The organism is Catenulispora sp. EB89 (genome assembly GCF_041261445.1).
Lineage (GTDB): Bacteria > Actinomycetota > Actinomycetes > Streptomycetales > Catenulisporaceae > Catenulispora.
In genome coordinates this window covers 1-57,671 of record NZ_JBGCCU010000029.1, presented here as the reverse complement: position 1 = coordinate 57,671, position 57,671 = coordinate 1, and the positions used below count along the sequence as shown (strand labels likewise).

The window sequence follows — 57,671 nt, the reverse complement described above, 5'->3', positions numbered from 1 at the left end:
GGACGTTGCCTTCGGTGTCCGGGTTCGGGCTCGGCACGATCGACCAGCTGGAGCCGTTCCAGTGCTCGATCAGCGTGGTGTTCGCGGCGATGGACAGGTCGGAGTTCTGGAAGCCGACCGCCCAGGCGTTCGTCGGCGACACGGCCGCGACGGCGGCGAGCTGGCTGCCGGAGGTCCCGTCCGGGGTCGGCGAGACCGTCCACTTGGTGCCGTTCCAGTGCTCGGCCAGCGTGTGGTCGGTGGTGGTGGGGTCGGTGGCGAATCCGACCGCCCACACGTCGTGCGTCGACGTGCTGGCGGCCCCGGTCAACAGGTCATTGGAGATCGGCGCGGTGGCAGTGTTCGGAGTGGGGACGACCTGGAAGATCGAGCCGGCCGCGTCCGCCTCGGCGGCACCGGCCACCAGCAGGCCCGCGACGGTCAGCGCCAGGAAGGGGATCACTCTGTTGCGCATGCTGTCCTCTTGATGAGTCGATGGAACAAGTTCCTCTCATCCAGAGATACGGCGGGGGGTTACACGCAAAGCGCCAGAAAACCGCCCTCAACCGCAGCACCACACGCCCTGAGCCACCACCCCGCGCGCCTCACCCGCGCCCTCACCCCACAGGCTTCGCCTCGGCGGCCGCCCCCACCCCGGTCGCCGTCGCCGGATCGCAGGCCGCTGCGACGGCCAGCGACTCCATCGTCCGGGCCAGCGTCTCCATGTCCTCACTCGTCACGTGCCACGTGTCCGCCGACACCAGCACCGTGACCGCGTCGTCGTCATCGGGCACGTTGTCGATCGTGACCATCAGCCGCTCGTTGAAGAACGGCAGCGTGCTCCACACCACCGGCGCCGGCGTCGCCGCGGCCGCCGTCACCGCCTCGACGCTCGGCTCCGGGCCCGGGGCGGTGCCGCTGCGCTGCGAGGGCCGGTCGTTGTAGTAGCACAGCGCCAGCTCCTCCCCGCGCTCGCGTTCGACCGCGGCCAGCAGCGTCTTCCACTGCTCCAGGTCGAAGTACGCGTACTTGTACGTGCGCGTCACCGCACGCTGCGCGCGCTCGATCACGTCGTCCACCGTCGTGTCCGCGACGTCCACCACGAACAGGCCGCTCTGGCTGACGTTGCCGACGATGTCGGCCATGCCGGGCCGGAAGCGGTTGCTCACCAGCATCTGCGCGGCGGTCGGCTGCTCGCCGGTCAGGCGGGCCAGCGCCGTCGCGAACAGGCCGAGGACGACGGCGGAGACGTCGCAGTCCAGGCGGTGCGCGATGCGGGTCGCCCCGAGCAGCAGGGGAACCGACCGCAGCGTCGCCCTGCGGTAGCGGGATCCCGTCTCGGGCACCGCCGCGGTCGGTCGTCTTCTCGGCAGCGCGGCCAGCTGACGCTCCCAGTAGCGCAGCGACGCGTCGCTCTGCCGGCGGCCGGCGGGGGTGGCCTGCTGGACGGTCAGGTCCAGCGGGTGGGTCGGCACCGGGCCGCGGGCCTGGCCGGTCACCGGGTCGCGGTGCAGGAAGTCCTCGTACATCGCGAAGGCGCCGGCGCCGTCGGTCGCGAAGTGGTTCAGGACGGTCAGCAGGTGCGTCAGGACGCCGGCCCGGCGTATCAGGACCATGCGGATCGGGTACTCGTGCTCGTCGTCGAAGTTGCGTTCTTCGTGTTCTGCGACGAGCGCCGCCAGAGCCGCGTCGAGGTCGGCGGCGGGGTCGATGTCGAGGATCCGCAGCGGGGCCGTGCCGGAGGCGTGGACCACCTGGATCGGGGGACGGCCCGCCTCGAAGCGCAGCAGGGTCCGCATGGCCTGGAAGCGGTTCAGGTAGAAGCGGAGCTCGTCGGCGAAGTCCTCGACGGTCGCCGTCGGCGGCAGCTCGCGCAGCGCGCACATGTTCATCGACGAGCCGAGGTTCCGGATCGCGCCGAAGATGTGCTGCTGGCCCCAGTTCAGGCCGCCGCTGCCGGCGTCGTCGCCGGAGAACGGCACATCAATGGTCTGAGTCGATGCGACGAGGGACGCCAGGGAGTCCGAGAAAGAGTCCGAGGACGGCCCCGAGGACAAGTCCGAAGACGACTCCGAGGACGGCCCCGAGGACAGGCCCGAAGACACCGGGACCGTGGTCATCCCACGCCGCCCATGCTCTTGATCGCCAGCCGCAGCCATCTGCGGGTCTCCTCGGGGCCGAGCGCGGCGGCGCGCTGCTGTTCGAAGGTGAGCGTGTACCGGTCTATCTCGTCACCGCCGTCGACCAGGCACCAGCCGACGACGCCCCCGACGAACCCCACGTGCTCGGCCGGCTTGGTCGCCGGCGCGCCCTGTTTGGGGACGTGCTTGACCTGCCGTGACGGCCGGGCCTGCTTCTCCCCCGAGCCGAGCGTCATCAGCGTGAATCCGGTGTGCGCACCCGGATACACCCGGCCGTCCGGGATCACCCGGACCTCGGTGCGCGGATGCCGGGAGACCTCCAGCAAATACGCGGCCTGCCGCACCGCGACCGACCGGTCGCCCCAGCTGCGCAGCACCGCGTGCGCGTCCAGCACCACCTGCACCCGCGGCCCGGCCTCGACCGCGAGCCGGGTCTGGCGCCGGGTCAGCACCGAGGCCAGCGCCTGGCGCTCGCCGGGGTTCTTGTCGGGCCAGAGCCCTGCTATCAACATTCTGGTATAGGCCGCGGTCTGCAGGATGTCCGGCACGAACACCGGCGCGAACACGTCGAGGGCGACGCACGTGTCCTCGTACTCCAGGTAGCGCTGGAACGGCGCCGGCAACGAGCCGGCCTCGCCCTCCTGCCACCATGTGCGCCGCAGCGCCTGCGAAGCCTGCTCGACCAGCTCGTCGGTGGTCGAGGCGTCCAGGTCGTAGACCCGGCACAGGGCCCGCACGTCGTGCGGGTTGACGGCGTACTGTCCGTTCTCGATGCGGGAGATCTTCGCCGCCGACATGGCGTCGGCCGGAGTGAGCCGGTGGGCCACCCGTTCCAGGGTGAGTCCGGCGTTCACGCGGTGGGCCCGCAGGGCGGCCCCGATCCTACGGTGCCGCAGAGTCGCGCGTTCGGTCATGGATGTCGATCCGCCCCCTGACGTCGTCACGGCTCCATCAGGCCTCGACCTTACTGGTCCGTGCGGCCGCTGTAAACTGGAGTGAATGGAATGACGGAACTTGATTCACATCAGCTGTCGCGACGTGGTGGCCAGCCGATTCCCGCCGCGGTGGCGCAGCCGCCGCAGAAAGCCCAGCACGCCCGACGTGCCTCCAGCCCAGCCTGCACTGCTCCGCGTAAGTTCGACATCAGGGAAAACCGGCTGTGACCAGGTTCCCCCGCTGCGGGCCAGGATCAGCCGGGCGATCAGCGCTGCCTCGTCCCACCGGCGCTCGTCCCCGGTGGCCTCGGCCAGGTCGATGAGGAAGTCCCCGACGCCGGCCAGACCGCAGCACTGGACCACCTGTGGCATCCGCGGCGCGATCCGGACGCAGGCGTCAGCACACTGATCAGCGAGTTCAAGGTATCTCAGCTCACCGACACACTCCGCCGCCCGAATCAGCACGCTGCCGATCCCGGCCAGCCCCCGGCACCACGAGCCGTAACGCCGTGAGCCGTCGGGGGCCAGTGCCCGGGCCAGGAGCCCGGGTATCAGGGCCGCGAGACGGTCGCAGGCCGCGCGGGCCGCGGCCAGCGCTTCAACGTGCGCCGCGTCTCCAGCGCCTCGGACCCCTGCACCGACCTCGGTCTCAACCCCGACGCCGAACCCGGCCCCAGCCCCGACAGCCCGGCTGTACTCGGCGAGGAAGTAGGCGACCCCCGCGTCCCCGTGCGCGATCCCCGCCGCGAGCGCCGCGTTGCCGGGCTTGGCCGCGTCGGTCGGGGTGAGCGTCGCGATCCCGCTGGTGATGAGCCGGTGGCATTCGGCGGCACCGGCTAGGTGGAAGTCCCGAACCCCGCTGTACGCCGCCGAAACGAAGGCGTCCGCGAGCCGGAGATGACCGAGTCCGATGCCCGCCGCACCTTCGATGAGATCGGCCTCCGGCGGCCCTCCGTCGAGCCGTCCGCGCGGGAGCAGGCCGTCGTGGTCGTAGGGCAGACCGGCCTGCTGGAGGAACAACGCCACGCCCATCCGTCCGGAGTACAGGCTGGCGGACAGGTCCCGGGCCTGCCGCGCCGTCCAGCGCGCCAACAGCTCGACGACGTCCGCGACGCCCGGCCGGTCCCGGTGCTGGAGCAGTTCCCAGCCGAGCCCGGAGCTCCCGGCGTACAGATCGGTCGGCCCCGAGCCTTCCCGGACCGTGTCCCGCGCGGCTTGCGCGCAGTACGCGACCGCGTCCTCGATGATCTCGTCGAGCAGGTCGCCGTCCGGGATCGGCGGCAGGTGGCCGGCGTCGGAGACGTTCATCAGAGTCCGGATACGCCTGGACACCGCGGGCGCGACGTCGGCCGCCTCCAGACCGGCGAGCGTCCGGTCGCGGTTGACCGCGGCGTCGTCGTCGATGAGGACCGGCTCCAGACCGGTGGCGGCGAAGCCCAGGGTGACGCCGAGCGCGTAGAGGTCGTCGGCCGGGTCGGGAACGTCGGCGTCGTCCTGCGCATGACCCGGCGGCCGGTAGCCGAGTGTGCCGCCGCCGGGTCCGAGGCCGTCCAGCGCGCTGATCCCGAAGTCGACGAGGTGCGGACGCCCCGCGGCGTCCAGGACCACGTTGTTCGGCTTGAGGTCCCGTACGACCACACCGCGCCGGTGCACCTCGTCCAGCAGCGCGGCCAACCGGTCGGCCAGCGCGAGCGGATCGCGATCCGGGTCGCCGGACCGGTAGGGCCCGTGCTCCAGGACCTCGCGCCGCAGATCCCGGCCACCGCAGTCGGCCAGCACCAGGAACTCGTCGCCGGCGTGCTCGAAGTAGTCGACGAACCGCGGGATCCCGTCGATCCCGTCCAGCTGCTCCAGGACCAGGCGCTCGTGGCGCAGCCGGTGCCGCGCGTCCAGCTCGAAGTCGTCCTCCGCGACGAAGGCGCGCGCCTGCTTCAGCACGACCCGCGTGTTCCGGGCGCGGTCGATCGCACGGTAGACGTTGCCGTGCGCCGCGCGCACGATCCCGGCGGTGATCTCGTACCGGCCGCCGGCCAGCGAGGCGGAGGTGCGGTCCGGCCGCGCGTCCGACGCGTCGGACCGGAACGGGTCGACCGCCCACGGCGGACACCGGTAGTGCCCGGTGGCCAGGCCGTCGAAGCCCTGTCCGTCAGGGCCGATCATCACCGATTCCAGGCGTCCGCCGGACCCGGTGCGGTAGGTGGCCTCGAAGGGCCCGTAGCGGTAGTAGACCGGAGCGGAGGGCGATACCCGCATGTCACTCAGAACGCGCGGACCGTCGATCCCGTTCAACGCCTCGACCAAGGCGGAAGCGATCTCGACGACGGTGCCGGGGGCCGGGTAGACCGTGACGGCCTTGCCGACCGCGCCAGGGCTGCGGAACCCGGAGTTGAGGGCTCGGAGGATCTCCGGGGTCCGCGCGTACTTCACGTGGCACACGTACTCGTCCAGCAGCGGCAGGACGCGGGCTACGACCTCCTCCAGTGTCGCCGGGCGGGCCGAGACGTGCAGCTTCCAGCCGTGCGCCACCCCGGGCATCCGCGGATCGACACGGTGCACCCAGTTCTCGTCGGTCCGCCTCCGGCGGCCCGCGGTGGCTTCGCTCATCTGCGGTACCGGGGTGCTACAGCTCGCAGTCGAAGCGGGTGGTGGCCGTCGGATACGGGTTCGGCAGGCACGCCTGGTGCTCGCGCGAGTCGGTGTCCTCGAAGGCGAGGAGCTTGTCGAGGATCACCAGGTCGGCGTCCGCGGAGGCGAGGAGCTTGTTGGACACCACGCGGTCCGCGGCAGCGGACGCGAGCAGCTTGTTCGACAGCACGCGGTCCGCGGCGGCCGACGCGAGCAGCTTGTTGGAGACCACGCGGTCCGCAGCCGCGGAGGCCAGGAGCTTGTTGGAAACCACACGGTCCGCAGCGGCGGACGCGAGCAGCTTGTTGGACACCACGCGGCTGCCGTCCGCGCTCGCGAGGAGCTTGTTCGACACCACCCGGCTGCCATCGGCGCTCGCGAGGAGCTTGTTGGAGACGACGCGGTTGGCGTCCGTGCTCGCCAGGAGCTTGTTGGAGACCACGCGGTTGGCGTCCGCGCTCGCGAGGAGCTTGTTCGACACCACCCGGTTGGCGTCCGCGCTCGCGAGGAGCTTGTTGGAGACGACACGGTTGGCGTCCGCGCTCGCCAGGAGCTTGTTGGACAGCACCCGGTCCGCGCTGACGGCCAGCACGTCGCGAACGTTCCGCTTGAGCGAGTCGCGCAGGTTGCGCTTCAGCGGCTCGCGCACGTTGAGCTCGCGCACGTTCGCGCTGCGCAGCGGCTCACGGACGTTGCGCTCGCGCACGTTGAGCTCGCGCACGTTCGCGCTGCGCAGCGGCTCGCGCACGTTACGCTCACGGACGTTGAGCTCCCGGACGTTGGCGCTCCGCAGCGGTTCGCGCACGTTGCGCTCACGCACGTTGCGCTCGCGGACACTGAGCTCGCGCACGTTGCGCTTGAGCGGCTCACGCAGGTTCTGCTCCGCGAGCAGCGGGCTTGCAGTGGGCATGAACGACCTCCAGGTTGGGAGGGATCAAGGAATGAGTCAGCGGTCTGACTCTTTTGGGAACCTAGAACAATTCATTCTGGCTGACAAGACCTCAAGTGCCGTCCACGACGGCTGTCGCCCGATCGATTAGCATGGACCCCGATTCGGGCTCGTGGGGGCAGGCATAGAGGGGGTCGACGGGGTGGCACATGACGGGCCTGGCGGACGAAGGACGCTCGCGGAGAAGATCGACATCCTCTTCCAGACGGTGCGGCGGCCCAACCGGGAGATGTTCAGCAACGACGAGGTGGCCACGGCCTGCCGGGAGGCGACCGGCGAAAGCTTCTCGGCGACCTATTTGTGGCAACTGCGCACGGGGCGCAGGGACAACCCCACCATGCGACATCTGGAAGCTCTGGCGCAGTTCTTCGAAGTCCCGGTAGCCTATTTTTTCGACGATGATCAGAGTACTGCCATCGCACGCGAACTGGAGCTGCTCGGCGTGCTGCGCGACGCCGGGGTGCGCAACGTCGCGCTGCGGGCGTTGACGTTGTCCCCGGAGGGCATCGACACGCTCAACGACATGATCGACGTCCTGGTACGGCACGAGGAGAAGGCCCGCACGGCGCAGGGCAAGGGCGGGGCCGAAGAAGACTGACGTCGAACCATCCGGCGAGGCGAGCCGGCGCGGAAGAGGTGGCCTGTGGGGACGCGCGACGGCCGGGCCGAACTGTGGCGCAGGTGCCAGAACGTGGTGGACCGGCTGGATCTGCCGGACCCCTTCGACGCCGAGGGCTTCATCGCCGCGCTGGCCCGCAAGCGCGGCCGGCCGATCGAGCTGATCGGGGTGCCGGCCCGTCCGGACCGGCCGTGCGGCCTGCTGGTCACCACCGCGCGCACCGACCTGATCATCTACTCCAGCGACACCAGCACGGTGCACCGCCAGCACATCCTGCTGCACGAGGCCGCGCACCTGGTCTGCGAGCACGACGCGGCGGGCCCCGGGCCCGGCGGCGGCGGCGTCGGCACCCTGCTGCCGCACCTGTCCGCCTCGCTGATCCGCAGCGTCCTGGGCCGCACCGTCTACACCGAACCCCAGGAACGCGAGGCCGAACTGATCGCCACGATGATCCACCACCGGGTGGCCCGCGGCCGGACCTCCCCGCCCCGGCCCGTGCCGCCCCGCCCGCGGGCCGACACGGTGATCGAGACGATCTTCGGCCGCGGCGAGGTCTGACCCGCCGATGTCCGACCTCGCCGCCTACCTGGGCGCGGCGGTGCTGGTGGCGCTGGCCGCCTGGGCGTTCGCGGTCGAAGTGCGCGGCGGCCGGCACCCGATCCGCTGGGCCGGCCTGGCCTTCGCGCTGCTGGAGGGCTGCTCGCTAGCGCTGCTGGCCCCCGGCACCGTCGGCCTGGGCCACACCGGCGTCGACGGCCTGTCGCTGATCGCCCTGGGCGACACCGTCCGCACCGCCGCGCTGAGCTTCCTGATGCTGCTGGCCTGCCTGCTCAACCCGCGCCCGGCGCGCCGCCGCTCGCCGTCGGGCCAGGCCGCGGTCGCGGTGTCGGTGCAGGTCGTGATGGTCCTGCTGTTCGTCGCCGCGCGGCCGACGCTGAGCGCCGACGGGAACCTGGTCGCCGACTCGCACGGCCGCTGGCCGCTGGCCGCGCGGGTGGCGCTGTTCGCCGCCTACGCGGTGTGGGCGCTGGTCGAGCTGTTCATCGCGATGCTGCCGCAGGCGCGGCTGGCCCCGACCGGCCCGCTGCGCTGGAGCGTGCGGCTGATCCTGGCCGCGGTGTGCGTCGGCGTGGTGTGGTCGCTGTGGTCGTACGACGACATCATCCAGGTCCTGCGCCACGGCTGGCTGGACGGCAGCGAGGACACGGCCTCCAACATCCTGGGCGCGATCTGCGCGACGCTGGTGGTCGCCGGGACGCTGGTCGGGAAGTGGAGCGTGGCGTTCCACGCGACCGTGCGCTGGGTGCGGCTGTGCCGGTGCTACCTCGTGATGGGGCCGCTGTGGTCGGCGCTGCACCAGGCGATGCCGCAGATCGGGTTCCCCGGGGGCGGCCGGCCGCTGTTGGCCGGACGGCCGGCGGGGATCGAGTTCGCGCTCTACCGGCGGGTGATCGAGATCCTCGACGGCCGGCTGGTGCTGCGCGCGTACCAGCATCCGGCGGTGACGGCGTGGCTGGCGCACGCTCCCCCGGACGCAGCGCTCGTCGAGGCCGCGACGATAGCCACCGCTTTGGAGAACATGCGGCAGGGACGCCGGTTCACCGGCTCGCGGGAGTCCGGCGCCACGGTCGCCACGGCCGCCGGGGACGCCGGGGACGTCGGGGACGTCGGGCTCGCCCCGACCGACCTGGACGCCGAAGTGCTGTGGCTGTCACGGGTGGCCTGGGCGTTCCGGCGCTCGCCGCTGATCCCGGAACTGCTGGAGCGGTTGCGCGCCGAGGAAGGGTGAAGTGGGGACGTCCCCACTTCACCCTCGCCGCCGTCAGCCCTGCGAGCTCTGCAGCAGCTGCGCGATGTCGATGGTCTGGTCGGCCGGCGGCGCGGTGACAGTGACCGGCGTGCTGCCCCAGTCGCTGTAGGTGAGGTCGCCGGCGACGGTGCCGACACTCGTGCTCTCACTGAACTTGATCTCGACCGGCAGGCCGCTGCCGTCGACCCACACGTCGTAGCTCGTGCTGGTGACGCCGGCCTGCTTGATCGTGGCGGTGAGCGAGTCCAGGTCCTGCTGGGTCAACCCGCTGCCGGCCGAGTCCTTGACCAGATCGGCCGGGGAGAGGTTGCCCGCGAAGTGCAGCGTCTGGACGCCGCCGCGCTGCTCCTGGCCCACCTGCTTCAGGTCCGGCGAGGCCAGCAGGCCCTTGAGCTGCGTGCCCGGGTCGTCGTTCTTGCCCATGTCCTTCACGAACGAGAAGCTCGACAGCCCCGGGATGCCGCTGAGGTTGTTGAAGTCGATCTTCATCCACTGCTTGCCCTGCAGCGCGGCCGCCAACTGCGGGCTGTTGCCCATGTTCATGTAGGCGACCATGCCGGTCATCCGCATCTCCATCTGCCCCATCTGGGACAGCGCGGCGCCGGCCTGCGGGTCGGTGGAGGACACGGTGACGGTCAGGTCCATGGCCGGCGAGGAGCCGAAGGACATGGAGCCGGAGGCGTCCTCTTTCGCCGTCGGCAGCGTGAGGGTCATGTGGACCTTCGCGCTCTGCTTCGCGGCCACCGCCTTGGTGGACGCCGCGACCGCCTGCGGCGCGGTCATCTTCGCCAGCAGCGTGATCGACTGGTTGGAGACGACGCCGGAGCCGCCGGAGCCGCCGCCCTGGGCCGACCCCGTGGTGCCGGACGTCGAACAGGCCGTGCCGGCCGCGGCGACCGCGGCAGCGACGACCGCGATCGGAATGATTCGGTTCTGACGCATTTGATCCCACCCCCATGCGTGAATGACGAGAACTAAATCGTAGCTCCGCGAAGGAACTGTCGTGGCTGCTATTGCGCCAGCATGATCCCGACGAACAGGGACGCCAGCGCGGTGATCCCGGTGAGCGCGCCGAAGGCCGCGATCGCACCCTTGGTCTTGGCCTGCGCGTGCATGTAGGCGGTGAGGCCGGAGGCGGCCACCACGACGTACTTCACGATCAGCGTGGTGTGGTACGAACCGTGGTCCTTGTCGTGCTCGGCGATGACGTTCCACACGCCGGTGAGGATCAGGACCGCGAAGGCCGGCCAGGCGATCCGGTTGAAGCCGTTGGCCGCCGCCTTGGGCACCTCGGACCCGGCCTTGCGCAGCACCGGCACCAGCGCGGCCAGCGTGATCTGCCCGCCGACCCAGATGGTCGCGGCCACCACGTGGAGGAACAGGCGGATCGTGTCCCAGTGCACGGCGAGCATGGCGGGCCTTTCTTCGGCGGGGCGGGGCGGACCGTATTCTGCCGCACGGCGCCGGGGCTGCTGGAAGGTGGTTAGGCCGAACGGCGCCAGGAGTGCGGGAATGATCACGGAGAGTCCTTATCGGACGCCTACTGGGGGTCCCATACGGTGCTTCGCGGACGACGGCTCAAGCCAACGGGGGCAAGGCCCGTCCACTCCGTGAAGGAGAACGATCACCATGTCTTTGCGTACAAACCGCCGCCTGCGCGTGCGGACGGCGCTGGGCGTCACGCTGGCCGCGGGGCTGGCTGTGGCGACCGCGACCGCCGCGATGGCCGGCGGCTCGCATAGGACGGGCCATACGGCCGCCGACACTGCGGCGGGCCGGACGGCAGCCGGTGTGACGGTCGGCACCGGCACGTCCCACAGCCTGTCGCCGAGCTACTTCGGCTTCGCCTTCGACTACGGAGGCGGCAGCATCTACCCCTCGGGCACGACCGGCTACCCGGCGGCGGCCTACCCCGAGCTGGCGGCGCTCTCGCCGGCGACGGTGCGCTGGCCGGCGGGGACGTCGGCGAACTACTGGGTCTGGACCAAGGGCCAGCCGGTGGGCGACCCCTACATGACGCCGAACCCGACGCCGGACTTCCACACGTACCTGTCGGACCTGGAGAAGGCGTACAACCAGACCCACGTGCCGCCGGTCTTCGTGCTCAACGTGATGACCGACTCGCTGGCCGACCAGGAGAAGATGCTGGCGCAGGCCCAGACCGACGGGATCCCGGTCGACTACGTCGAGCTGGGCAACGAGCTGGACCTGTGCTTCAACAGCGACTACGCCAAGTACTTCCCGACCGGCACGGACTACGGCTCGACGGTCGTGGGCCCCTGGTCGCTGGCGCTGCACAACCTCTACCCGGACCTGCAGATCGCGGCGGTCGCGGGCTACGAGGACCCGACGAACGCCTGCGTCCGGGACCGCACCTGGAACCTGGACACCCAGAACGCGGTCGCGGCCACGGTCGCGAACGGCACCGGCCGCGAGCCGGACGCGTACATCATGCACGTCCACCCGACGTACCCGAACGCGCTGACCTCGTCCAACGTCGGTGACTTCCTCGCCGGCCCGGACAGCTGGCCGGCGAAAGTCCAGAAGACCGCGACGCAGAGCGACTTCCCGCTGCCGAAGCCGGTCTGGCTGACGGAGGTGAGCTTCAGCCTGTCGGACACCTTCACCGACCCGCCGCAGGACACGTACGGCGTGGCGCTCTACAACAGCAGCCTGCTGATGCAGCTGGCCGCCGGCGCCCCCGCCACCGACCTGGCGGAGTTCTGGGCCGCGTTCGGCAGCGAGAACTCGTACGCCTACACCGCCGACCCGAAGAACGACGTCCCGCTCGCCCTGACCCCGGACGGCCTGGCGACGCAGTGGCTGGCCCAGGCCGGGACCAAGGCCACCTCGGTGACGCCGCTGACGTTCACCGGCGGCCCGACGATCGGCAACGGCAGCCCGGGGCTGGTCGGCGTCAGCTTCAGCGGCGGCGGGACCGCGCACACGGTGCTGCTGAACCTGAGCAGCACTCCGGTGACGGTGCCGGTGTCCGCCGGCGGCCCGGTGCCGACGGGGACGTACCAGCAGGTCGCGGGGGATCCGACGGCGATCGTGCGGACGGCGGCTTCGCTGAGCCCGACGACGGTGACCGCGAGCAGAACGCTGACGCTGCCTGCGTACTCGATCAGCAAGATCTGATGCGCGTGGCGGGTTCCTAGCGGTGGCGGTCCCGGTGCGCTTCGGCGAGCCGGGACCGTTCTCCTATATAAGCGTTCTCCTATATATATGGGTCCGCACACGCGGCTCTCAGCCGTTCCGGTCCGAGGTGATGATCTGGGCGGCCTTCTTCCGCAGGCCGGCCAGGTCCGCCTTCAGCGTGGACAGCTGGCTGCCGTACTTGGCGATGTACTGATCGTCGTAGGCTGATTCCAGGGCCACCACCGTCCCCATGTAGCCCGTGGAGATCTTGCAGCCGATATCCGCCTTCGTCGTCGCCACCTCGGCGGGCGTGTGCGTGAACTGCTTCACCACGGCCGTGCTCGCGCCGGGCGGCGGGGCCCACTTCGGGTCGAGGAACGCGGCCTCCGGTGAGGCGTACTGGAAGCCCTGCTTCGCCATGCAGCTCGACCATTGGCTGTTGGCCGCGGTGAGGCGGGGATCGGTGGTGGGGACCTGCGGCCCTCCAGCGGGAAGCGCTTGGACGAACAGGGCGGGTCGCGGACTGCCGATCTCCTGGGCCGCGGATTTCTGGCATCCGCCGGCGGGGATCGGCCTTCCCTGGTAGGCGGTCGCGAGCTCACCGGTGGTGGAGTCTCTGCCGTACTCGACTTCCTGGACCGCGCTCATGTTCGGCCGGCTCTGCGGCGTGCTCGGGTCGTCGACGGAGACCCGGTCGTAGCCCTTCGAAGGGTCGGCGGCCGTGTCGAAGTAGCCGTAGAGAGCGGTGGACGTGTTCCGCTTCGCCGCCGCTTCGTCGAGCCCGATGTCGACGGTGGGTAGTCCGGACAGGCCGAACGTCTTCATGCACGCGTCCGCCAGGACGTCCTGCGCCTTCTCGTACTGTTTGACGTCGTCGGCCTGCGCCAGGTACGCGTCGATCGGGCGGCTCAGCTGCGTCGACGACGTCACGGCCGGGACCGTGCCGAGCGCGGGAAGCGACTGCCCGCCGGACGCCGACGAGCACGCGGAGCCGAGGACGATGAGGGCTACGGTGACGGCCGCCGCGGGCCACTTAGCGTTCGAAGCCATTGCCGATAACTCCTCATTCGGCCGGGGGGGTGAAGGTGCGGAGGATGAAGAAAGGCCGCGCGGCGGCCCATACCGCGCGGCTGAACCAGCGTGCTTCAATGTGAGCGGTGGTGGGCACCGCTAGACCCGGTGCCCACCACGTTTCACCAGCACTCGGAAGACGGCTGGATGCACATCTCGGTGATGGTGGTGGCCTGGAAGTTGTCAGAGCCACCGACGCTGAAGGTGTGCTGAAGGCCGTCGGTGCCCCTGACATAGCCGCTCATCACACCGCCGTCGGCCTGGTAGATGTTGTTCAGGTGCGGGTTCATGGCGCCCGGGTCCGCGAAGCCGAAACAGACTCCGTTGGTGGCGACCAGGTTCGACGTGTTGTTGTTGCAGCCGGCCACCTGGATGGCGTTGGCCGGGGCGGCCAGCGCGACACCGCCGGCGATGATCCCCGTGATCATGGCGGCTGCGGCGAACCTCTTGCGTGCACTCACTTGTGACTCCTCTGGTAGGCATTTGTCAGCACTCTGATGCGTGCCGACGACCACAAGACGTCATCGTGATCGCGACAGCCGAGAGCGTCAAGATCGCTACCGGGAGTGACGGTGGGGAATGGCGAACTATGCCCGATTTGACAGCGACACCTTGAGCGATTGATCGCCCGTTTTCTGCTGGAATGCCGAGAATCGGTGCCCGCCATGGCGTGACTCAGGTCACACCACTATTTCAAAACTCTTCTAAAGAGGTTACTTAGGGCACTGACAAGCGTCCCGACGCGGCGATCCAGCCCAACACCGTGTCCAAAACCTCATCTGGCGACACGTCGTACACCGCACCCTCGGCAGCGAGGACGGCCAGCGCGTGGACCGCCGACCACAGCGCGAACACCATGCCGGGGCTGTGCGCCGACAGCGCGTCGAGGAACGGGTCGAGGCAGCCGGTGATGAGGGTCCTGACAGTCTGCGCGCTGCCGTGGCACGCCATGGCGAACAGGCCCGGTTGGGACTTCGCGAAGCCGATGTAGGCCTCTGCGACCGCCCGGAGGGATGCGGCCGCCACCGCACCCTCCGCTCCCCCGCAGCCCGCCGGAACACTGCCGATGGCAGCGTCCACTCCCTCCGCGAGGAGCGTCAGGGCCCTGTCCCTCGTGGCCGTCAGGAGTTCCTCCGCCTCCGCGAAGTGGCGGTAGGCGGCCGGCGGGGTCACGCCCACGCTGCGCGCGACGCCGCGAACCGTCACGGCTGCGGGGCCGCCGTGGCGTGCGAGGTCCAGGGCGGCGTCGGTGAGGGCGGCTCGGAGGTTGCCGTAGTGGTACGAGGAGCGGTAGGCGGGCATCGCGGTCAGCGCTTCGGGGCGGGGAACTGGCGGGCCACGAAGGTGTCGAAGGCGGGGTCCGGCAGGAGGCGGCGCATGGCCAGGGCGGCGCGGGCCAGCGGGCCGACCGGATAGCGGGCTTTGGGCCGGCGAGCGGTCGCCGCACGCTCGATGGCGGCGGCGACCTTCTCCGGCGGTACCGCGAAGCGCCCAGCCGAGGTGCGTCCTTCGTGCACTGCGATGGCCCAGGTCGCCAGGTCGTCGTAGAACTCCTGGTAGGGCGACTCGGGACGGCCCGCGAACTGCATCAGCGCGGTGGCGAAGAACTGTGTGCGCACGGTCGCCGGCTCGATCAGCGACACCCCGACGCCGAACTGCGCCACCTCCATCCGCAGCGAGTCGCTGTACGCCTCCAGCGCGTGCTTGGTCGCGTGGTACAGCGCGCCGCCGGGCGGCGAGAAGCGCCCCAGGATCGAGGAGACGTTCACGATCCGCCCCGATCCCTGCTCCCGCATGCCCGGCAGCACCATCTGCGTCAGCCGCAGCGCACCGAACAGGTTCGTCTCGAACGACTCCCGCACACTGTCCAGCGCCACCTCCTCCACCGCCCCGTGCACCCCGCTGCCGGCGTTGTTCACCAGCACGCCGACCGCACCGTGGTCCTCGACGATCCGCTTGACCACGGCGTCGGCCGACGCCTCGTCCGTCACATCCAGCCGCAGGGTGCTGATGCCGAGCTCGGCGAGCGGGGCCAGGGCCTCGGGGTCGCGCCCGGTCGCGTAGACCGGGAGCCCGGCCCGGTGCAGACGCAGCGCCGCGGCCCGGCCGATGCCGCTGGAGCAGCCGGTGATCAGAGTCGCACGCGAAGGCGTCATCAGAGGTTCCCTTCCTCAGTGCCCTGGCGTCAGTGGACTGACGCCGCAAGCGACCAGCGCCGCCGCCTTCCACTATGTCGCCGCGCGCGGACGGTGATTTATTCTGACTTGCGCTTGCCGACTTACTCGGCGCTCCTGCTTGATGTGTGGGTGCGGTGGGTGCGGTGGGTGTGGCGGGTGCGGTTGCGCTGGCGGCCGGCGGTTGTCCGTGTCCACGACCACGCGCGGTCGTGTCCAGCATCACCCGCCGGCCGCCAACGCGACGCCAGGCACGCCACCGAACTGCGTCCCCCTGCGAGGTCACCAAACCTTAGGCGAAGCCGTAAAAAGCTCTTAAAACCCACAAAAAAACCGCACCTGTCACACCCACACACAGGCCAACAGCGCCCCCTACTCCGCCGCCGCGACCGGGTCCAACTCCAGCCCGACCCCACCCAGGTCCCGGGTGATGTCCTCCAGCCCCCGCCGCCGGGTCTCGGGACCGGTGACCAGGAAGCACACCGCGGCGATCACCAACGGGATCGCCCCGATCAACGCCGTGGTGCGGATCCCGGGCACGTTCGGCTCGCTGACCACCACCGCCAGGATCAGCACGCCACCGGCCTTCGTCATGCCGGCGGCCAGGCCGGTCCCGCGTGCCCGGATCCGCGTCGGGTACAGCTCGGAGGCGTACGCCGCGACCATCGCGACCACCGAGCTCACCGCCGACAGGGGCACGATCAGCAGCAACGACAGCACCATCCGGTGGTGCGCCAGGGAATCCCCGCCGATCACGAACCCGGCCATCGCCGCCGCCGTGGCCGCCGACGACACCGCGATCGACCTGCGTCCGCCGAACCGGTCGTACAGCCACGCCATCAGTACCGTCAGCGGCAGCCCGATCAGTGCGGCGTTGCGCACCACGTAGGCCGAGTTGACCGCCGAGTAGCCGATCCGCTGCAGGTTCGTCGGGACCCACAGCTGGAAGCCGTACGTCACCAGGCCGACGCCGAGCCCCAGCACCGTGATCGCGCCGGTCGGTCCCAGGAACGGCCGACGCAGCAGCGTGGCGTAGCCGGCGCGCGCGGGGACCGTGCCGGCCTCGGGGGTGTCAGGACCCTGTACCTCCCGTGCACCGTACCGAGCCATGATCGCCTCGGCTTCGGCCCGCCGGCCCCGCGCGATCAGATACCGCGGCGACTCCGGGATCCAGTGGTTCAACACCAGCAGCAGCACCCCGGTCGGGATCCCGATCAGCCACAGGATGCGCCAGCTGTAGTGCGGCACCAGCTTGGCCGCCAGCCAGCTGGTGATGACGTAGGCCAGCGCGATCTCCCCGCCGATCAGGACCATCAGCCCGCCGCGATGGCGGGCCGGGATCGTCTCGGCCATCAGGGCGAAGGTGATCGGCAGCATCCCGCCGGCCGCGATCCCCATCATCAGGCACATCAGCAGGTTCCACTGGAACCCCGGCATCGCGCCGCAGATGGACGTCGTCACGAACAACAGCCCCGCGTACATGATCGAGGCCCGCCGGCCGGCCCAGTCCGCGAACGACCCCCACACCAGCGAGCCCAGCACGGTGCCGCTGATCCCGACCAGCGGCAGCCAGGCGGCGGCCGGATGCCCGTGCGGGTTCCCGGGAGCCTTCAGGCCGTACTCCTTGGCGAAGCCGGGGACCACAAACCCCAGCGACGTGGGCTTCATGACGTCGATGGTCACCGCCACCGCCATCACCGCCAGCAGCGCCACGTGCTGGCGCCGGATCGGAGCGTCGTCCAGCGCCTGCACCCGCACCCGCGTCACCGACCGCCGCAGTCCGGCGCGATCGCCCGGCAGGACGCCGTAGAGGGCGGCGACCAGTCCGATCCCGATCAGCACCATACCGATGATCATGGCGGGATCCGGCGCCATCCCCTTGAGGTGGTAGCCCATGTCCCGGGCGCTGTAGTACATCGGCAGGTGGAGCAGCACTCCCGCGGTACAGCACAGGGCGCCCGACCAGAAGGCGATCGGATGCTCGAAACCGCGTGCCCACGACGCGCGTTCACTCGGGACGGTCTCGGTCGGCGGGGTTCGGCGCACGCGGCGGCTCCTTCAATAGCAGTCGGAAAGTCGCCACATATAGTCGATCCCTGCTAAACGTACGGCTTCTCCCAACGTGCGCTTTCTGGTGGAAAAATCAAATCTGTCAGGCGCAGTGCGGGGACGTGAGCAGTTCCACCGCCGCGCGAGCCGGCCGATCGGTGCGCGAAGCACGCGGCGCGACGGACTGCCCCGCCGCGACCGGGCGACCCGGTACCACGTACTGCGCGACCTCCGGCAGCGCCGCCCCGTCCAACTCCGGCAGCGCGACCAGCACCGGCAGGTCGAGAAGCCCCAGCGGATGCAGTTCCAGGTCGAGGTCGACGCTCTTGTCCCGCCGCATGTGCAGCGGTTCGACCGAGCCGACGAACAGGGGCCTGCGAATCCACGGCCGCGGATCGACGTCGCGCAGCCCGACCGCGGCGGCCCGGATGAACCAGGCGCCGTCGGGCACGTCGTCGAGCCGGAACGGCCCGGGCGCGTCCAGGACGTCGCAGGCCACTGGCATGCCCTGCGCGATGGGGCTGTCGAAGGCGCCGATGTAGATCCGCAGCGGCGCGGCAGTGGCCGGCAGGCCCACCAGCCCGCGCACCACACCGCGGGCGCCGGGGACGACGGCGGGCAGCGGAACCGGCATGCCGGACCGGGACAGCTGCCGGTAGCGCGCCGGCGAGACGCCCACGCTCTTGGTGAAACGGCTGGTGAAGGTGCCCAGGCTGTTGTACCCCACCTCGTAGGCGATGTCGGTGACGTTCCTGGAGGACTGCAGGAGGATGTTCTTGGCCTTCGCCAGCCGCACTGCCGCCAGGAATCGGCAGGGCGATGTCCCGGTCAAGGACCGGAAGACTCTGGAGAAGTGGAATCGGCTCAGACTCGCCGCCGCGGCCATCTCCGACAGCGTCAGCGGTTCGTTGTACCGGTCCCACATGACTTCGATGGCGCGTTCCACCGCCGGTTGCATGGTTCGTCTCCCCTGAAAGGATGAGCTGGCCAGGCGTCGCGCGCCTTTCCTCGCCGGCCATCGAACCCGGTGGCAATGCCCGCGGCGGGACCGGATGGAGAACCCGAATCCCGCCACCTTGCATATTTCCCAGCCCCAGCCCCGGGGTCAGGCGGTGTCGCACCACCGCCCTCCAAAAGGCCGTCCGGCGGCACGCGTCCGCTCCTGGCCGACAGCGGGCGCGATCCACCGAAGGCTGAGAAAAACAGGCCCGATGGTGTGGATCACCGTAACGACATGATCCGTCCTTGATCTTCTCTTGCCGCCTAAACGGCAGATCAACCTGCCACCAGAAAAGCGGCAGACACGCAAAATGCCATTGCACACCCGTTACTCCCGTTGCGCGGAAGCTTATACGAACTCTGAGCAACCCCGCAATAGGGGCATCCTGGCGCATGAGAGTCAGGCCAGGCGATGAATTCCGGATGCGACAGCTGCGTCTAAAGGTGTCCTTTGGGATGAGTACGCCACCGGAGCCGAAGACCGGGCAACGACTGGCGATTACGCTCCGCTCTTTTGCCAGAAAGATCTCATCGGCTCCCGTCGCCCTCGGCGATTGGCGCCACCCGGTGCCGGAAACCCGATGGCTGCCAGGCGCCGGACTGGCTTGTCAGCAGTCCACCCTCACCCGGATGAGCGGACCCTGACATCTTCCGGATTGCGCGCACTAATGGCGGGCGCACCTTCCCCGGTGCTTTCCCGCCGGCGGCACAGCAGCACCGAGAACGAGTGGATCACTGATGGATCAGCAGGCGAATCAGCGCGCTGTGATCCATCCGGCGTGGAAGCCGTGCGGCACGCGCACCGGCAGCCGGATCTCGGCGACCGGCGGGCCGGTGAAGTCCGCGGTGTCCAGTACCACCAGGTCGCTGCGGTCGTCGGCGGCGTCGTAGACGAAGCTGAGCAGCCAGCCGTCGGCCTCGGGGGCGTCCGGGGCGCGCGGGATGAAGGCCGGTTCGCCGGTCAGGCGGCCGGGGCCGAACCGGTGGACGTCGGTCCCGCCGGTCAGCAGGTCGTGCCGGACCAGCGCCGGTCCGGCCAGGACGCCGCCGGAGCCGGGCCGCATCGACACCGCGAAGGCGTAGCGGTGCGCCAAGCCCTTGAAGCGCTCGTCCATACCCGGGAACTCCACGATGGTGTCATCGAGCTGCCGGTCCTCGACCACGGTGCCGCGCTCGGGGTCCAGAACCCAGCGCCACAGGGTCGGCCGGGACTCGGCCGGGCTGAGGCGGTCGGCGTCGAAGACGCGGTCGTGCCGGACGACGTCGACGACCACCCGGCCGTAGGACTCGTAGGCGTTCACCGGGTGGAAGACGTAGCAGGGTTCGACGTCGATCCAGCGGACGTCGGCGCCGGAACCGTCGCGGGGCAGCACGCCCAGGCGCGCGGCGACGCGGTCGTCCCAGGCGTAGGGGACGCGGCTGCCGGCGGCCGCGGCGGCGGCGTTGTAGACCACCGGCAGGTCGTAGAGCACGGCCTGGCGGTCGGTCAGGGAGAACGCGTGCATCATCGGCGTGTGGCCGAGCTCGATCGGCTCGCAGCGCCGGACGCGGCCCGCGACGTCGATGGTTAGGTACTGCACGTACCCGCGTCCCGGCTGGTAGGCCACGGCGTAGAGCTCGCCGGTGACCATGTCGCGCTCCGGGTGCGCGCACAGGCCGTCCGGCAGCGTCTCGTCGAGGTCCGAGCGCGCGATCGTGGTCAGCTCCGGGCACAGCTCGACCGGCAGCACGCCGCCGTCGCCGAGCGCGAGGGTGCGGCCCGCGTGTCGCAGGATGTTGTCGTTCGCGTTGTCGGACAGGCCGCGCCGGGGGCCGGGCGTCGGCAGCGTGCCGAGGGCGCGGCAGACCCGGTCGGTGCGGATCCACCGGTTGCGGTACCACTCGGCGCGGCCGGCCCGGATGCGGACGCCGTGGACCATCGCGTCGCCGGCGAAGGCGTGGCCGCGCACCGGATCCGGGGCGTGCACAACGTTCGGGGCGCTCAGCGGATTCGGGCCGATACGCAGCAGGGTGCCGTCGAGCTCGGCCGGCAGCCGGCCTGCGACTTCGAGGTCGAAGACGCTGAGCTCGTCGGCGACCGGCCGGTAGCCGCCGAGCGGACCGGCCGGGACGAGGGTTGGGGTTCCGGTCATCGTCGGGCCTCGATCGATATCAGCGTTACATAACGATGTTATGTCTGCATCTTCCCCCGATCGCGGGCGTCGGTCAAGATGAGTGCGGACCCTTATTCGCCTCGATCCGATCGGCGGACCCGTACTTCGATGAACGCTGCCCTTTTCGCCCCGGCCGCCCCCGGACGTATCCGATGAGCCCGCGCCAGGCCGACCCCGAACTCGGCGCGAACCTGCTGGAAGCCGCGGCGCGCCTGTTGGCCGAAGAGGGGCCCTCGGCCCTGAGCACCCGCCGCCTGGCCGCCGCGGTCGGCACCTCGACCATGGCCGTGTACACCCGCTTCAGCGGCATGGACGACCTGGTGCGCGCGCTGGTGCACGAGGGCTTCCGGCACCTGGCCGGCCGCATGGGCGCGGTCGGCGCGTCCGAGGATCCGGTGGCCGATGTCGCCGAGCTCGGCATGGCCTACCGCGAGAACGCCCTGGAGCACAGCCATCTGTACGCGGTGATGTTCGGCGGCTCGACGCTCGTCGGGTTCTCGCTGACCGACGAGGACCGCAGCCACGGCCGCTACACCCTGGCCATCCTCGTCGACGCGGTCGAGCGGTCCATCCGGGCCGGCCGGTTCAACGAGGGGGACGCCCAGCTCGCCGCGCACCGGATGTGGATCGCGCTGCACGGGCTGGTGACCCTGGAGCTCGGGGGGTATCTGACCGAGCCGTATGACGCGGACACCTGTTTCGAGGCGCAGGTTCGGGGACTGATGCGGGAGGCCGGGGACGATCCGGACGCGGCGAAGGAGTCGATGCGGGTGGCGTGGGAGCGGCGCGCTTCGGTCCAGGGTCACTGACGGAAACACCACCGCAACAACCTCATCACCGACCCGCACGCCAGGAGAAGCCCGCACCGTCCCCATAGCAGCATCCTGAAAAAGACCGATTCCGCACCGCGGCCACCGATCCCCGGCGCCGCGCCGGCATCCGGGAGACAAGGACACTATGGCGGCCCTGCTGGGAACCTTGCGGCGTCTCGCGCTCACTCCGTCGTTCGCGAAGGTGGGGTTCCGGAAACGGGGCTTCCCCGCCGCGGCCACCGCGGCCACCGAACAGCTGGAAGCCATTCCGCAGTCGGTGGTCTGCGGGTTCGAGTGGGGCATCGAGACCCGGACGCTCGGCGAGTTGGAGCAGCGGCTGCGGCTCGTCGACGTCGAGGTGCGCGGCTTCGCGTATGAGGGCGCCGCGATGGCCTACACGATCCGCGACGCGATGGCCGGCGGCCGGGGCCGGCGGGCACAGAGCCTGCTCATGGGTTCGGGACAGCCGCACATCTTCCTGACGTACATAGGCATCGGCTTCGCCATGTCGCATCTGCCTCGGCCGTTGTGGCGCACCGTCATGCCGGACCTGACCGGCTCGGCGTTCTACCCGACGATGAGCTGGTTCGCGGTCGACGGCTACGGATTCGACCTGGCCTACTTCAAGACCCGCAAGTGGGTGGAAAGGCAGCACGTCCCCAAGCCCTACCCGTGGGACGGGTCCCCCGACTACTTCCTGCGCGCCGTCGATTTCGGGATCGGCCGGGCGCTGTGGTTCATCCACGGCGGCGACCCGCTCGAGACCGTGGCGGCCGTACGGCGTTTCGCTCCGCGGCGCCACGCCGACCTGTTCAGCGGGGTCGGTCTGGCCGCGGTGTTCGCAGGGGGCTGCGAAGCGGACGACCTCGGTGTGCTGCTGGCCGGGGCCGGCGAGCACCGCGCCGAAGTGGCGCTGGGGGCGGTGCTGGCCGTCAAGGGCCGGCACTTCTCCGGTCACGTCCCGGAGCACACCGAGGCCGCCGCGAAAGTCCTCACCGACCTGTCGGTCGAGCAGGTGGTCGACCTCGCCGACCGCACCGAGGTCCCCTACAGCGCCGGCACCTCCGCCACGCCGGCCTACGAACAGTGGCGTCAACGCATCCGCGACCACTTCACCGCCGCCGCGGTCATCCGCACCGCCGACGGCATCCGCCGCCTGGAAAGGAACTGACCGTGGCCGGCACTCTGCGGACGCTTCGGCGCCGCGTCCTGACCCCGAACACCAAAGCCGTGCTGATGTCCGAGCGCGGGTTCCACATCAAGAACGCCGACTCGGCCGCCTTGCTGGAGCGCGTCGGCGAGGTCTTCCTCACCGGCTACGCGCACGCCGCCGAGGCCAAGACCGTCGCCGACGCCGAGGCCGGCCTGGAGCAGATCCCGGTCCGCTTCCGCGGCTTCGCCTACGAGGGCGCGGGCATGGGCTACGCCATCCGCGACGGCATGCCGATCGGCGGCTCCAAGCACTTCGCCGACTTCCTCACCGGCCGCGCCAAGCACCACGAGTACATGGCGTGGGTCGGGATGGGCTGGGCGATGGCGCGCCTGCCCCGCTTCCGGTGGCGCGGCTTCACGTGCGCGGATCCGCTGATGCGCTGGCTGGTCCTGGACGGCTACGGCTTCCACCAGGCGTACTTCAAGACCGAGCGCTACGTCCGGCAGCAGTACCGCGAGTCGGCGTTCCCGTGGCCGGGCGGCGAGCACGCCTGGTACGCGCCGCGCGCCATCGACCAGGGCATCGGCCGCGCGATGTGGTTCGTCTGCGGGACCGATCCGGATCTGGTGGTCGAGACCTTCGACGGCTTCGCCGCCGAGCGCCGCCCCGACCTGTACGCCGGGGCCGGCCTGGCCGCGACCTACGCCGGCGGCGTCGAAGAGGTGGAGCTGCGCAGGTTCTGGCACCGCTCGGGTGCGTACCAGCCGCAGGTGGCTCAGGGTGCTGCGTTCGCCGCGACGGCGCGGTACGAGGCCGATCTCGTTGTCCCGCATACCGAACTCGCGCTCGAAGTCTTCTGCGGGATGACGCCGCGCGAGGCCGCGGAGCTGTGCCAGAAGGCGCGGCCGACCGGTGACGAGGGCGCGCTTCCGGCGTACGAGGTCTGGCGTCAGCAGATCTCCGACGCCGTCGCGGCCCGTACGAGGAGCTAGCCATGACCGCCACGAACCTGGCACCGTCGCCTTCGGCCAAGCTCTGGCCCGGGCCGCCGCGCCGGCAGACCCCCGGCCTTGTCAGGAAACTGATGTCCGACCGGCTGGCGCTGATGAGCACGGCCGCCGACGGCTACGGCGACGCCGTCCGCATCGCCATCGGGCCCAAGACGCTGTACTTCGTGAACCACCCCGACTACGCCAAGCACGTCCTGGCCGACAACGCCGGCAACTACCACAAGGGCATCGGCCTGGTGCAGGCCCGGCGGGCGCTCGGCGACGGGCTGCTCACCAGCGAGGGCGACCTGTGGCGCAAGCAGCGCAAGGCGATCCAGCCGGGCTTCCAGGCCAAGCGGATCGCGCAGCAGGCGCCGGCGGTGGCCGAGGAGGCCGCGGCGCTGGTGGCACGGCTGCGGGCGCACATCGGGCACGGGCCGGTCGACGTCATGAAGGAGATGACCGGGCTGACGCTGGGGGTGCTGGGCCGGACGCTGCTGGACGCCGACCTCGGCGCGCACGGCGGGATCAGCGCGGCGTTCCAGGCCATGCAGGACCAGGCGATGTTCGAAGTCGTCACGCTGAGCATGGTGCCGATGTGGGTACCGCTGCCCAAGCAGATGCGGTTCCGGCGCGCGCGCCGGGAGCTGCAGGTGGTGGTGAACGCGCTGGCCGCCGAGCGGGACGCGCGGCCGCAGGGGACGGCCGGGGACGACGTGTTGTCGCGGCTCATCCTGAGCACGCGCGCGGAGTCCGATCCGCGGGTACGTGACCTGCGGATGCGCGACGAGCTGGTGACGCTGCTGCTGGCCGGGCACGAGACGACTGCCAGCACCCTGAGTTGGACGTTCAACCTGCTGCACGAGAACCCGTGGGCGTGGGAGCGGGTGCACGCCGAGGCGAACGCAGTGCTCGGCGACCGGCTGCCGACGTTCGAGGACCTGCACGCGTTGAAGTACACGTCGATGGTCATCGAGGAGGCGATGCGGCTGTATCCGCCGGTGTGGATGCTGGGGCGGATCGCGCAGGGCGGCGACGACATCGGCGGGTACCAGGTGCGGGCGGGGTCAGACGTGGTGGTGTGTCCGTACACGATGCACCGGCATCCGGCGTTCTGGGACGAGCCGACGCGGTTCGATCCGGAGCGGTTCGATCCGGACGTGACGCATGACCGGCCGCGGTACGCGTACATCCCGTTCGGCGCGGGGCCGCGGTTCTGCGTCGGGAACAACCTGGGGATGATGGAGGCGGCTTTCGTCTTGGCGATGGTGGCGCGCGAGCTGCGGCTGTCGACCGAGGCGGGGTATCGGGTGGTGGCGGAACCGATGTTGTCGCTGCGGGTGCGCGGTGGGCTGCCGATGACGGTGGCAGCGGCGCGGTAGGGCTCCTGCCCGGGCGGCGCGAAGCCGTAGAAAAAACGCCGGCCATACCGATTCCTTCGGCCATCGTCGTCGGTCTGTACATCGAGCGCGCCGTGTTCGCGCGCCTTCGATGAGAGGACACGACGACGATGGCCGTCAGTTTTAGTTTGGGGTTGCCGCAGGGCTTCACGCAGGAGCTCGCGGGTCGCCTCGACCCGGCGGGGACGTTCGACGCGTTGGTCGCCGTGGCGCAGAGCGCGGAGCGGGCCGGGTACGAAAGCGTGTACGTCGCGGACCATCTGGTGACCGTGCCGCCTTCGCAGCACATGGTGTTCGAGTGCTGGACGACAGTGGCGGCGCTGCTGCGGGAGACCGAGCGGATCCGGGTCGGGCAGCTGGTGACGTGCAACGACTACCGGCATCCGGCGTTGCAGGCGAAGATGGCCTCCACGGTCGACGCGATCGGCGGGGGGCGGTTCACGTTCGGGATCGGGGCGGGGTGGTACGAGCCGGACTATCGGAGCTACGGGTTCGAGTTCCGGGACGACGCGACGCGGTTGCGGCGGCTGGATGAGGCCGTGCAGATCATTCTGTCGATGTGGACGGAGTCGGAGACGACGTTCAAGGGGCGGCACTACACGGTGGCTGACGCGATCAACCAGCCGAAGGGCGTGCAGAGCCCGCACATCCCGATGATGATCGCCGGCGGGGGCGAGCGGATGACGCTGAAGCTGGTCGCGAAGTATGCCGACATGTGCAACCTGCTCGGGGATCCGGCCACGGTGGCGCACAAGCTGGAGGTGCTTCGCCGGCACTGCGAGGCGGTGGGGCGGGATTTCGGGGCGATTCGGAAGACGGTGCTCATGTACGGGTCGCTGGGGGACACCGAGCGGGAGGCGCGGTCGCGGCTGCCGCAGTGGATTCCGGCGGTGTTCCCGGGCGAGCTCGCGGAGTACGGGCTGGTCGGGACGGTGGAGACGGTTCGGGAGCGGATCGCGGCTTATGAGGCGGTCGGGGTTGAGGAGTTCATCATCAGCTTTCCCGATGTGATCGGCGGCGGGGTTGTCGAGGGGTTCGCAGAGGCTTTTGTCGCATGACGGGGGATGGGGGTTTTGCTGCCGAGGGTTTCGCCGCTGAGCGTTTCGCTGCCGAGGGTTTCGCTGCCGAGGCTGAGAAGTCGCGGCGTGAGCTGCTTGCGCACTGTTACCGCATGCTGGGGTCCGCGGACGAGGCGGAGGACGTCGTCCAGGAGACGTTTCTGCGGGCTTGGCGTTCATATCAGGGATTTGAGGGTCGGTCGTCGGTACGGGTGTGGCTGTACCGGATCGCGACCAATGCCTGCCTGACCGCGTTGCAGAGCCGCAAGCTCCGTCCGCTGCCCTCCGGCCTGGGCGCACCGAGCGACGATCCCGAAGGCCCGCAGACCATGGCAGAGCCCGGATTCAGCTGGCTCCAACCGATCGCCGACAGCCGACTCACCGACCGCCCCGACGACCCCGCGACGGTAGCCGACAGACGCGAGGACCTCCGCCTGGCGCTGGTCGCGAGCCTGCAGCACCTGGCGCCCCGGCAACGTGCCGTCCTCCTGCTCCGGGAGGTACTGGACCTGTCGGCGGCGGACGTCGGACAGATGCTGGGAATGACCACCGCCGCGGTGAAAAGCGCCCTCCAGCGTGCCCGCAGCCGCATCGAACAGGCCGCCCCAACCGCCGACGACATGACACTGCCGACGGGAGCGCAGGAGCGCGCACTGTTGAATATCTACATCGAGGCCTTCGAAAGGTCGGATACAACCGCCCTGGAACGCGTGCTGACACAGGACGCGGTACTCGAGGTCACACCATCGCTGAGCTGGTACTCAGGCCTTCAGACCTGCATCCACCACCTACGCCGGGCCGTCGCCGACCCCGGCACCTGGCTGATGCTGCCAACACGCGCCAACGGCCAACCCGCCGCCGTCGCATACCTCCGCGACGGGAAGGGCACGCACCGCGCCTACGGGGTCGCGGTGCTGGGGGTGCGGCGGGACAGGATCGAGCGCATCACGGCATTCGGCGACGCGGCGCTGGCGGGGGCTTTCGGATTCCCGGACAGCGTGCGAGCTGCGGGACTGTCGACGGGAACGTTGGCGGGCTGAGCACCAGGCCGGGCCCGCCGGCCAGGAAACCCACCCGCCGCAACGCCGGGGCGATGCGGTGGTGCGACGAATCCCGCCGCACCGGCAGCCAGCAACCACCGACAGCCGACCGCCGCCGCGCCGCCGATCCAGCAGCACCCCGCCATGCCGACAGCCGCCGCCGCAGACCACGCTGCCGTCGCTGCGCCGGCACCAGCTGGCATCGGCAGCCGACCGCTCCCGCCGCACCTCGCAGCGCAGCCAGCCGCCGCGGAGCTTCACCCTCGTATCAGTGCCGCAACATCAGCGCCGGCGAGCGGCTATCGCGAACCCGCAGCCAGCCAGCCGCTCGGCCGCACTCGCCTCCCATCAAGCCTCCGCGAACTGCCCCGCCATCGCCGCGCGGTCGTATCAGCACCCCGCAGCGCAGCCAGCCGCCGCGGAGCGTTCGCCCTCGCCGCGCGGTCGTATCAGCGCCGGCGGGCGGCTATCCCGAACCCGCAGCCAACCACCCGACCGGCCGCGCTCCCCTCCCCATCGAACATCGGCGAACTGCCCCACCACCGCCGCGTCGGCAGCTATCAGCGGCGCTCGCAGCCAGCCGCCCCGCCATCGCCGCGCGGCCGCAGCAGCACCCGCAGCGCCAGCAGCGAACCGCAGCGGCAGCGCCGCAGCAGGACGCAGATAGCCGGCCAGTCGCCTCCGCCCCGCCCCGCTCACCACCCCATCAAACCCCCGCGAACTGCCCCGGCTTCCGTCCCTCGCCAGCGGGGCCGCGGTATGCCTGGGCGATGTCCAGCCAGCGGGTGGCTTCGCCGGGGGTGGCGGTGAGGGCCAGGTCGGCGTGGTGGCGGCGGCGGGTTACCAGGAGGCAGAAGTCGTGGGCGGGGCCGGTGATGCGGTCGGGGGCGGTTTCGGGGCCGAAGTTCCAGATCAGGCCGCTGGGGGCGGTGAGTTCGAAGCGGAATTCTTCGGTGGGCGGGGTGAGGTTGTGGGCCAGGTAGCCGAAGTCGCGGGTGCGGGTGCCGAAGAAGGCCAGGTGGCCTATGCGGTCGGTGGGGGTGCGGTCGATGCCGAGGGCGTCGTAGATGTCCTGGCCGTGGCCGAAGAGTTCCATCAGGCCCGCCGCGGCCAGGATCGAGGGCGGGAGGGGGTTCACCAGCCAGGGGACTACCTGGTCCGCGGGGACCTCTGCGAGGGCCTTGGTGGCCGCTGCCTGGTCGGCGCGCCAGCGGGACAGGGTCTGGGTGGGGCCGCCGGTGAGGTAGTCGGCGAGGGCGGTGCTCACTGCGCCTTCGAAGTCGTCCTTGGCGGCGGCTGCCAGGCGGCCGAATTCGGCGCGGTCCGCCGCTGCGGCCCAGGCCAGGTGGGCGATGAAGCCCAGGTGGGCGATCTGGTGCGCGACCGTCCAGCCCGGGGCCGGGGTCGGTGTCTGCCAGCCCTCCTGGTCGAGTGCGGCCACCACACGGTCGAGGTCGGCGGCCTCGGCCGCCAAGTCGGTGTACACGTCCTGCATCGCGTTCACGGGTCCTCCCTGTCCGCCGCGTCAGCCGGCGAAGTCGCATGTCCGGGGTCACTGACGAGTATCGGGACGGCGGGGCCGCGTCCTCCTCTTCCGCTGTGCGGTCCGCGCTGGGTCATCAGGGAGCTGCGAACCTCCGGAGCGCAATCTCGAAGGGGCTCGCGGCGGCAGGCCTACCGGATCATAAGACACATATGCCACCGTGGCTTTCCGCCCGGGGACCGCCGAAGGAGCGAAGATGAGTGCCAACCCCATCCGACCGGTCCTCCGCCGTACGGCGCTCGCGCAGGTCCAGCGGGTCACGCCGGTGGACGTACGCTCCGCGCGGCATCTGGTGGCCCGAGTGTACGGCGAGATGGAGCGCGACTTCGGCGTGCTGGCGCCGCCGCTGGCCCTGCACTCCCCGGCCCCGGACATGCTCGCGGCCAGCTGGCTGACGCTGCGCGAGACGCTGGTCGCCGACGGCCTGGCCGCGCGCGCCGCCAAGGAGGTCGCGGCCTCGGCGGTGTCGCTGGCGAATTCGTGCCCTTACTGCGTCACGGTCCACACCGCGACCGTGAACTCGCTGGTGCGCGGCCGCGACGCGCAGGCCATCGCCGACGACCACTTCGACGACATCGGCGACGACCAGCTGCGCGCGATAGCCGCGTGGGCCCGGGACGGCGCGGTCCGCGACACCGCCTCCGGCCTCGAACTCCCCTTCCCCGCGGATCAGGCCCCTGAGCTGGTCGGCGTGACCGCGGTCTTCCACTACCTCAACCGCATGGTCAACGTCTTCCTGCCCGACGTGCCCATGCCCGACGGCACGCCCCGCAGCGCGCTGCCGGTGGTCGCGCGCGTGCTCGGCACCCTGATGCGCCGGGCCTCGCGCCGGCCCACGCCCGCCGGCACCTCGGCCGACCTGCTGCCCGCCGCCGCGCTCCCGGCCGACCTGGCCTGGGCCGCCGGCGCCCCGGCGGTGGCCGAGGCATTCGCCCGCGCCGCGCAGGCGATCGAGCAGGCCGGGCGCGAGGCGGTGCCGGACTCCGTCGCCGAGCTGCTGCCGCGGGTCCTCGGTGCCTGGGACGGCCGCCCGCCCGGCCTGGACCGGCGCTGGCTGGACCAGGCGGTCGCCGAGCTGCCCGGCGCCGACCGGGCCGCGGGCCGGCTGGCCCTGCTGGTGGCGCTGGCGTCCTGGCAGGTCGACGACCAGACGATCGCCGCCTTCCGAACCGGATCGGGCTCCGACACCGGCGCCGGCACCGCGTCCGGCGCCGACAGAACCCTGATCCTCCTCACCTCGTGGGCGAGCTTCACCGCGGCACGCCACATCGCTTCCTGGACACCACTCGCCGACCACCGTTCGGTACGGTGACCAGCGCCAGCGGCCGCAACACCGACCACGCCGGCCCGCGCCGGGCCGGCGGACGCGGAGCGCTCCCGCGCTCGCGCGGTACGGCGAGCACCGCCACCGCGGCGGCCAGCGCGAGGCCGGCGCCGCAGGCCATCGCCGCGCCGGCGGCCCGGTGCGGCCCCGGGACGCCGGACCGGCTGGCGTGCGCGACCACCGCCAGCAGCGCGATCCCGACCGCGGCCCCGGCCATCGGGACCGCGCCGAGCAGTGCCGGCGCGCGCCCCGGGGCGTCCCGCCGCACCCGGCCGAGCCCGGCGACCCGGGCCCGGGACAGCGCCAGCCCGGCGCCGATCCCGGACAGCGCCAGCGGAACCGCCGCGGTGGTCGAGAGCTGACCCGACGGTGCCATCCAGGCCAGCCAGACCAGTCCCCCGGCGTGCAGCGCGGAGCCCAGCGCCGAGACCCACTCGCGGCCGAACCGCTCGCGCACCGGATACACCGTCGCCGCGGCCATGAACCCGGTCCAGGGCGTGAGCCGCAGCCCGATGCCCAGCGGCCCGTGCCCGCCGACGCCGCGCAGGTCGGCGGCCACCAGGAACGCGGTGCCGTAGATCGAGGCGAACAGGAACAGGTCGGAGGCGTTGCCGGCGAGGAACCGCCAGCGGTGCAGGGGCCCTGACGGCGTGTCCCACCACAGCAGCGCGGCCAGCGCGACGGCGCCGGCCCCCAGCACGACCAGCACCTCCGGCGCCCGCCAGCCGACCCGGCCGGACCGCACCAGGGCCCAGACGGGGCCGCCGACGGCCATGACGGCGGCCAGCACCCCCTCGGGGTCCAGGCGCCCGCGCCGGCCGCCGTCCGGGCGGACCAGAAGGTAGCCGATCGCGGCGACGCACAGGCCGACCACCGCGTCGGCGGCGAAGATCCAGCGCCAGCCGGGGCCGGCGGCCACCGCGCCGTCCACCAGCGGTCCGGCCACCAGCGCCAGCGCGAAGCCCGGCGCCACGCGGTGGGCCGCGGTGCCGCGGGAGTCCGCCGGGAACGCCAGGCGCATCAGCCCCAGCGCCGCCGCGACCGCCAGCCCCGATCCCGCCCCCTGGCCGGCCCGGGCCGCGACCAGCACGGTTCCGTGCGCCGCGAGCGCGCACGCCGCCGAAGCCCCGGTGTACAGCAGGGATCCGGCGATCAGCGCGCGCCGGTTGCCGATCCGGGTGCCGATCCGGTCGCCGGCGCACAGCGCGGCCAGCAGCGCCAGCAGGTGCACCAGCAGCGCCCACAGCAGGGTGGGCGCTGAGGCGACGCCGGTGGCCTGGATGGCGCGCAGCGCCGTGTTGACGCCGAGGTTGTCGGCGCCGGCGGTCAGGATCACGATCCAGGCCACGGCGAGCGTCCACCGTTGGGTTGGGGTCATGAGTCCGCCTTCCGATGCGGGGCCGAGGCCGGAGAGTCCCCCCTGTGGTCTGGCGGCCGTTGGCACGCACGTGCTGCCGCCTGTTTCAGACGGAAGGTGCGTGGCAGTTAACAGCGAGCGAATAAAATGCTCATGCATCTAGATCACGTCAGGCTTCTTCCAACGTGCTCTGATCCATCGCGAGGGGCGCTCGGAGAGTAACAAATACAGGTGAACGTTCGTATATTCACGTTCATGAGAGTTCATGACGTGATTCAGGCGCGCACATCTGCATACTGCGGACTTGTTCACAAAACGGCGGCCGCGGGCGGATCCGGCAGAGATGCCGGAACCGCCCGGGCAGGGGTTTCTCGCGCCGCGTCTACTTGGGTGTCCCCGCTTCCAGCCGGTGATAGCCGCCGCGGAAGAACAACAGCGCGTCCCCGGCTCCGCCCTTGCCCATGTCCAGGACCGAGCCCACGAAGATCGAGTGGTCGCCGCCGTCGTACACGGCGGCCAGGCCGCACTCGATCCAGGCCAGGGTGTCGGCCACCACCGGGGCGCCGGTGACCGGGCCCGGCTGCCAGCGCACGGCCTCGAACTCGCGCTCGCCGCGCGGCCGGTCGCGGTTGGCGAAGTGCCGCGCGACCGGCTCCTGGTGCGCGGCCAGCACCGAGATCGCGAAGCTGCCCTCGCCCAGGATCGCCTTGTGCATCGCGGCGTCGTGCACGATGCACACCAGCACCAGCGGCGGGTCCAGCGACACCGAGGTGAAGGAGTTCGCCGTCATGCCGCACGGGTTCGGGCCGCCGGCGGCGACCACCGTGATGCCCGTGGCGAACATCCCGAAGCAGCTGCGCAGATCCGCCGGGGCGTGCAGCCCGGACGGCAGCCGGTCGCGCAGCGTCGGTTCCGGATCCAGGCCGGTCGTCCCGATGACGCTCACGGCCGTGATCCCTGCAGCACCGCCTCGCCGCCGCGGTCGGCGGCCGACCCGGCGAGCACCTTGGACTCGGAGGCGCCGGACGCACCGGAGGCAGCAGAGCCGCCCGGGACGCCCGAAGCACCCGCGGCCCCCGAAGCACCCGAAGCACCCGCGACGACCGACCCCATCCGGTACCGCGACAGCGCCTCGCGCAGCGCGTCCGGCACCTTCGCCGGCCGGGTGTCCCCGTTCGGGCCGCGCATGCACGCGATCCGCTGCCGGCCGCGGGCGACCAGCGTCTCCTGCTCGCCGGCCAGCTTCACGTAGTCGAACGCGAACCCGACCTGCGTCTGCGTCAGGTCCTCCAGGCGCATCCGGATCGAGAGCTCGTCGAAAGCCGTGATCTCGGCGAGGAATTCGCAGTCCACCTTCAGCGTGAACAGCTTCAGGTCGTCCTGGACCTCCGCCAGTACCTCGGGGGCCTGGTCCCGCAGGAACATCTCCCGGCAGCGACCCTGCCACCGTAGGTAATTGACGTAGTACACGTTGCCCACGAGGTTGGTCTCCTCGAAACCCACCAGGTGCCGGTATTCGTAGTAGGACTCCACCGTTACCACCGTTACTCCTTGTCTTCGGCGAGCAGGGTGAGCACGACCGGCTCGGACTGCCCGCGCAGCGCCGTCGCGAAGGTCGCGATGCGCGCCCCGCCCGACCGCAGCAGAACCCAGCGGTCGTCCCGGGAAGGCCCGTCGACGACCAGGTCCGCACGCGCCCGGCCGCTCTTGCCCAGTGCCTCCAGCGCACCCCAGACCCGGGTGGCCGCGGACGCCAGGTCCGAGCCGGACTCGGCCGCGATCAGCCGCGCCAGCTCCAGGCCCGGCAGACCGAGCAGGTCGGCCCACTCGCTCTCGGGCCGCTCCGCCGCCGCCTCGATGTCGCAGGCCACTGCGACACCCTCGGCCGCGACGCTGAGCGTCACACCGGCGCCGTGCGCGGAGGACACCGCGAACCCGCCGGCGGCCTCGGGCTTGCCGTCGGGCCGGTAGCGCAGGTCGGCCTCGCCGCCGAGCAGCCAGCCGACCGTCTGCGCGGTCTGCCGGCGCCGGGTCTGGACGCCGCGGTCCTCCCCCGGCGCGTCCGGACGGATCGCGACCCGCAGGGCGGCCGGCAGAACCTGGTCCGTACGCCGCTCGACGTACGGACCGAGCAGCGTCGGCGTCCAGGGCCCGGAGCCGTCCTGTTTGCGCACCGCGCGCAGGGTCAGGCCCTCCCAGCGCTCGACCAGAGCGCCGGAGCCGTCGCGGACGTCGACGTCCCATATATAGGTGTCGCCGTCACGGCTGCGCTCGCGGCCGTGCAGGGTGACAGCATCCTGACTCCCGACGACCGCCGGGTCGGCCAGGTACAGCTTCTCGATCCCGGCCGGCAGCAGCGTCGCGTCCGGCACACAGCACTGGATCGAGTGCATCATGGCGTCGCGCGTCCCGGGATCGGCGAGCACCAGCTCGCCGGCCAGGAACGGCGCGAACCACGGTGCGGTCGGCTGGTTCGCGATGTCCGCGACGCAGCGCTTCGCGGCCAGCGCGCGGTAGCCGAGCAGGCGCTGGAACCGGGCGCCCTGGAACAGCACGGGACCGTACAGGTCGCCGGCCGGATCCAGAGGCAGGCGCTCGGTTCCGGCCCCGGACCCCGCGCCGCCGTCCAAGGCCGCGACCCCGTAGCGGAGCCGGGCCCGGAAGTGGTCGGCCGCGAAACCGGTGTCGCTGCTGCGGATCACGGCCGTGACCGCGTCCGGGCCGTCGGCCAGCACGGCGACCCGCAGCGTCGTCGAACCCTGAGGCGGCACGACGATCGGCCGGAGGAATTCCACGTTCTCCAGCACCGGCGCCTGGCCGCGGCCGGTCAGGGCCTTGGCCGCCTGCGCCATCGCCTCCATGCCGAACACCGCCGGGAACAGCAGGTCGCCGTCCAGGTAGTGGTCGGGCAGATACAGGTCGCTGTCGCCGGACAGGTCGCAGTCCGCCACCAGCTCCACACCGGGGTAGTGCACCTGCACCCGGTCCAGGAAGCGCAGCAGCGGGACCTCGGCGCGCTCCAGGGTGATCGTCGGCAGGCCCTCCGCGCGTCCCATCACGACCGCGGAGGTCGGCGCCGACGGGTCGGCGATCATCCGGGACAGCAGCGCCACCCCGTCCTCGGCCGGGATCGGCTCGATGCCTTCGCGCACCAGGGATTCCAGCACGCCGAGCCGCTCCCCCATGCCGGCGCCGGACCACACCGACCACTCCAGCGCCAGGCACTTGCAGCCGGGGAACTCCTCGGCCACCCGGTGCGTGAGGTCCGTCATCCAGTCGTTGGCGACGGCGTAGTCGGCCTGGCCGCGCAGACCGGCGCGGCCGATGATGCTGCCGAAGGTGACCAGCAGCCGCAGCGAGGCCGGATCCACCGCGGACAGCACGGCCTCGAGCCCGGCGATCTTCGGTGCCAGGGTTCTGCGGAACGCGGCCTCGTCCAGGTTCACCAGGGCCGCGGGCACGTTGCGGCCGGCGCCGTGCAGCACCGCGGTCACCGCGCCCAAAGCACCCCGGACCTGCTCGACCGCGGCCTTCACCTCGTCGGCGGAGGTGACGTCGGCGCGCGCGTAGTGGTACCGCACGCCGGCCGCCGCCATCCGCTCCAGGTTGGCCGCCAGCTCCGCGTCCTCGGCCGGGTCCGACCGGCCCAGCAGGCCGACCGCGGCACCGGTCTCCACACCCAGCGACAGCGCGCACTCGGCGGTGATGCCCTTGCCGCCGCCGGTGACCAGCAGGACGTCGGCGGACGTCAGAGGACTGTCATAGGCGTCCGCGGGCGTCTCCGGCAGGGCTCTGAGAACCGGCACGTGCCGCTCCCCGGCCGAGTCGTAGAACACCTCGCTGAACCCGTCGGTGGCCGCGACGTCCGCGACGATCCGGTGCACCGCGCGGTCGGCGCGCGCCTCGGACATCCCCAGCGGCAATGGCAGGGTGACCACCGTGGTGGCGACGTTCGGCGCCTCCAGGTGCAGGGTCTTGGCCAGTCCCGCACCGCCGCGCCGTTCCCCGATCACGACGAAGCGCACCGGGTCCACGGCGGACAGCGCGGCGCGGGCCGCGCGCAGCATCAGCAGGACGTCGTCCGCATCGGGCTCCCGAGGAAGGCACAGCAGGACCCCGTCGCCGAGGCCGGCCTGGCGCAGCGCCTCGTGCAGCGCAGTGGCCAGCGGATGCCGGTCCGGCGCGAACAGCCGCCATTCACCGCCGGTGGCGGCTCCGGCTCCAGCTTCGGCCGCGGCTCCAGCTCCGGCAGCCTGTTCGGCACCGGAGACCGGCACGCCGACGGCGGTCGGAACCAGGTCCACCGCGAAAGCGCGGACCCAGGGACCCACGCCGGGTGCGGCCCGCGGCCGTTCGGCGTCGGCCTCCTGCGCGGTCCCGCCGAGCTCCTCCAGCATCGCGGCGAGTTCGGCCATCGTGGAGGTGGCGAACGCCGAGGTGGTGGCCGGCGGCACCAGGCCCAGTTCGCGGCAGGCCTGGTTGACGATCTGGCCGACCGTGATGGAGCTCAGGTGCAGTTCGTCCAGCGGGTTGCTGTCCGGCCGGACGGCTTCCGGCGGCAGCTCGGCACGCTCGGAGGCGAGCCGGGTCAGGACTTCCAGCACGCTCTGTCCGTGCGCGGACCCTTCCGGCGCGGCCAGTTCGATCCGCAGCGCCGATTCGGCCGCCGCACCGCCGACCGTAACACCGTTCCCGGTGCTGACGACGGCGGCCGGGATGTCCTCCGGCGCCGTCTCGCAGGGACTGGCGAAGAAGCTGAACTCCTTGTCCAGCGGCAGCGGCCGGGTGAACCGGTCGGCGAACAGCTCGCCGTGCCGCACCGGCGCGCCGAGCACGTAGGCGGCGGCGACCGTGCGCAGCAGACCGGCCAGCGACGGGCTGTCGGTCTCCATCGAGACCACCGGCACCGCCGGGGCGATGTCGGCGGCCAGGCCGCGCAGGATCCGTCCCGGACCGACCTCGATGAGCAGGTCGGCCCGCTCGGCCAGGGCCGCGGCGGCGTCGGCGAACCGGACGGGTTCGCGGATCTGGCGGGCCAGCAGGGCCGGCACGTCCAGGTCCGCGTCCGGCTCCTGACCGGTCACGGTCGAGACCATGCGGCGGCGCAGGGGGCTGTGCTCCTGCTCGGCCAGCCAGGACCCGAACTCCTCGGCCGCCGGGGCGACCAGCTCGGAGTGGAAGGCGTGCGACACCGCGATGCGGGCCACGTCCAGGCCCCGGGCCGAAGCCCGGGCGCCGACCCGCTCCACGGCGTCGGCGGGCCCGGACACCACGGTCTGGGTGGGGCTGTTGTAGCCCGCGATCACCACCGGCTCGCCGGCCAGCAGCGGCTCGACGGTCTCGGCGGCGGCGGAGATCGACGCCATGGCGCCGTTCCCGGCCGAGGCCTCGGCCATGATGCGGCCGCGCGCCGCGGCGGCGGCCAGCAGCCCGGCCTCGTCCATCGCGCCGGCCCAGTGCAGGGCCGTGAGCTCGCCCAGACTGTGGCCCGCCGCGCCCGATCCCTCGATGCCCAGGCGGGTCAGGATCTTGAGACCCGCGAGCGAGGAGGTGACGATGCGCGGCTGCGCGACCTCGGTGGCGACCAGGTCGCCGTCGGTCGGCAGCGCGGCGGTCCGGTACAGCTCGTCGATCTCGGCGAACCGGTGCCGCAGCGCCCCGCCGTCGCCCCGGCGCCCGGCGCCCTGGCCGGGGAACAGGAACGCGATCCGGGGCAGCATCGCCGCGCTGCCCAGGAAGACCCCGTCGGCCAGGTCCAGCACCGTCCGCGAGCCCGCGTCGAGCAGGGTCAGGAGTTTGCCGAACTTGCGCTCGGCCTCCTCCGGGGAGCCGGCCACGACCGCCGCGCGCAGCGGCCGGTCGGCGGTCTCGGACTGCAGGGTGGCCGCGAGGTCGGCGACCTCGGCGTAGGACAGCCGTCCGCACAGCGCGGCGACCTGCGCGATCCGGCCGCGCAGCTCGGCGACCCCGGCGGCGTCGACCAGCAGCAGCTCCGCGTCCTGGCGGGAGCGGACCAGCTGCCGGGTCTCCGGGCCGAGCTCGGTACGGCGCGCGCCGTCGCCGTGTTCGAGGACGATGTGCGCGTTGATGCCGCCGAAGCCCATCGACGACACGCCGGCCCGCACGGTCAAGTCCGGCGGCCACAGTTCGGCCGCGCTCGGCACCCGCAGCGCCGGCCGGTCGCCGGTCAGCTCCGGGTGCGGGTCGACGTGGCCGGTGGCCGGCGGGATCACCTGGTGCCGGACCGCCAGGATGGCCTTGAGCAGGCCGGCCACGCCGGCGGCGGCCTTGGTGTGCCCGAAGTTCCCCTTGACGGTGCTGATCGCCGCGGGTGCGGCCTCGGGGTCGGCGGCGCGGCGGGCCTCGGAGAAGGCCCGCAGTTCGGTGGCGTCGCCGACGGCGGTGCCGGTGCCGTGGCCTTCGAGGTAGGCGACGCTGTCGATATTGAACCCAGCAGCCGCATAGGCGCGCTCGATGGCCAGCCGGTGCCCGGAGGCCTCCGGCCGGGTCATGCCGCCCTTGCCGTCGGAGGAGTAGCCCCAGCCGGCGATGGTCGCGTAGCGGAACAGGCCGCGCCGGAGCGCTTCCTCGTCCCGCATCAGGACCAGCATTCCGCAGCCTTCGCCGGGCCAGAACCCGTTGGAGTGCTTGTCGTAGACCCGCATCTCGCCGGTGGCCAGGGCCCCGGTCTTGGCGAAGCCGATCACCTCGAAGGGGTCGATGCTCAGGTCCACGCCGCCGGCGACGGCGGCGTCGAGCCGGCCGGAGGCCAGCGCGTCGCACGCGGTGGCCACCGACAGCAGCGAGGAGGAGCAGGCCCCGTCGACGGTGAAGCCGCCGCCGGCGAAGTCGAAGTGGTTGCAGATCCGGCCGGCGATGGTGTTGGCCAGGCCGCCGGCCAGGGTGTCCTCGTCGATGCCGGGGAACGGCGCCTTGTAGCGCTGCTCCAGACCGCCCAGGAACTCCGTCAGCGCGGCGTCGTCCCAGCCCTGCTCGCGCAGGGCCGCGCCGACCGTGCGCCGGACGTAGGGCCAGCGCAGCCGCATGACGTTGGCGCGGGCGAACTCGCCGGTCAGGGTGTTGCCGATGATGACGCCGGTGGCCCGGTTGTTCAGGCCCGCGCCGTCGGGGAACCCGGCGTCGGCCAGGGCCCGGGACGCGGTGTCCAGGGCCAGCCAGTGCGTCATGTCGGTGGACCGGAAGGTGCTGCCGGCGATCTTGTACTTGACCCGGTCGAACTCGAACCCCTCGATGACCGCGGCCTTGGCCGAGTAGAAACGGTCCGGGGCCGCGGGGTCCGGTGAGTAGTAGTCCTCGGCGCGCATCCGCTCGTCCGGCAGGCGCCGGAAGGCCCGACGCCCGGCCAGGACGTTCTCCCAGAGCCGCTGCGGGGAGTCGGCGTCGGGATAGCGGCAGGCGATGCCGACCACGGCGATCCGTGTCTTCATGGCAAGCTCGGTGTTCACGCGGCGATCGTCCCGGCCTCGGCCGGCGCGGGCCTGCCGTACGGCAGCGGCGCCAGCGGCTGCGCCCCGCGCGCCGCCTTCCGCTTCTTCATCAGGTACGCGACCCACCAGCCGGCCCCGCGGGCGGCACAGACGAAGGACGTCGCGAAGAACAGGGTGTAGACGATGTTGAAGACCATCATGATCCCGTAGACCGTGGCGACCGAGGCGCCGAACATGAAGCCGTTGCGCGGGCGCGACGGCGTGGTGCCCGGGTCGCTGATCATGTAGTTGCTGAAGAGGATGAACGCCACGCCGGTCATCGGGCCCAGGGCGTTGAACAGCGCCACGTGCCAGATCCAGTGCCGCACCACGGCCTGCAGGAAGAAGCCGCCCATCCAGCCGGTGATCAGCAGGGTCTTCTTGGTCAGCAGGGCGTTGATGACGGTGCCCGCGGTGGCGATGATGACGATGATCATGACGCGGAAGAACGTGTTCGCCTTCTCGGTGAACTCGTACGGCGGCGCGATGCTCATCCAGGTGCCGCCGAACACCAGCAGCGTCATGGTGATGCCGAAGTTCGACGGGTTCATGAAGTGCCGCATCCGGCCCTGGACCGGCGCCTGCAGCGCGTGCTTGCCGGTCACGCCGACGCCGACCGCGAACAGGATCGGCCAGATCTGGCTGTTGCCGTACAGCAGCATGTTGCAGGCCAGCGCGGTGATGTGCGCCGGGAGCAGGAACTCGTACATCCCGCGCACCCCCCGGCCCATGAAGCGGCGGGGGCGGCGCTGCGCCCACGCGCTGATGATCTCGAAGCCGATCTCCAGGGTGTACGCGTAGAGCACCGAGATGAACGGCCACAGCCACGGCTGCTCGAAGCCCAGCAGGGTGTAGCCGAAGATGTTGAACACGCTGATCGAGATCGCGAAGTTGCGCAGCGCCAGATAGCGCGGGTCGGTGTTGCCGCGTTTCTTCTTCGGCGCGGCCTGGGGCGCGCCCGGCGCCGCCGGCGACGCCGTGCTCCCGGCGCCCGGATTCATCGTGGACGTCATTTCGCCGGAACCTCCTGCGCGTTGCCCGAGAGCGTCAGGGTGTGGCTGCCCTCGGGGAGTTGCATGTCCTGGGTGTGGAGCTGGCCCTGCGTGTCACGCCATTGCAGGTGCACCTGGACCGGGCCCATGTACGTGCCGAAGCCGAAGTGCACGTCGAAGCTGCGCTTGCCGGTGTGGCCGCTGCCGCCGTCGAGCTGGGATATCTGGGTCTTGCCGTTGGCCGTGACGGTGACCGTCGCGCCGTAGGCCGGGGTGCCGGCGCCCTCGAGCCCGGTGTTCGCCCGGCCGTCGGTGGACGGGCGCACCAGGTTGAGGTCGAGGTAGTCGCCGAGGGTGCTCTCGGTGTTGGCGTAGAACGCCGGGGCGCCGAACTGGCGGGAGATCGCGAAGTCCAGACGGCCGGTGCCGGTGGTGTCGCCGATGGCGATGCCGCGGGTCGGGGTCGGCACGGCCAGCCCGAGCTGCTTGCTGACGTTGACGAACTTGCCGTCGGAGTTGCGGGCGTAGAAGGCCATGGCCTGGTCGCCGGCGATGTCGTCACCGGGTCCGACGTTCGGCCACATCGCGGGGTTCGACAGCAGGTCGTCGTTCATCATGGCCATCTCCTGCAGCCACGGCCAGCGGTTGATGGTGCCCTTGACGAACCCGTCGGCCTGCAGGATCTCCGGCTGGCCGCTGTTGGTGAAGTCGGCCATCTTCGTGTCCCAGCACCAGCCGGTCCACGCCACGCCGCTCTCCTCGGCCTGCTGGGTGAACGGCGCGTAGCCGTCGTCCAGGTCCTTCTTCATCTCCGCGCCGCTCTTGGCCTGGTTGATCCACAGGAAGTTGCTCTCCTCCAGGCCCCAGGCGGTGGTGATGTTGGAGACCATGGCGTCGAAGCGGCCGTTGTCGTTGACGTCGGCGAAGTCCACGCCCATGCCCTTGAACGAGCCGTTGCCCATCACGAAGGACTTCGGGGTGGTCGCGGTGCGCTTGCCGAAGACCGTGGAGAACTTGATGGTCTTGCCGTCCGAGACGTTGTGCAGCACGAACGCGTGCCCGAAGTCGTTGGCGATGTAGACGTCCGGGAGCCCGTCGCCGGTGAGGTCGGCCGAGGCGATGGCCAGCGTCCAACCCGCGGAGTTCGCGAACGGGATGGCATCGGAGTCCTCGACGTAGCTGACCGTCGGATCGGTGCCCGACGTCGCGCTCACCCAGCGCAGCACGTGCGCGCCGCCGCCGTTGTTGGCGCTGGACAGGCTGTTGGGCATCTGGACGTTCTTCTGCCCGTGCGGGTCCAGGACCGCGGAGTTCGGGAAGTAGTTGCCGACGATGATGTCGGGGTGGCCGTGGCCGGCGAAGTCGCCGACGGCGATGGCGTTGGTGTTCCACTGCGGCCCGTGGTACTTGCCGTCCGGGCTGGCCGACGGGACCAGTTCCACCGGCTTGTACGCACTCGCCGACGGCGTGGTCGCGTCGGACTTGGCCAGGAACAGCACCGGGGTCCGGCCCCAGTAGCTGACCAGCAGGTCCATCCGGCCGTCACCGAGGAAGTCGCCGGGGGTGCAGCCCATCGGGGCCATCGACGTGCCGTCGTACGGCAGCGGCGCCGGGTCCAGCGTGAACGGCGTGAACCGGTCGGCGGCCGGGGCGGTCGGCGTGTAGGTCACCACCACCTTGTCGGTGCGGGTGTCCACGATGCACATCCCGTCGGCCTTGCCGTGCCCGACCAGGTCGTTGATGGCCACTCCGGCGCCGACCGAGGATATCCAGGACCGGATCTTGTAATAGGCCGGATTCACCTGGCGGACGGTTTGCTGTGGAAGGCTGTCGTATCCCGGCGGGAAGGCGATCGGCATCTCCTGGAAGGAGAACTGCTTGGCGACCGCGTCACCGCCGCTGGCCTGGACCGGGGCATTGGCAACGAAGACCATCACGATTCCGAGAATCAGCGCCGTGACGCCGGGAACCAGTCTGCGAAGACGTTCGGAGAACGCCATTCCCTACTCCTCTTCTCCATCAACGGTTTGCGGCTTGCTGTATCCGTGCAGGGCACATGGGCTCGATGGGCCGGAGTTTTGAAACACGACATGGGACAAGACGCCGTCATGGCCTTGCCGCATCATGGGCATCCCGCCCTTATCCTCAGCATGCGTCCGCGGGCTTTGGTGGTGCTTCTCCGGACTTGCTCCGCTACGCAGTGTGAGGGTTCTGAAGAAATCCATATTCAGGCACGCTGAAATGTCCCCGACACACATCGGCGCAGGCCGGCGCATGACGGCGCACGACACCGCGAGAACGCGCCGCCTATCGGGAATTCAGCTGAGATGAATTCAGCTCAGGGAAGCCGGACCTTCCGCAGAAATGCGGGAAGCAGCCACACACGTCTGCCCCACGCGCGCACTCCGCCGTTCAGCACCGTCCGCAGCCGGCCCACGTGGTGGAACAGCATCAGATTCAGCGCGGCGGGCCGGAAGAACAGGCGCACGTCCACATCCCGGCCCGGCTCCTCCACCGACACCACACCGTCGGTGACGACGATCGCCACCGGTTCGGTGTAGGCGCTGCGGAACTCCACCGCGATCCGGCCCGGACGCGGCGGCCCGGCGACGTCCAGCAGCACGCCGACGCCGTTGCGGATGATCTCGACGACGAAGAGCTCGAAGAACATCGCGGCCTGCCGCTCCGGGATCGGCCACGGCCGGCCGCCGGCCCGCGCGATGTCCCGGCCGTGCAGCAGCATCTCGTTGGTCAGATGCGCCAGCAGCCCGGCGCGCGGCAGGCTCGCGCCGCCGAGCCAGACCACCGTCGAGGCCGGGTCGGTGTCCTCGGTCAGCTCCAGCACTTTCGCGACCGAGGAACGCAGGGTCGCCACCAGCGCCACCGGGTCGCGCTGCGTGAAGTTGCGCCGCATCGCCTCGTTCAGCCCGGTGTGGATGTTGTCGACGGTGGTGCTCAGAAGCAGTTCCCTGACCCCGTCGATGGGCCGCTCGGTGTCATAGGAGATGACCAGCGACGTGTACTGCCACGAGATCGCGGCCACGTGCGCCGCGGTGTCGGCGACGGTCCAGTCCGCGGTGGCCATCGCGTCCGGATCGCTGGCGAGCACGAGGCGGCAGAAGCGCTCCGCGACCTCCCGCACGGCGGCCCGCACCTCGGTCCATCGCTGAGGGCTGATTCTCGTGACCGCCGGCACGCGCCGGTTCCGGTCTGGTATCCGCGCACGGACTTCGGGCACGAGTCCCCCTCGACGCTCGGTGCTGAATGCTTTTCCGCTTTCGAGTCTGCGTGTGCTGAGATCGGATGCGCGCCTTCGGCGTTGCTGTTTCGACGTTGCTGTTTCTGTTCGGTGGTGTACTACTCCGGGACGCGGCGGCAGTACTCCGGGGGGCGTACGCGGCAGTTGCTGCCCTGGTAGGACGTGGCGCGGGAGTCTCCCGCCTAGCGTGGGGGCATGATCCGAGTACCCACCTGGCTGCCCGAGGCGGCGGTCGGCGTCGTCTCGGCGACGGTGCTGGTCACGATCTCGGCGCACATCTCGGCGGGCCCGGACAGCCGCGGCGCCGACGCCGTGCAGTACGTCCTGCTGGTGCTGGCCGGCGCGGCCATCGCGCTGATCCGGCGGCGGCCGCGGACGGCGGCGGCGATCGCGACCGCCGTCCTGTGCGCGGAGGTCGCGCGCCGGTATCCGGACGGTCCGGTCTGGGCCGTGGGCTGGATCTCGCTGGCCGGGGTGAGCTGGCGGACCAGCCGCCGGGCCGCGCTGGCCTGGGCCGGGATCATGCTCGCCGCGCTGACCCTGGCCGCGGTGGTGTTCGGCTCCTCGGGCCTGGTGCTGCCGCTGATCTTCCTGGGCTGGTCGGCGGCCGCGATCCTGGCCGGCGACACGCTGCGCGACCGCCGCGAGCGGATCCAGGCGCTGCGGGAGCGCGCACGGTTCCTGGAGATGACGCAGGAGGAGGTCGCGTTGCGCCGGGTCGCCGAGGAGCGGCTGCGGATCGCGCGCGATCTGCACGACAGCGTCGCGCACGCGATGGCGACGATCAACGTCCAGGCGGCGGCCGCGGCGCACGTGATCGACCGGCGGCCGCAGGCGGCCGGCGCGGCACTGGTGGCGATCCGGCGGGCCAGCGGCGAGGTGTTGGAGGAGTTGGGAGCGATGCTCTCGGTATTGCGGGACGGATCGCAGCAGGCTGATCGGGCGCCGGCTCCGGGGGTGGGGCAGATCGCGCGGTTGGCGGACTCGGTGGCGGCGTCGGGGTTGGCGGTCGAGCTGGTGGTCGAGTTGGCGGCCGAGTCAGCGGTCGGGGGCACGGCCGCGGACGTCTCACCGGCGGTCGGGACGGCGGCATACCGGATCGTGCAGGAGTCGCTGACCAACGTCATCCGGCATTCGAAGGCTGAGAAGGCCCGGGTCGAGGTGGCCGCGATCGGCGGCTCGGGGCTGGCGATCGAGATCAGCGATCCCGGTCCGGCCGGCACGGTCGCGGGGTTTTCGAGCACCGGGGTCGGGATCAGCGGCATGCGGGAACGCGTCACGTCCACCGGCGGGGTCTTCCACGCCGGCCACACCGCACAGGGCGGATTCCTGGTCCGCGCCCGATGGGAGGCACGCTCATGATCCGGGTGGCACTCGCCGACGACCAGTCCCTGGTCCGGGCCGGGTTCGCGATGATCCTGGACGCCGAGGACGACATGACCGTGGTCGGCCACGCCGAGGACGGCGCGGCCGCGCTGGCGCTGGCCGGCTCGGCGCGGCCGGACGTGCTGCTGATGGACATCCGCATGCCCGGCTTGGACGGACTGGCCGCGGCCCGGCAGATCTGCGCCGATCCGGCGCTGGCCGACGTGCGGATCATCGTGCTGACGACGTTCGAGCTCGACGAGTACGTCTTCGAGGCCCTGCGGTCCGGGGTGAGCGGGTTCCTGGTCAAGCACACCGAGCCGGCCGACCTGGTCCGGGCCGTGCGCGAGGTGGCGCAGGGCGAGGCGCTGCTGTCCCCGAGCGTGACCCGGCGGCTGATCACCGAGTTCACCGCGAAGCCGAGCCGGCCGACGCTGGTCCCGGCGACGATGGGGCTGCTCACCGACCGCGAGCGCGAGGTGGTGGGGCTCGCAGCGCTCGGGATGAGCAACGAGGAGATCGCCGCGGAGCTGGTGGTCAGTCCGGCGACGGCGCGGACGCATGTCAGCCGGGCCATGGTGAAGCTGCACGCGCGCGATCGGGCGCAGCTGGTGGTGTTCGCGTATCAGTCCGGGTTGGTCGCCGGGCCTACTTCCTGACGGCTCCGCGTAGTGCGGTCGGCGCAGGTCGAAGTTACGTTCCCGCACCGACGACCGGAGGGCGCTCGCGCCGGAGGCTGGAGGCGTATCAACCAGCCGGACACCACGGGAGCGTTCATGAACACTTCAGCCGCGATCAGAGTCGCGGATCTCAGGAAGGACTACCGGGGCACCCGGGCCGTCGACGCGATCTCCTTCGACGTGCCGCACGGTTCGATCACCGGGTTCCTCGGTCCCAACGGCGCCGGGAAGTCCACGACGCTTCGCATGCTCGTCGGACTGACCTCGCCGACCGCCGGCTCGGCCACGGTGCTGGGCCGGCACTACACCGAACTGGTCAACCCCGGGCGGCGGGTCGGCGTACTGCTGGACGCCTCCGCGCAGCACAGCGGCCGTACCGGCCTGGAGGTCCTGCGGCTCGGGACGATGATGATGGGCCTGCCCGACCGCCGGGCCGAGGAGATGATCGAGAAGGTCGGGCTGTCGGCGGCCGAGGCCCGGCGCCGCACCGGCACCTATTCGCTGGGGATGCGGCAACGGCTCGGCGTCGCGCACGCGCTGCTGGGCGATCCCAGCGTGCTGATCCTCGACGAGCCGGCCAACGGCCTGGACCCGGCCGGCATCCACTGGATGCGGACCCTGCTGAAGGAGTTCGCCGACGCCGGCGGCAGCGTGCTGCTGTCCTCGCACCTGCTGCACGAGATCGAGGTCGTCGCCGACGAACTGGTGGTCATCGGCCGCGGCCGGATCGTGGCCCGGGGCCGGAAGGACGACCTGCTGGCCGGCAGCGGCGTGGCCGTGCGGAGCACCGACGACGAGGGGCTGGCGGCGGCGATGCGCGGAGCCGGCGTGCCGTTCACCGACCATCCGGACGGCGGGTTCACCGTCAGCGCCGCCGCCGAGCACATCGCCAACATCGCCGCGGCGGCCGGGATCACGCTGCGCGAGCTGCGGACCGCCGACGACGGCGGGCTGGAGCAGCTGTTCCTGCGGCTGACCGCCGACGACGCACGAGAGGACGTGAGGTCATGAGCACCGCTTCTTCCACCGCTTCCACCGCTTCCACCGCACAGATCGCGCCGACTGACCGGGCCCGGGCGCCGATCCCGTTCGGGCGCCTGGTGCGCACCGAGCTGCGCAAGCTCACCGACACCCGGGCCGGGCGGTGGCTGCTGGCCACGCTGCTGGCGGCCACGCCGATCGTGGCGGTCGTCATGGTGTTCTCGATGGCGGCGAAGGACCTGAACTACGCCAAGTTCGTCGACTTCACGTCGACACCGGAGAAGATCCTGCTGCCGATCCTCGGGATCCTGACCATGACCAGCGAGTGGAGCCAGCGGACCGGGCTGGTCACGTTCGTCCTGGAGCCCAAGCGCGGGCGGGTGCTGCTGGCGAAGGTGGTCGCGGCGTTGGCGCTGGGGGTCGGGCTGAGCGCGGTGATGCTGGCGACGTCGGTCGTCGGGAACGTGCTGGGCATGGCGGTACGCGGCGGCAAGGGGAGCTGGGGCTTCGCCGGGCAGGTGTCGGGCGAGGTGACGGTGGTGCTGATCAGCTGGCTGCTGCTGGGGATCGCGCTGGGGATGGCTCTGCTGGTCACGGCGGCGGCGATCCTGGTGGCGTTCGTGGTGCCGAACATGTTCAGCGCGTTCTTCGGGTCGGGGTCGAAGAGCACGACGGCTTGGTTCGATCTGAACCAGGCGCAGTCGCCGCTCTACAGTCACGACATCACGGGGCGGGGCTGGATCCAGCTGGTGGTGGCTTCCGCCCTGTGGATCGGGGTGCCGACGGTGCTCGGGGTGATGCGGGTGCGGAGGGCGGAGGTGAAGTAGGGCGCGCGCCGGCCACGGCTCGCCCTGCACACCTCACCCCGCGCACCTCATCCGGTGTGGGCGCCGAGGCCGGCGTCGACCACCTTGGTGTCCTCCAGGACCCAGTCCTCGGTCATCCGGCCCCAGCGCAGGGTCAGCCACTGGGTCGCGTTGTTGTGGTAGCTCGCGCCGTCCAGGAGGGTGCCGTCCACCACCAGGCGCACGGCGACGCGGGTGCGCCACGGCCAGCCGGCGACAGCGACGTCCTCGACCCGGTAGCGCACCTCGGTGAAGCGCGCGGCGAAGGACTCCAGCCAGCCGCGGATGGCATCAGGCCCCTGCCACTGACCGCCGAGCACGGTGTCGCCGAGGACGGTGAACTTCGCATCCGGCGCGGCCATCCGGATCGGCGCGCTCGCGTCGCCGGCGTTGATCTTGTCCCACGTGCTCCGCACGATCCGGGTCACGACGTAGTGGTACGGCACGGCCGGCCTCCCTCGCTGAGTTCTGTACGTGAACTCTACGTGAGTTCACGTACAGAACGCACGCTGTTACGCTGGCGACGTGCCCAGAACCGACTATTCCGACTTCGCCTGCTCGGTGGCCCGCAGCCTGGAGGTGATGGGCCAGTGGTGGACCCCGCTGATCCTGCGCGACCTCTACCTGGGCGTGAACACCTTCGACGAACTCGTCGCCGACCTGGGCATCTCCCGCAGCCTGCTGACCGCCCGCCTGGCCGACCTCGGCGCGAACGGCCTGATCCGCCGCGAACCCTACGGCGAGCGCGAGGACCGCTACCGTTACCTGCTCGAACCGCCCGGCCGGGAACTGATCCCGCTGCTGGCCACGCTGGCCGCCTGGGGCGACCGGTGGCAGACCCCGCAGGGCGGCCCACCGCTGCTGTTCGAGCACGCGGGGCACGAGTGCGTGCCGACCGTCGCGTGCTCCACGTGTTCCGAGGCACTCACCGCCGAGACGCTGGTGCCGGTCCCGGGGCCGGGGGCGCGGGCGGTGCGCGGGACGGCGGTCGTGGCTTCGCGGCCTTTGCCTTCCTGAGTGTCGTCACGAGCACTGTCAGAGGAAGCACGGCACGATAGCCGCAGGGCACAGCCACGCCCTGAAGGAGGACAGAACCCGCCATGACCGTCATCGACTGGCTGCTGGACAGCGACCCCGCGATCCGCTGGCAAGTCCTGCGTGACCTCACCGACGCGCCCGAGGAGCAGGTCGCGGCCGAGCGGGCCCGCGTGCTGTCCGACGGCTGGGGCGGCCGGCTGCTGGCCTTGCAGGGGCCGGACGGCAAGTGGTCGACGAGCGCTCCGACGTTCTCCTCCGAGAAGGCCGCGCAGTGGTGGCGGTCGATGGACGCGTCCCGGCAGGGCACCCTGTTCCCCGAATGGACGTCGATCGCCTGGAGCTTGACGCTGATGCGGGGGTTCGGCGTCGAGCCGGGCGATCCGGCGGTACGCGACGCCGTGGCGCGGGTTCATGCGAACGCGCGGTGGGAGCACGACGGCGAGCCGTTCTTCGCCGGGGAGGTGGAGCCCTGCATCAACGGCCGGACGGTCGCACTCGGCGCGTACTACGGGATCGACGTCGAGCCGATCGTGAACCGGCTGCTCGGAGAGCAGATGGCCGACGGCGGCTGGAACTGCGAACAGGAGAACGGCTCCACGCGCGGCTCGTTCCACACCACGATCGAGGTGCTGGAGGGACTGACGGAGTACGACCGAACCGCGAGCGGCGGGCCGGAGGTGGCCGAAGCCGTGGCGCGCGGCCACGAGTACCTGCTGCGACGACGGATGTTCCACCGCCTGTCGACCGGCGAACGCATCGCGGCCTGGACGCAGTTCTCGTACCCGCCGTTCTGGCACTACGACGTGTTGCGCGGCCTGGACTACCTGCGCGCCGCCGAGGTCAAGCCCGACGAGCGAGTGGCGGAGGCGGTCGAGCTGGTACGCGGCAAGCAGGACGCCGACGGCCGGTGGCTGCTGGAGAACCCGCACCCCGGCGAGCTGCACTTCCCGATCGACGACGAGGAAGGCAAACCGAGCCGCTGGAACACGCTGCGGGCACTGCGGGTGCTGCGGTGGTACGACTCGGCCGCGAAGTAGGACGCGCGCCGGGGCATCTACAGCACTTGCCGGCCCGACAAACTCAGCACCCTGCTGAAATCGGCGGCGATGCCAACCGCGCCTGCCATCGGGCCTCAGTGCCTGGAGACTGCGCCTGCCGCAGCACCGCAGAATCTGGGGCGCGCCGCTCCACCCGGCGGCGCGCCCCAGCAGTGCTAAGTCAGTGTCCGTACTTCCCCGCGAGCCACACCGTCGCGTAAGCCCCGACCGTCACCACTCCCGAAGCCGGCAGCCAGTCCTGTCCCTGCTCCGCATCGGCGGTGACCGCGCCGAGGTTGCCGGCCCCGGCGCCGTCGTAGTCGCGCGAGTCGGTGTTCAGCACCTCGTGCCACATGCCGCCCCACGGCAGGCCGACGCGCCGGTCACGGATCTCCTGGCCGGAGAAGTTCGTGATGCAGACCAGGGCGTCCTCGTCGCGGCCGTAGCGGACGAAGGCGATCAGGTTGCCGTCGGCGTCCGCCGCGCCCCAGTGGGTGGCGCCGGGGTCGTCGTCGCGCGACCAGAGGGCCGGCAGCTCTGTGTAGCGGTGGTTCATGGCGGCGACGAGGCGGGTCACGCCGTCGCCGTCGGCGGCGTCGGCCCAGTCCAGGCCCCACTGCTCGCTCCACTCGCCGCGCTGCGCAAACTCGGAACCCATGAACAGCAGGTGCTTTCCGGGGAAGGCCCACTGGTACGCCAGCAGGCCGCGCAGGCCGTCCTTCTGCTGGCCGCGCCAGCCCGGCAGCTTGCCGGCCAGGGAGCCCTTGCCGTGGACCACCTCGTCGTGCGACAGCGGGAGCAGGTCGTGCTCCATGAAGGCGTACGCCGACGGCCGGCGGAGGTCGTCCCAGTGGTAGCGGCGGAACAGCGGGTCGACGGTGAGGCAGGTCAGGGTGTTGTTCATCCACCCCAGGTTCCACTTCACGTCGAAGCCCAGGCCGCCGTCGGCGACCGGGTGCGTCACGCCGGGCCAGGCCGCCGACTCCTCGGCGACCATGACCACCGAGGGGTGCCGGTCGTGGACCTCGTTCGTCAGCATCTTGATGAAGTCAAGAGCCTGCAGGTTCGAGTTGCCGCCGAAGCAGTTCGGCTCCCACGTTCCCGGCGCGCGCGAGTAGTCCAGGAACAGCATCGAGGACACGGCGTCGACGCGGAGGCCGTCGGCGTGGAACTCCTCGATCCAGTACAGCGCGCTGCCGATCAGGAAGTCGCGGACGTCGGGGTGCCCGAAGTCGAAGATCAGGCTGCCCCAGTCCGGGTGCTCGCCGCGCCGCGGGTCAGGGTGCTCATACAGGGCCGCGCCGTCGAACCAGGCCAGGGCCCACTCGTCGCGCGGGAAGTGCGCCGGGACCCAGTCCAGGATCACCGCGACGCCGGCCCGGTGGAAGGCGTCGATGAGCCGCCGGAGCCCGTCCGGGTCGCCGAGCCGCGCGGTCGGGGCGTAGAAACCAGTGGTCTGATACCCCCACGATCCGCCGAAGGGGTGCTCCATGACCGGCAGGAACTCCACGTGCGTGAAGCCCAGCCCCGCGACGTGCCCGACCAGCTGCTCGGCGAGCTGGTCGTAGGACAGCCCGGGCCGCCAGGACGCCAGGTGCACCTCGTACACCGACATCGGCTCGTTGAACGAGTAGCGCTCGCCGGTACGGTGCCGCGCCATCCAGGCGTCATCAGTCCACTGATGCCGCGACTCGAACACCACCGAGGCCGAGGCCGGCGGCGTCTCGGCGGCGAACGCCACCGGATCGGCCTTCAGCCGCCACACCCCGTCGCGGCCGAGGATCTTGTACTTGTACCGGTGCCCGGGCCGGGCGTCGGGTGCGAATCCCGACCAGCGGCCCGAATCGTCGCGCCGCAGCTCCACGCCGCGGTGCGGGTTCCAGTCGTTGAAGTCGCCCTCGACGTTCACCTGCTGCGCGTTCGGCGCCCAGACCGCGAACTCCACGCCGGTGATCCCGTCGACGCCACCGGAGCCGTCGGCCCGCACGTGCGCGCCGTACCGGTGCCAGTAGCGCGGGTCGTCCGGCACCGCCAGCGACGACCAGTCGACATCAATATCCTGAATATCCTGCACGCGCGTCCCACCGGCTCCCACGGCGGTTCCCCCGTTCCACGTCACGGCAGCAACCCCGCCGACTCCAGCAGGTTGCCCTGGGGGATGTGCACGGGCTCGCGGTCCGGGACGTCGTGGCTGCGCCACAGGTTCGGCGGCCGCTTGACCTTGGCCTTGGTCACCACGCTGGAGTAGATCCCGGCGGTGGCCACCGCGACGTCGTCCCAGCCGTAGCGCTCGCGCACCATGGTCCGCGCGGCGTCGGCCATCGCCCGCGCCGACTCGCGGTCGCTGATCAGGGAACTGACAGACTCGGTGAGCGCCTCGGCGTCGCGGACCGGGAACCTCAGGCCGGTCACGCCGGGCTCGACGATCTCGGCCAGCCCGCCGGTCTCCGACACCGCCAGCGGCGCGCCGGCCGCCGCGGCTTCCAGCGCCACCAGACCGAAGGGCTCGTAGATGCTGGGCACCACCATGGCGTCGGTGGAGGCCATGGTCGAGGACAGGCCGCGGGCCGGGACGAAGCCGGTGAAGCTGATCTCGTGGTGCAGGTCCAGGCGGCCGACGGTGGCTTCCAGCTCACCGCGCTGCGGTCCGTCGCCGGCTATCACCACGCGCAGCCCGGGGTGCCGGCGGCGCAGCTCGGGCACGGCGTGCAGCAGGTGCTGGACGCCCTTCTCGTAGACCAGGCGGCCGGCGAACCCGATCAGCGGCCCGTCGCCGGCGTAGCGCGAGCGCGCGGCGGCGACGTCCATCCGGTTGGGCGACCAGCGCGGCAGATCGACGCCGTTGGGGATGACGGCGGTCTTCGCGGCGGACACGCCGAGCAGGGCGTCGACTTCACGTCCCATGTACTTGGAGCACACCAGCACCCGCTCGGCCTCCGTACCGAGCCAGCACTCGACGGAGTGGATCGCGCGGTTCAGATCGCCCGGCAGCCAGCCCTGGTGCCGGCCGGCCTCGGTGGCGTGCACGGTCGCCACCAGCGGCACCCGCAGGTGGTCGCGCATGGTGATCGCGGTGTGGGTGACCAGCCAGTCGTGCGCGTGGACCAGATCGAACTCGCCGGTGTCGGCGGCGTGCAGGGCGGCGCGGGTCAGGGTGTGGTTGAAGGCCATCGTCCAGGCGAGCAGGTGCGGGGTGTCCAAGGGGATGGCCGGCGGGTCGGCCGGGGCGCGCACCACGCGCACGCCCTCGATGATCTCGTCCAGCGGCGCGCCGGGGGCGTGCCGGGTGGCGACGGTGACCTGGTGGCCGGCCCGCGCCAGGTTCCGGGCCAGCGCGTGGACGTGCCGGCCCAGGCCGCCGACCACCACCGGCGGGTACTCCCAGGAGAGCATCAGGATCCGCAGGCTCCGGGACGCCGGCCGGGGTGGCGCCGGGACCGTGGCCCGGACCACCGCCATCGCGTCGTTCTCTTCTTTCGTCATCGTCAGCTCGCGCACCGGTGCGGACATGGGCGTTGCTCCCCTTGGTTGTGCTCGGTGGTTCATGTGCGGTCGAGAAATCTGGTGGTCCAGCAGCGAAGGGCTTCGGCCACCGACCACGCCTGGAACGGGCAGCCGGTGGTGGCATGGGGGGCGGCGCCGTCGGCGGTCTCGGAGACCGAGCCGAGCCCGGCTTCGCCGAGGTGGCCGGGGAGTCCGCCGAGGATGGCCGCGACCGGGTCGTCGGCGGAGCTGTCAGCCGGGCCGTCGGACGATCCGCCGGCCGCGGCGGCCGAGGAGGCGGCGGCCGCGGCGGCGACGGCGTCGCGGTACGGCCCGAGCAGCCACGGCCACACGGTGCCCTGGTGGTACGCGGCGTCGCGCTGCTCGGAGGATCCCTGGTGGTGCCGCTGATAAGCCGGATCGTCCGGCGACAGGGTCCGCAGACCCAGCGGGGTCATCAGCTTCTCGCCGACGATCGCCGCCGGGGCCTGTCCGCGCAGCGGCGCGTACGGGAGGCTGTACGCCAGCAGCTGGTTCGGACGCAGCGAGCCGTCGTCGCCGGCCGGGCCGTCGACCACGTCGTAGAGCCCGGAGTCCGGATTCGGGAAGCGGCGTCGGAACGAGGTCGCGGCGGCCTCACGCCGGTGCAGCACGGCCGTGGCGTCCCGGCCGGTCGCCTTGTACAGATCGGCGACGGTTCCCAGTGCGTTGATCCACAGCGCGTTGATCTCCACGGCCTTGCCGCTGCGCTGCGTGATCGGCCGGCCGTCGACCCGCGCGTCCATCCAGGTCAGCGCGTACCCGTCGGCACCCTGCGTGAGCAGCGAGTCGGCGGGGTCCACCCGGATGCCGTAGCGGGTGCCGTCCAGGTGCGCCCGCAGGATGCCGTCGAGCGCCGGGACCAGCTCGGCGGCCAGGTCCGCGTCGCCGGTGGCGGCGACGTGCCGGCCGACGGCGTGCACGAACCACAGCGTGCCGTCGGCGGTGTTGTACTCGACCGAACCGGTGTCGGCGGTGTTGGCGAGCATGCCCTCGGACAGCGTCGCGGCGTAGGCGCGCAGCAGGCGGCGGCCCTCGTCAGCACGCTGTGCGCTCAGGAACAGGCCGTCGTAGGACAGCATCGTGTCCCGCGACCACGTCCCGAACCACGGGTACCCGGCGATCACATCCGGCGCCTGCGTCCCGTCGGCGGCCGTTCGGTCGATGACAAAGGCGTCGGCGGCCAGCAGCAGCTCGGCGGCTACCGCGTCCGAGCCCTTGGCCTCGATCGCGGCGGCGCGGTCGTGAGCTGCCGCGACGATCTGCGCGGCGGGCGGCGGCGCGGCGTCCAGATCGCCGGCCCAGGCGGCGAGCTCCAGGGTCTCCCCCGGCCCGGCCAGCCGAGCCGAGAACGAGCCGGCGAACCACAGGTCCTCGCGCGCGCCGAGGCCGCGTGCGGCTTCCTCGCGCAGGTACACGTCGCGGTACCACTGGCCGTCGGGAGTCCAGCCGGGCCCGGCGATGCGGTAGGCGTCCTCCACGACCACGCCGTCGGAGGTCGGCCGCAGCCGCGGATCGCCGCCGCCGGCGAACCGGTCGCCGTGCTGGTCGCGCCAGGTGCACAGGGCTTCGACGCGCAGCGTCACCGGGCCGCCGGCGAGCAGGCGGTAGAGGTAGCCGTAGGCGGGCCGGCCGTGGACCGCGGCGAGTTCGGCCTCCAGCACGATGTCGCCAACCCGCCAACGCCACCGCGGAAGTCCGTGCGAAAGGGTGAAGCTCTCCAGCAGCGTGTGGCCGTCCGGGGCGATCGCGCCGGAGGCCCACTCGTGTACGGCCAGCCTCACCTCGGCCCCTGAGGGCGTCACGAGCACCGGGTCGAGACTGGCCAGACCGACCCGACGCGCGCTGCCGCCGTTCTCGGACGCCACTAACAGAGCGTGATACCTGCGGGTCCGAAGCCCGCTCGCAGTTCCCATGGCATAACCACCAACACCATCGGGTACAACCCATTCCCGGGCCGCGCCCTCAGAGAGGTCGCCGCACAGCCGGGTACCGAAGACATGCGGATTGGAGATCGCCACGACCGCCATATTCGCAGTGGTCTTTATCGAGCGCATTTCGTGAGTGCTGCGTAGGGTCGAACCGCAACGGTACCCAAGGAACGCGAGGGCACGCGGTGACCACAGCAGAGCAGGCGCGGCTGGACCAGTACGACGGCGAGGAAAACGAGCCTTGGCGTGCGTGGGGTCCGTATCTGTCGGAGCGGGCTTGGGGCACCGTCCGTGAGGACTACTCCCCCGGCGGCACGGCCTGGGACTACTTCCCGCACGACCACGCGCGTTCGCGGGCGTACCGCTGGAACGAGGACGGCCTGGCCGGCGTCTGCGACATCGACCAGTACTTCTGCTTCTCCCTGGCGTTCTGGAACGGCCGCGACCCGATCCTGAAGGAGCGCGCCTTCGGTCTGACCGGCAACGAGGGCAACCACGGCGAGGACGTCAAGGACTACTGGTGGTACCTGGACTCCACGCCGACCCACTCCTGGATGCGCTGGCGGTACCACTACCCGCAGAACGAGTTCCCGTACAACGACCTGGTCCACACCAACCGCGACCGCGGCACCCAGGACCCGGAGTACGAACTCGTGGACACCGGAACCTTCCAGGACGACCGCTACTGGCGCATCACCGCCGAGTACGCGAAGTCCGGGCCGGAGGACATGTGCATCCGCGTGAAGGTGGAGAACAAGGGTCCGGACGAGGAGACGCTGCACGTCCTGCCGCACATGTGGTTCCGCAACACCTGGTCCTGGGGCCTGGCCGGCCGTGAGGCGGTGCCGGTGCTGACCGGCGACGTCGGCACACTGGTCGGCGAGCACCGGCTGCTCGGACGGCTCGCGCTGACCGGCTCCGGTGAGCCCGAGGCGCTGGTCTGCGACAACGTGACGAACGACCGGCGGCTGTGGAACAGCGACGGCCCGGCGTATCCCAAGGACGGCATCAACGACCACGTGGTCTCCGGCGCGGACACCGTCAACCCGGAGCGCCGCGGCACCAAGGGCGCGCTGCACTACGTCTTGACCGTCCCGGCCGGCGGCACCGCGGAGATCCGGCTGCGGCTGCGCTCGGAGGGCCCGGACAGCGAGGCCGTGGGCCCGGCGGACCTGGACACCGGCTTCGAGGAGCTGATGGCGCGGCGCGCGGCCGAGGCCGACGAGTACTTCGCGGAGCTGACCCCGGACGCGTGCACGGCCGACGAGGCGAACGTACTGCGCCAGGCGGTGGCCGGCCTGATGTGGTCCAAGCAGTACTACCACTACAACGTCTCGCGATGGCTGGAGGGCGACCCGTCGCAGCCCACACCACCGGAGGGCCGCGAGCACGGCCGCAACACGCACTGGTGGACGCTGTCGGCGCGCGACGTCATCCTGATGCCGGACCCGTGGGAGTACCCGTGGTTCGCGGCGTGGGACCTGGCGTTCCACTGCGTGGCACTGGCCGAGATCGACCCGAAGATGGCCAAGGAGCAGCTGCTGTTGCTGCTCCAGGAGTGGTACCTGCACCCCAGCGGCCAGGTCCCGGCGTACGAGTGGGCGTTCAGCGACGACAACCCGCCGGTCCAGGCCTGGGCCGCACTCCAGATCTACCGCGCCGACGGCTGCCGCGACCACGTGTTCCTCAAGCGCGTGTTCCACAAGCTGCTGATGAACTTCACCTGGTGGGTGAACCGCGCCGACGCCGACGGCAACAACGTCTTCGAAGGCGGCTTCCTCGGCCTGGACAACATCGGCCCCTTCGACCGCGACGCCGGCGTCCCGGTCGGCGACCTGCTGGAGCAGAGCGACGGCACCGCCTGGATGGCGATGTACTCGCTGAACCTCATGGAGATCGCCCTGGTCCTGGCCGAACACGACCCGGTCTACCGAGAACTGGTGATGAAGTTCTTCGAGCACTTCGGCCTGATCGCCGCCGCCGCGAACAAGATCGGCCTCTGGAACGAGGAGGACGGCTTCTTCTACGACGTACTGCGCACCCGCGACGGCAGCACCATCCCGATGAAGGTCCGCTCGGTCGTGGGCCTACTCCCCCTGGTGGCCACCACCTCGGTCCGCGCCGAGGCCATGGACGCCGTCCCGGAGCTACGCAAGCGCGTGAAGTGGTTCTTCGAGAACCAGACCGACAAGGCCGACCTGCTGATGGGCTGCGTCGACATGAACAAGTCGCACCGCCTACTCACGATGATGACGTTCGACCAACGGCCCCGCGTCCTGGAACGCATGCTCGACGAGGGCGAGTTCCTATCGGACCACGGCCTGCGCGCCCTGTCCCGGGTGCACAAGGACCAGCCATACCGCCTGAACGTCAACGGCACCGACTACAGCGTCAGCTACGAACCAGGCGAATCCCACACCACGATGTTCGGCGGCAACAGCAACTGGCGCGGCCCGATCTGGTTCCCGGTGAACTACCTCCTGATCGACGCCCTGGACCGCCACCAGGACTTCTTCGGCGACGGCATCACCATCCCCTACCCCACCGGCTCCCCGAACCAGGCAACCTACGGCACCATCGCCGACGACCTGGCGCACCGCCTGGTCGGCGTCTTCCTGAACGACGAGGCAGGCCGCCGACCGGTGTTCGGCGACGTGAAGCTGTTCCAGGAGGACGAGGCCTGGCACGACCAGATCCCGTTCCACGAGTACTTCCACGGCGACACGGGAGCCGGGATCGGCGCTTCGCACCAGACAGGGTGGACGGCGCTGGCGATCAACCTGCTGCTGCGCAAGGGGCGGCCGCGGCGGACGGCGGCTATGGAGGAGGCGGCTGAGGCGGAGTTCGAGACGGAGGCTCGGGAGGAGTAGGGGGCGGCGGCAGGCGAGGGTGGGCTGGGCGGTGCGGCAGCACGGCAATGCGATGCGGCGGCGCGACGGCGCGGCGGCACGACGGCGCGACGGCGCGGCGGCACGACGGCACGACGGCACGACGGCAATGCGGCAATGCGGCAATGCGGTGCGACGATGCGATGCGGTGCGGCGGTAGGCCACGGCGGCGCGGCAGTCAGACCGGTGCGGCCGGGCTGCCGCTCCCAACGAACACCGGTGCCTTGGCCGCTGCGGGCGGTGACGGTCGAGCGCGGCTGGTGGTGTGGTGAGGGGGTCCGAAGGACCATGCGGGGTGTTGGTTCTGGGTCCCTCGCCGCGTCGA

43 protein-coding genes and 1 pseudogene (1 of these 44 running past the window's edge) are annotated in these 57,671 nt (G+C 71.2%); 18 read left to right on the top strand and 26 right to left on the bottom strand.

Going from position 1 to position 57,671, the window contains the following annotated elements:
• The 5 genes from ABH920_RS41320 to ABH920_RS41300 all read right to left on the bottom strand — a co-directional run.
• Positions 1-454: the start of a hypothetical protein gene (locus ABH920_RS41320; RefSeq protein WP_370354776.1), read on the bottom strand. Its footprint begins 749 nt before the window's first position; the window shows 454 of its 1,203 coding nt (coding positions 1-454); its start codon is at positions 452-454; the stop codon falls past the left edge of the window.
• A gap of 142 nt (positions 455-596) precedes the next feature.
• Positions 597-2,099: a condensation domain-containing protein gene (locus ABH920_RS41315; RefSeq protein WP_370354775.1), complete on the bottom strand. Its 1,503-nt coding sequence runs from the start codon at positions 2,097-2,099 to the stop codon at positions 597-599.
• Complete coding sequence (locus tag ABH920_RS41310; RefSeq protein WP_370354774.1) at positions 2,096-3,034, bottom strand: helix-turn-helix domain-containing protein; 939 nt, start codon at positions 3,032-3,034, stop codon at positions 2,096-2,098. The genes ABH920_RS41315 and ABH920_RS41310 overlap by 4 nt, the downstream gene beginning before the upstream one ends.
• 105 nt (positions 3,035-3,139) lie before the next feature.
• The gene (locus tag ABH920_RS41305; protein ID WP_370354773.1) at positions 3,140-5,659 is read right to left on the bottom strand and encodes a lanthionine synthetase LanC family protein; all 2,520 of its coding nucleotides are present in this window, start codon (positions 5,657-5,659) and stop codon (positions 3,140-3,142) included.
• Positions 5,660-5,675: 16 nt separating this feature from the next.
• The gene (locus ABH920_RS41300) at positions 5,676-6,590 is read right to left on the bottom strand and encodes an SflA family class IV lanthipeptide (protein ID WP_370354772.1); all 915 of its coding nucleotides are present in this window, start codon (positions 6,588-6,590) and stop codon (positions 5,676-5,678) included.
• A gap of 181 nt (positions 6,591-6,771) precedes the next feature.
• Here ABH920_RS41300 and ABH920_RS41295 point away from each other — a divergent pair, with 181 nt between their 5' ends.
• The 3 genes from ABH920_RS41295 to ABH920_RS41285 are packed head-to-tail and all read left to right on the top strand — an operon-like array spanning position 6,772 to position 9,037.
• Complete coding sequence (locus ABH920_RS41295) at positions 6,772-7,227, top strand: helix-turn-helix domain-containing protein (protein ID WP_370354771.1); 456 nt, start codon at positions 6,772-6,774, stop codon at positions 7,225-7,227.
• Positions 7,228-7,272: 45 nt separating this feature from the next.
• Entirely contained in the window at positions 7,273-7,806 is a 534-nt protein-coding gene (locus tag ABH920_RS41290) for a hypothetical protein (protein ID WP_370354770.1), read from the top strand.
• A gap of 7 nt (positions 7,807-7,813) precedes the next feature.
• Positions 7,814-9,037: an MAB_1171c family putative transporter gene (locus ABH920_RS41285; RefSeq protein ID WP_370354769.1), complete on the top strand. Its 1,224-nt coding sequence runs from the start codon at positions 7,814-7,816 to the stop codon at positions 9,035-9,037.
• 33 nt (positions 9,038-9,070) lie between these two features.
• Here the strand turns inward: ABH920_RS41285 and ABH920_RS41280 are convergent, their stop codons facing one another.
• Both ABH920_RS41280 and ABH920_RS41275 read right to left on the bottom strand, forming a co-directional pair.
• Complete coding sequence (locus ABH920_RS41280; RefSeq protein ID WP_370354768.1) at positions 9,071-10,000, bottom strand: hypothetical protein; 930 nt, start codon at positions 9,998-10,000, stop codon at positions 9,071-9,073.
• Between the two features lie 68 nt (positions 10,001-10,068).
• On the bottom strand, positions 10,069-10,470 hold the full coding sequence (locus tag ABH920_RS41275; protein ID WP_370354767.1) for a hypothetical protein: 402 nt from the start codon (positions 10,468-10,470) through the stop codon (positions 10,069-10,071).
• 217 nt (positions 10,471-10,687) lie between these two features.
• Here ABH920_RS41275 and ABH920_RS41270 point away from each other — a divergent pair, with 217 nt between their 5' ends.
• Positions 10,688-12,199 (top strand): hypothetical protein, encoded by a 1,512-nt coding sequence (locus tag ABH920_RS41270; RefSeq protein ID WP_370354766.1) that lies wholly within the window; start codon positions 10,688-10,690, stop codon positions 12,197-12,199.
• A gap of 108 nt (positions 12,200-12,307) precedes the next feature.
• On the opposite strand, the gene ABH920_RS41265 is transcribed toward ABH920_RS41270, so the two are convergent.
• From ABH920_RS41265 to ABH920_RS41235, 7 genes are all read right to left on the bottom strand, one after another.
• Positions 12,308-13,249, bottom strand: coding sequence for a hypothetical protein (locus tag ABH920_RS41265; protein ID WP_370354765.1), 942 nt, complete (start codon positions 13,247-13,249; stop codon positions 12,308-12,310).
• Positions 13,250-13,392: 143 nt separating this feature from the next.
• Complete coding sequence (locus ABH920_RS41260; RefSeq protein ID WP_370354764.1) at positions 13,393-13,731, bottom strand: hypothetical protein; 339 nt, start codon at positions 13,729-13,731, stop codon at positions 13,393-13,395.
• Between the two features lie 256 nt (positions 13,732-13,987).
• Positions 13,988-14,572 (bottom strand): TetR/AcrR family transcriptional regulator, encoded by a 585-nt coding sequence (locus tag ABH920_RS41255; RefSeq protein WP_370354763.1) that lies wholly within the window; start codon positions 14,570-14,572, stop codon positions 13,988-13,990.
• 5 nt (positions 14,573-14,577) lie between these two features.
• Complete coding sequence (locus ABH920_RS41250) at positions 14,578-15,426, bottom strand: SDR family NAD(P)-dependent oxidoreductase (protein WP_370354762.1); 849 nt, start codon at positions 15,424-15,426, stop codon at positions 14,578-14,580.
• 390 nt (positions 15,427-15,816) lie between these two features.
• Complete coding sequence (locus tag ABH920_RS41245; protein ID WP_370354761.1) at positions 15,817-17,490, bottom strand: MFS transporter; 1,674 nt, start codon at positions 17,488-17,490, stop codon at positions 15,817-15,819.
• Between the two features lie 106 nt (positions 17,491-17,596).
• Positions 17,597-18,451 (bottom strand): helix-turn-helix transcriptional regulator, encoded by an 855-nt coding sequence (locus ABH920_RS41240; RefSeq protein ID WP_370354760.1) that lies wholly within the window; start codon positions 18,449-18,451, stop codon positions 17,597-17,599.
• Between the two features lie 796 nt (positions 18,452-19,247).
• Entirely contained in the window at positions 19,248-20,624 is a 1,377-nt protein-coding gene (locus ABH920_RS41235; RefSeq protein ID WP_370354759.1) for a carotenoid oxygenase family protein, read from the bottom strand.
• Between the two features lie 173 nt (positions 20,625-20,797).
• On the opposite strand from ABH920_RS41235, the gene ABH920_RS41230 reads away from it, so the two are divergent.
• The 6 genes from ABH920_RS41230 (at position 20,798) to ABH920_RS41205 (ending at position 27,097) form a co-directional block, all read left to right on the top strand.
• Entirely contained in the window at positions 20,798-21,454 is a 657-nt protein-coding gene (locus tag ABH920_RS41230; RefSeq protein ID WP_370354758.1) for a TetR-like C-terminal domain-containing protein, read from the top strand.
• A gap of 148 nt (positions 21,455-21,602) precedes the next feature.
• Positions 21,603-22,628 (top strand): DUF1702 family protein, encoded by a 1,026-nt coding sequence (locus ABH920_RS41225; RefSeq protein ID WP_370354757.1) that lies wholly within the window; start codon positions 21,603-21,605, stop codon positions 22,626-22,628.
• A gap of 65 nt (positions 22,629-22,693) precedes the next feature.
• On the top strand, positions 22,694-23,602 hold the full coding sequence (locus tag ABH920_RS41220) for a DUF1702 family protein (RefSeq protein WP_370354847.1): 909 nt from the start codon (positions 22,694-22,696) through the stop codon (positions 23,600-23,602).
• A 2-nt stretch (positions 23,603-23,604) separates the two neighbouring features.
• Positions 23,605-24,981 (top strand): cytochrome P450, encoded by a 1,377-nt coding sequence (locus ABH920_RS41215; protein ID WP_370354756.1) that lies wholly within the window; start codon positions 23,605-23,607, stop codon positions 24,979-24,981.
• 128 nt (positions 24,982-25,109) lie between these two features.
• A complete protein-coding gene (locus ABH920_RS41210) occupies positions 25,110-26,057 on the top strand; it encodes an LLM class F420-dependent oxidoreductase (protein WP_370354755.1) in 948 nt (315 codons plus the stop codon).
• Positions 26,054-27,097 carry an RNA polymerase subunit sigma-70 gene (locus ABH920_RS41205; protein ID WP_370354754.1) on the top strand — a complete coding sequence of 348 codons (1,044 nt, stop codon included), beginning with the start codon at positions 26,054-26,056 and terminating at the stop codon, positions 27,095-27,097. Before ABH920_RS41210 ends, ABH920_RS41205 begins: the two co-directional genes overlap by 4 nt.
• 706 nt (positions 27,098-27,803) lie before the next feature.
• Here ABH920_RS41205 and ABH920_RS41200 read toward each other — a convergent pair.
• Positions 27,804-28,601: a TIGR03084 family metal-binding protein gene (locus ABH920_RS41200; RefSeq protein ID WP_370354753.1), complete on the bottom strand. Its 798-nt coding sequence runs from the start codon at positions 28,599-28,601 to the stop codon at positions 27,804-27,806.
• A 235-nt stretch (positions 28,602-28,836) separates the two neighbouring features.
• Here ABH920_RS41200 and ABH920_RS41195 point away from each other — a divergent pair, with 235 nt between their 5' ends.
• On the top strand, positions 28,837-29,952 hold the full coding sequence (locus ABH920_RS41195; protein WP_370354752.1) for a carboxymuconolactone decarboxylase family protein: 1,116 nt from the start codon (positions 28,837-28,839) through the stop codon (positions 29,950-29,952).
• Here ABH920_RS41195 and ABH920_RS41190 read toward each other — a convergent pair.
• The 7 genes and pseudogenes from ABH920_RS41190 to ABH920_RS41160 all read right to left on the bottom strand — a co-directional run bounded on the left by ABH920_RS41190 (position 29,891) and on the right by ABH920_RS41160 (position 43,038).
• Entirely contained in the window at positions 29,891-31,342 is a 1,452-nt protein-coding gene (locus tag ABH920_RS41190; protein ID WP_370354751.1) for an MFS transporter, read from the bottom strand. The genes ABH920_RS41195 and ABH920_RS41190 overlap by 62 nt on opposite strands.
• Positions 31,343-31,703: 361 nt before the next feature.
• Entirely contained in the window at positions 31,704-32,267 is a 564-nt protein-coding gene (locus tag ABH920_RS41185; RefSeq protein WP_370354750.1) for a flavin reductase family protein, read from the bottom strand.
• 131 nt (positions 32,268-32,398) lie between these two features.
• Positions 32,399-32,854 (bottom strand): annotated as a pseudogene (locus ABH920_RS41180) (acyl-CoA thioesterase); the annotation flags it as partial.
• Between the two features lie 11 nt (positions 32,855-32,865).
• Positions 32,866-38,769, bottom strand: a complete 5,904-nt coding sequence (locus tag ABH920_RS41175) for an SDR family NAD(P)-dependent oxidoreductase (protein ID WP_370354846.1) — start codon at positions 38,767-38,769, stop codon at positions 32,866-32,868.
• 14 nt (positions 38,770-38,783) lie between these two features.
• Positions 38,784-39,821: a hypothetical protein gene (locus tag ABH920_RS41170; RefSeq protein WP_370354749.1), complete on the bottom strand. Its 1,038-nt coding sequence runs from the start codon at positions 39,819-39,821 to the stop codon at positions 38,784-38,786.
• Entirely contained in the window at positions 39,818-41,800 is a 1,983-nt protein-coding gene (locus tag ABH920_RS41165) for a CRTAC1 family protein (protein WP_370354748.1), read from the bottom strand. Before ABH920_RS41165 ends, ABH920_RS41170 begins: the two co-directional genes overlap by 4 nt.
• Before the next feature lie 338 nt (positions 41,801-42,138).
• On the bottom strand, positions 42,139-43,038 hold the full coding sequence (locus ABH920_RS41160) for a maleylpyruvate isomerase N-terminal domain-containing protein (RefSeq protein WP_370354747.1): 900 nt from the start codon (positions 43,036-43,038) through the stop codon (positions 42,139-42,141).
• Positions 43,039-43,254: 216 nt separating this feature from the next.
• On the opposite strand from ABH920_RS41160, the gene ABH920_RS41155 reads away from it, so the two are divergent.
• From ABH920_RS41155 to ABH920_RS41140, 4 genes are all read left to right on the top strand, one after another.
• Positions 43,255-44,421: a sensor histidine kinase gene (locus ABH920_RS41155; protein ID WP_370354746.1), complete on the top strand. Its 1,167-nt coding sequence runs from the start codon at positions 43,255-43,257 to the stop codon at positions 44,419-44,421.
• A complete protein-coding gene (locus tag ABH920_RS41150; RefSeq protein ID WP_370354745.1) occupies positions 44,418-45,083 on the top strand; it encodes a response regulator in 666 nt (221 codons plus the stop codon). The genes ABH920_RS41155 and ABH920_RS41150 overlap by 4 nt, the downstream gene beginning before the upstream one ends.
• A 117-nt stretch (positions 45,084-45,200) precedes the next feature.
• Entirely contained in the window at positions 45,201-46,115 is a 915-nt protein-coding gene (locus ABH920_RS41145; protein WP_370354744.1) for an ATP-binding cassette domain-containing protein, read from the top strand.
• Positions 46,112-46,912, top strand: coding sequence for an ABC transporter permease (locus ABH920_RS41140; RefSeq protein WP_370354743.1), 801 nt, complete (start codon positions 46,112-46,114; stop codon positions 46,910-46,912). The genes ABH920_RS41145 and ABH920_RS41140 overlap by 4 nt, the downstream gene beginning before the upstream one ends.
• A gap of 47 nt (positions 46,913-46,959) precedes the next feature.
• On the opposite strand, the gene ABH920_RS41135 is transcribed toward ABH920_RS41140, so the two are convergent.
• Positions 46,960-47,376: a nuclear transport factor 2 family protein gene (locus ABH920_RS41135; RefSeq protein ID WP_370354742.1), complete on the bottom strand. Its 417-nt coding sequence runs from the start codon at positions 47,374-47,376 to the stop codon at positions 46,960-46,962.
• Between the two features lie 79 nt (positions 47,377-47,455).
• On the opposite strand from ABH920_RS41135, the gene ABH920_RS41130 reads away from it, so the two are divergent.
• Positions 47,456-47,947 (top strand): winged helix-turn-helix transcriptional regulator, encoded by a 492-nt coding sequence (locus tag ABH920_RS41130; protein WP_370354741.1) that lies wholly within the window; start codon positions 47,456-47,458, stop codon positions 47,945-47,947.
• Between the two features lie 83 nt (positions 47,948-48,030).
• Positions 48,031-49,005, top strand: a complete 975-nt coding sequence (locus ABH920_RS41125; RefSeq protein WP_370354740.1) for a hypothetical protein — start codon at positions 48,031-48,033, stop codon at positions 49,003-49,005.
• 181 nt (positions 49,006-49,186) lie between these two features.
• Here ABH920_RS41125 and glgB read toward each other — a convergent pair whose 3' ends face one another.
• The 3 genes from glgB to ABH920_RS41110 are packed head-to-tail and all read right to left on the bottom strand — an operon-like array spanning position 49,187 to position 54,584.
• The gene (glgB, locus tag ABH920_RS41120; RefSeq protein WP_370354739.1) at positions 49,187-51,079 is read right to left on the bottom strand and encodes a 1,4-alpha-glucan branching protein GlgB; all 1,893 of its coding nucleotides are present in this window, start codon (positions 51,077-51,079) and stop codon (positions 49,187-49,189) included.
• 41 nt (positions 51,080-51,120) lie between these two features.
• Positions 51,121-52,515, bottom strand: a complete 1,395-nt coding sequence (locus ABH920_RS41115) for a glycosyltransferase family 4 protein (RefSeq protein ID WP_370354738.1) — start codon at positions 52,513-52,515, stop codon at positions 51,121-51,123.
• A 32-nt stretch (positions 52,516-52,547) separates the two neighbouring features.
• Positions 52,548-54,584, bottom strand: a complete 2,037-nt coding sequence (locus ABH920_RS41110) for an amylo-alpha-1,6-glucosidase (protein ID WP_370354737.1) — start codon at positions 54,582-54,584, stop codon at positions 52,548-52,550.
• Between the two features lie 59 nt (positions 54,585-54,643).
• Here ABH920_RS41110 and ABH920_RS41105 point away from each other — a divergent pair, with 59 nt between their 5' ends.
• Positions 54,644-57,328 (top strand): glucosidase, encoded by a 2,685-nt coding sequence (locus ABH920_RS41105; RefSeq protein ID WP_370354736.1) that lies wholly within the window; start codon positions 54,644-54,646, stop codon positions 57,326-57,328.
• The last annotated feature ends 343 nt before the right edge of the window (positions 57,329-57,671 follow it).

Excerpts from the sequence above, each read along its gene's own strand:
- ABH920_RS41315 (WP_370354775.1), bottom strand. The coding sequence starts at position 2,099 with ATGACCACGGTCCCGGTGTCTTCGGGCCTGTCCTCGGGGCCGTCCTCG.
- ABH920_RS41310 (WP_370354774.1), bottom strand. The coding sequence starts at position 3,034 with ATGACCGAACGCGCGACTCTGCGGCACCGTAGGATCGGGGCCGCCCTG.
- ABH920_RS41305 (WP_370354773.1), bottom strand. The coding sequence starts at position 5,659 with ATGAGCGAAGCCACCGCGGGCCGCCGGAGGCGGACCGACGAGAACTGG.
- ABH920_RS41300 (WP_370354772.1), bottom strand. The coding sequence starts at position 6,590 with ATGCCCACTGCAAGCCCGCTGCTCGCGGAGCAGAACCTGCGTGAGCCG.
- ABH920_RS41285 (WP_370354769.1), top strand. The coding sequence starts at position 7,814 with ATGTCCGACCTCGCCGCCTACCTGGGCGCGGCGGTGCTGGTGGCGCTG.
- ABH920_RS41280 (WP_370354768.1), bottom strand. The coding sequence starts at position 10,000 with ATGCGTCAGAACCGAATCATTCCGATCGCGGTCGTCGCTGCCGCGGTC.
- ABH920_RS41275 (WP_370354767.1), bottom strand. The coding sequence starts at position 10,470 with ATGCTCGCCGTGCACTGGGACACGATCCGCCTGTTCCTCCACGTGGTG.
- ABH920_RS41270 (WP_370354766.1), top strand. The coding sequence starts at position 10,688 with ATGTCTTTGCGTACAAACCGCCGCCTGCGCGTGCGGACGGCGCTGGGC.
- ABH920_RS41265 (WP_370354765.1), bottom strand. The coding sequence starts at position 13,249 with ATGGCTTCGAACGCTAAGTGGCCCGCGGCGGCCGTCACCGTAGCCCTC.
- ABH920_RS41255 (WP_370354763.1), bottom strand. The coding sequence starts at position 14,572 with ATGCCCGCCTACCGCTCCTCGTACCACTACGGCAACCTCCGAGCCGCC.
- ABH920_RS41250 (WP_370354762.1), bottom strand. The coding sequence starts at position 15,426 with ATGACGCCTTCGCGTGCGACTCTGATCACCGGCTGCTCCAGCGGCATC.
- ABH920_RS41240 (WP_370354760.1), bottom strand. The coding sequence starts at position 18,451 with ATGCAACCGGCGGTGGAACGCGCCATCGAAGTCATGTGGGACCGGTAC.
- ABH920_RS41235 (WP_370354759.1), bottom strand. The coding sequence starts at position 20,624 with ATGACCGGAACCCCAACCCTCGTCCCGGCCGGTCCGCTCGGCGGCTAC.
- ABH920_RS41230 (WP_370354758.1), top strand. The coding sequence starts at position 20,798 with ATGAGCCCGCGCCAGGCCGACCCCGAACTCGGCGCGAACCTGCTGGAA.
- ABH920_RS41225 (WP_370354757.1), top strand. The coding sequence starts at position 21,603 with ATGGCGGCCCTGCTGGGAACCTTGCGGCGTCTCGCGCTCACTCCGTCG.
- ABH920_RS41220 (WP_370354847.1), top strand. The coding sequence starts at position 22,694 with ATGTCCGAGCGCGGGTTCCACATCAAGAACGCCGACTCGGCCGCCTTG.
- ABH920_RS41215 (WP_370354756.1), top strand. The coding sequence starts at position 23,605 with ATGACCGCCACGAACCTGGCACCGTCGCCTTCGGCCAAGCTCTGGCCC.
- ABH920_RS41210 (WP_370354755.1), top strand. The coding sequence starts at position 25,110 with ATGGCCGTCAGTTTTAGTTTGGGGTTGCCGCAGGGCTTCACGCAGGAG.
- ABH920_RS41205 (WP_370354754.1), top strand. The coding sequence starts at position 26,054 with ATGACGGGGGATGGGGGTTTTGCTGCCGAGGGTTTCGCCGCTGAGCGT.
- ABH920_RS41195 (WP_370354752.1), top strand. The coding sequence starts at position 28,837 with ATGAGTGCCAACCCCATCCGACCGGTCCTCCGCCGTACGGCGCTCGCG.
- ABH920_RS41190 (WP_370354751.1), bottom strand. The coding sequence starts at position 31,342 with ATGACCCCAACCCAACGGTGGACGCTCGCCGTGGCCTGGATCGTGATC.
- ABH920_RS41175 (WP_370354846.1), bottom strand. The coding sequence starts at position 38,769 with ATGAAGACACGGATCGCCGTGGTCGGCATCGCCTGCCGCTATCCCGAC.
- ABH920_RS41170 (WP_370354749.1), bottom strand. The coding sequence starts at position 39,821 with ATGACGTCCACGATGAATCCGGGCGCCGGGAGCACGGCGTCGCCGGCG.
- ABH920_RS41165 (WP_370354748.1), bottom strand. The coding sequence starts at position 41,800 with ATGGCGTTCTCCGAACGTCTTCGCAGACTGGTTCCCGGCGTCACGGCG.
- ABH920_RS41155 (WP_370354746.1), top strand. The coding sequence starts at position 43,255 with ATGATCCGAGTACCCACCTGGCTGCCCGAGGCGGCGGTCGGCGTCGTC.
- ABH920_RS41150 (WP_370354745.1), top strand. The coding sequence starts at position 44,418 with ATGATCCGGGTGGCACTCGCCGACGACCAGTCCCTGGTCCGGGCCGGG.
- ABH920_RS41145 (WP_370354744.1), top strand. The coding sequence starts at position 45,201 with ATGAACACTTCAGCCGCGATCAGAGTCGCGGATCTCAGGAAGGACTAC.
- ABH920_RS41140 (WP_370354743.1), top strand. The coding sequence starts at position 46,112 with ATGAGCACCGCTTCTTCCACCGCTTCCACCGCTTCCACCGCACAGATC.
- ABH920_RS41125 (WP_370354740.1), top strand. The coding sequence starts at position 48,031 with ATGACCGTCATCGACTGGCTGCTGGACAGCGACCCCGCGATCCGCTGG.
- ABH920_RS41115 (WP_370354738.1), bottom strand. The coding sequence starts at position 52,515 with ATGTCCGCACCGGTGCGCGAGCTGACGATGACGAAAGAAGAGAACGAC.
- ABH920_RS41110 (WP_370354737.1), bottom strand. The coding sequence starts at position 54,584 with ATGCGCTCGATAAAGACCACTGCGAATATGGCGGTCGTGGCGATCTCC.